The organism is Pseudomonas sp. B329, assembly GCF_023127835.1.
Classification (GTDB): Bacteria; Pseudomonadota; Gammaproteobacteria; order Pseudomonadales; family Pseudomonadaceae; genus Aquipseudomonas; species Aquipseudomonas synxantha_A.
In genome coordinates this window covers 284,168-341,227 of sequence record NZ_SPKP01000011.1, presented here as the reverse complement: position 1 = coordinate 341,227, position 57,060 = coordinate 284,168, and the positions used below count along the sequence as shown (strand labels likewise).

Here is a 57,060-nt window from a genome sequence, read left to right as displayed (position 1 = left end):
CGGGCAATTGCCGCCTTAAACTGCTAAAGTGCCGCCCGTTATTACTTATGAGGATTGTTCCAATGGCGACTAACCGTTCCCAGCGTCTGCGCAAAAAACTGTGCGTTGATGAATTTCAAGAGCTGGGTTTCGAACTGAACCTGGACTTCAACGAAGGCCTGAGTGAAGAAGCTATCGACGCTTTCCTCGAAGCATTCATCAAAGAAGCCATGGAAGCCAATGGTCTGGGCTATGTCGGCGGCGATGACTACGGTCTGGTTTGCCTGCAGAAGCGTGGCTCGGTGTCCGAAGAGCAGCGCGCCGCTGTCGAAGCCTGGCTGAAAACCCGTTCCGAGCTGACCAAGGCTGAAGTCAGCCCGTTGCTGGACGTGTGGTATCCGGAAAAGCCGATCAACGCGGCTAAGTGATACTAAACAAAACGGCGACCTGAGGGTCGCCGTTTTTTTATGCCTTGCGCCAATTCAGAATCAACAGCGTCAACACCCCCGCCACAATCCCCCAGAACGCCGACCCGATGGAAAACAACGTCAAGCCTGACGCGGTGACCATAAAGGTGATCAGCGCCGCTTCCCGCTCCTTCGGCTCATTCATGGCAATGCTCAGGCCGTTGATGATCGAGCCAAACAACGCCAGCGCTGCAATCGAAAGCACCAGTTCCTTGGGCAGGGCTGCGAACAATGCTGCCAGCGTGGCGCCGAATACCCCGGCAATCCCATAGAACACCCCACACCACACCGCAGCGGTGTAGCGCTTGTTGCGGTCTTCATGGGCGTGCGGCCCGGTGCAGATCGCCGCGCTGATCGCCGCCAGGTTGATGCCGTGGGAGCCGAACGGTGCCAACACCAGCGAGGCCAGGCCGGTGGTGGTGATCAGCGGCGAAGCCGGCACGGTGTAGCCGTCGGCCCGCAGCACGGCGACCCCGGGCATGTTCTGCGAGGTCATGGCCACCACAAACAGCGGGATACCGATGCTGATGGTCGCCGCCAGTGAGAAATGCGGCGTGGTCCATACGGGCGTCGCCACTTCCAGATGAAAACCGCTGAAGTCCAGCAACCCCATCAGCCCCGACAGCGCGGTGCCTATCAGTAGCGCGGCAAGCACGGCATAGCGCGGCGACAGGCGCTTGATGATCAGGTAGGTGAAAAACATCCCCAGTACCAGACCGGTGCGATGCTGCGCAGCGACGAAGATTTCGCTGCCGATCTTGAACAGGATCCCCGCCAGCAACGCCGCCGCCAGCGATGCAGGGATGCGCTTGACCAGTTTTTCAAAGCTGCCGGTCATCCCGCATAGGGTCACCAGCACTGCGCAGGTGATGTAGGCGCCGATGGCTTCGCCATAACTCACGCCGCCTAAACTGGTGATCAACAGCGCCGCGCCGGGTGTGGACCAGGCGATGGTGATGGGTGTGCGATAGCGCAGGGACAGGCCGATGCTGCATACCGCCATGCCGATGGAAATCGCCCAGATCCACGAAGAAATCTGTGCGGTGGTCAAACCGGCGGCTTGGCCGGCCTGGAACATCAGCACCAGGGAGCTGGTGTAGCCGGTCATCATGGCGATAAAACCGGCGACGATGGCCGAGGGGGAGGTGTCGGCCAGCGGGCGCAAGGGCGCTTGGGTGGCGTCGGTCATGGAAGGGTGTTCCTTTTACCTGGGATTTGCCGGTGACGGCGCAGATTCAAGCCTAAACTCAAACGTAACGAGTCATTGCAATACAGCCGGGGCCGCAAACAGCCGTACAGTGTGTTGGCGCATTGGGTTGTGTACAATGTGCGCTGTTTTTAGGTGATACTTGCCAGCGACCCGTAGTTGCCGTATTACCTTGAATTTGCCGTATTACCGTTAATTCGCCGCCGTTCTCCCTACCCGAGTGCCCATGAACGAACAGTTGCAACCTCTCAAGAAACAACCGCGAGCCGGCAAGACCGGTCGCAGCGGAACCCAGGACGATATCGTCTACGCGCATATCTTCGAGGCGATCCTCGAACAACGCCTGGCACCCGGAACCAAATTGAGTGAAGAGGCACTGGGCGAGATCTTTGGCGTTAGCCGCACCATCATTCGCCGCGCACTGTCGCGCCTGGCCCATGAAGGCGTGGTACTGCTGCGGCCCAATCGCGGCGCAGTGGTTGCCAGCCCCAGTGTGGAAGAAGCGCGCCAGGTGTTCATGGCCCGGCGTCTGGTGGAGCGAGCGATCACGGAGTTGGCGGTGCAGCACGCTACCGCTGAGCAATTGGCCGAGTTGCGCCAGATGGTCAATGACGAGCGCGACAGTTTCTCCCGCGGTGATCGCGGTGCCGGTATCCGTCTTTCGGGCGAGTTCCACCTGAAACTGGCCGAAGCGGCCAAGAACGCGCCGTTGATCAGCTTCCAGCGCAGCCTGGTGTCCCAGACCTCATTGATCATCGCCCAGTACGAAAGCGGCAACCGCTCGCACTGTTCCTACGATGAGCACACCCAGTTGATCGACGCGATCGAAGCCCGCGATGCGGTGCTGGCGGTGAACTTGATGATGCATCATATGGATCATATCGACAGCAAGCTCAACCTCGATGAAGAGAGCGCGTCGGATGATTTGCATGCGGTGTTTTCGCATTTGTTGCAGACCAGGAAGCCTGGGCGCTCTTCGGTAAAACTGTAATCGCCCTGATTCACTGGGGGACAAAAATGTGGGAGGGGGCTTGCTCCCGATAGCAGAGTGTCAGGAGCAGATAGGCTGACTGACACACCGCTATCGGGAGCAAGCCCCCTCCCACATTGGTTTTGTGGTGTCTCTGAGATCAGCGCTGGTGCACCAGCTGGCCGGCTGCATAGGTTTGCAACACTGCCCGATCATCCCCCAGCGTCATCAGCACAAACAACGTCTCGGCAATGTTATTGGCCTGCTTCAAGCGATAGCTGAGCAGTGGCGTGGCGTTGTAGTCCAGCACCAGGAAGTCCGCATCCGTCCCCGGCTGCAATGTGCCGATCCTGTCTTCCAGACGCAACGCGCGCGCACCGCCCAGGGTCGCCAGATAGAGCGACTTGAACGGGCTCAACCGCGCTCCCTGCAACTGCATGACCTTATAGGCTTCATTCAGTGTTTGCAGGAGCGAGAAGCTGGTGCCGCCGCCCACGTCGGTGCCCAGGCCTACGTTCAATTTGTGTTTCTCGGCCATCGGCAAGTTGAACAACCCACTGCCGAGGAAGAAGTTCGACGTTGGGCAGAACGCCACCGCCGAGCCGGTCTCCGCCAGCCGTGCGCATTCGTCGTCACACAGGTGCACGCCGTGGGCAAACACCGAGCGCTCGCCGAGCAGTTTGTAATGGTCGTACACGTCCAGGTAGCCGTTGCGCTCGGGAAACAGCTCGTTTACCCACTCGACTTCCTGCTTGTTCTCACTGATGTGGGTCTGCATGTACAGATCTGGGTATTCGCCCAGCAATTGCCCGGCCAGCGCCAGTTGCTCAGGCGTGCTGGTGGGGGCGAAGCGTGGCGTAACGGCATAATGCAGGCGGCCTTTGCCGTGCCAGCGTTCGATCAACGCCTTGCTTTCCTGATAGCCGGATTCAGGTGTGTCGGTCAGGTAGTCCGGCGCGTTGCGGTCCATCATCACTTTGCCGGCGATCATGCGCAGGTCGAGTTTCTCGGCCGCTTCAAAAAACGAGTTCACCGATTGCGGGTGTACGCTGCCGAAGACCAGTGCGGTGGTGGTGCCGTTGCGCAGCAACTCCTTGATGAAGATATCCGCGACGTTATCGGCGTGGGCCTTGTCGGCGAACTGGCTTTCACAGGGGAAGGTGTAGGTGTTGAGCCAATCCAGCAATTGCTCGCCGTAGGCGCCGACCATGCCGGTTTGCGGCAGATGGATATGGGTGTCGATCAGGCCGGGGGTGATCAATGCGTCCTGGTAGTGCGTGATGTCGATGTCGGCGGGCAGCGTCGGCAGCAGGTCGCTGGCGTGGCCGAGCGCACTGATCTGGCCGTTATCGATCACCAGCAGGCCGTCTTCGAAATACTCGTAGGAGGCGTCGATGCCAACGATGGCAGGGTCGTCGATGCTGTGCAGGATGGCGGCGCGGTAGGCTTTGCGAGTCAAAGGCATGGTTATCTCAATTGATAGCTTGGCTGCGGCGCGAAGCCGGCAGCAGTTTGGCAATGGGTTCGGCGCCGGCAGTGTGCTGGCCGAAATTGGCGTTATAGGTGGCGATGATTTCGCCGGCGATGGAGATGGCGATCTCTACCGGCAACTTGCCCTTCACCTCGGTGAGGCCCATGGGGCAGCGCATGCGTTGCAACCGTGCGGTGTCGAAGCCGCGGTCACGCAGGCGGTGTTCGAATTTGACGCGCTTGGTTTTCGAGCCGATCAGGCCGAAGTAGGCGAAGTCATTGCGCTTGAGCAGGGCGGCGGTGAGTTCCAGGTCCAGCGCGTGATTGTGGGTCATGACGATGCAGTAACTGCCCGCGGGCAGGTCGGCAATTTCATCGACCGGTTCTTCACTGACGATTTTACGCACGCCTTGCGGGATGTGCTCCGGAAACTCCTGCTCACGGGAATCGATCCAGCGTACGCGGCAGGGCAAGCTTGCCAGTAACGGCACCAGCGCACGCCCGACATGGCCGGCGCCAAACACCGCGATCTGCGCCTGCACCTGGCCCATGGGTTCGAACAGCAATACCGCCACGCCACCGCAGCACTGGCCCAGGCTCGCGCCGAGGCTGAAGCGCTCCAGATGAGTGGTTTGCTGGCCGCGCACGAGCATGTCGCGAGCGAGCTGCATTGCCTTGTATTCCAGGTGCCCGCCGCCGATGGTGTCGAAGGTGCGCGCGGCGCTGATCACCATCTTGGAACCGGCATTACGTGGCGTGGAGCCCAGCTCTTCGATGATGGTCACCAGTACGCAGGGTTCGCCCTGGTTTTGCAGGGTGGCGAGGGCGCTGATCCAGTTGTCCATGTCTACCTCAACATTTCTGCTGTTAGTTCGGCCGCTATCGCAGGCAAGCCAGCTCCCACATTTGATCGGGTTAGCACCTCAAAATGTGGGAGCCGGGCTTGCCCGCGATGGCAGCGCCTGGGTCTAGAGCGAAGCCAATTCAGTGTCAGCCTCGACAGCCTTCGCCGCCCGCAACTGCCGCATCTGCTCACACCCCCATAACACCCGCTCGGGCGTGGCCGGCGCATCAATCTTTGGTTGCTGGCGATAGTCCGCCAAACTCGCCACCGCGTCCTTGATCGCGCACCACGATGCAATCCCGAGCATGAACGGCGGCTCACCCACGGCCTTGGAATGGAACACCGTGTCTTCAGGGTTCTTGCGGTTCTCCACCAGTTTCACCCGCAGGTCCAACGGCATGTCCGCTACGGCCGGGATCTTGTAGCTGGCCGGGCCGTTAGTCATGAGCTTGCCCTTGTTGTTCCACACCAGTTCTTCCATGGTCAGCCAACCCATGCCCTGGATAAAGCCGCCTTCGACCTGGCCGATGTCGATGGCCGGGTTCAACGAAGCGCCCACATCGTGGAGGATGTCGGTGCGCAGCATCTTGTATTCGCCGGTCAGGGTGTCGACGATCACTTCGCAACACGCGGCGCCGAACGCGTAGTAGTAGAACGGTCGTCCGCGCGACTGGCTGCGGTCGTAAAAGATTTTCGGGGTCTTGTAGAAACCGGTGCTCGACAGCGAGACCTGGCCGAAATACGCCTGCTGGATCAACGCTTCGAACGTCAGGATCTGCTCGCGTACACGCACATGGCCGTTGCGGAACTCTACGTCCGCCTCACTGACGTCGTACTTGCGCGCAGCGAACTCCACCAGGCGCTGCTTGATGGTCTCGGCGGCATTCTGTGCCGCCTTGCCGTTCAGGTCGGCGCCGCTGGAAGCGGCAGTGGGCGAGGTGTTGGGCACCTTGTCGGTGTTGGTGGCGGTGATCTGCACGCGGTCGATGTCCACCTGGAACACTTCCGCCACTACTTGCGCGACCTTGGTATTCAGGCCCTGGCCCATCTCGGTGCCACCGTGGTTCAGGTGGATGCTGCCGTCTGTGTAGATATGAATCAGCGCGCCGGCCTGATTCAGGAAGCTTGCGGTGAAAGAAATGCCGAATTTCACCGGGGTCAGCGCCAGGCCCTTTTTCAGGATCGGGCTGTGGGCGTTATACAGGCGGATCGCTTCGCGGCGTTCGGCATATTGGCTGCTGGCTTCGAGTTCGGCGGTCATCTCTTCGAGCATGTTGTGCTCGACGGTCTGGTAGTAGTGGGTGACGTTGCGCTCGGTCTTGCCGTAGTAGTTGGCCTTGCGTACCGCCAGTGGGTCTTGGCCTAAATGGCGGGCGATGGCGTCCATCACTTCCTCGATGGCGACCATGCCTTGGGGGCCGCCGAAGCCGCGATAGGCGGTGTTGGAGGCCGTGTTGGTCTTGCAGCGATGGCCGTTGACCGTCGCATCGCCCAGGTAATACGAATTGTCGGCGTGGAACATGGCGCGGTCGACAATCGAGTTGGACAGGTCTGGCGAACAGCCGCAGTTACCCGCCAGTTCCAGGTTGATCCCGTGCAGGCGACCGTTGTCGTCGAAGCCCACGTCGTACTCGATATAGAACGGGTGACGCTTGCCCGTCATCAGCATGTCTTCAACCCGCGGCAAACGCATCTTGGTCGGCTGGCCGGTCAAGCGTGCTACCACCGCGCACAGGCAGGCGGGGCTGGCGGCCTGGGTTTCCTTGCCGCCGAACCCGCCGCCCATGCGACGCATGTCCACGACAATCTTGTTCATTGACACGTCAAGCACTTCGGCCACCAGCTTCTGCACTTCGGTGGGGTTTTGCGTAGAGCAATAGACGATCATGCCGCCGTCTTCGGTGGGCATTACCGAAGAGATCTGGGTTTCCAGATAGAAGTGTTCCTGGCCGCCGATATGCAGGGTCCCCTGGATACGGTGCTTGGCACTCGCCAGCGCAGACGCCGAATCGCCGCGTTGGTGCGTGTGGCTGTCGAGCACGAAATGCTTGTTGCGAAAGGCCTCGACCACATCCAGCACTGGCTCCAGGTCTTCGTATTCGATCACTGCCGCCATCGCCGCCTTGCGCGCGGTCTCCAGGTCACGGGCCGCCACAGCCAGCACCACCTGGCCGACGAACTGCACAGTGTCGATGGCCAGCAATGGGTCGCCGGGCATCAACGGTCCGATGTCTTTCAGGCCCGGTACATCTTCGTGGGTAATCGCAATGCGCACGCCGTCGAAGGCGTAGCAGGGCGCAGTGTCGATACTGAGGATGCGGGCGTGGGCACGGTCGGACAGGCGCGCATACAGGTGCAACTGGTTGGGAAATTCCAGGCGGTCATCGATGTACTGCGCTTCGCCGCTGACGTGCTTGGCGGCGCTGTCATGCTTGACGCTGCGCCCGACCCCGGAGGTGAGATCCTGGGCAAACAGTTCGGCAAGTTCGGCCTGGGTCTTTACGACGGCGTGATGGTTAGACATAAGCGGTCACCCGAGTCTCGATGTGCGGCGTTTGCAGTTCGATGAAGTATTTGCGCAGCAGGTTCTGCGCGCTGAGCAGGCGATATTCCTTGCTGGCGCGGAAGTCCGACAGCGGGGTGAAGTCCTGTGCCAGGGCGGCGCAGGCTTTCTCGACCGTGGCCGAGTTCCAGATGGCGCCCACCAGCGCGGCCTCGCAACTTTTTGCGCGTTTTGGTGTGGCAGCCATGCCGCCGAAGGCAACGCGCGCCGCGCTGATCACACCGTTGTCGATGTTCAGGTTGAACGCCGCGCACACGGCGCAAATATCATCGTCCAGGCGCTTGGACACCTTATAGGCACGGAACAGTGCGTGGCCCTTGGGCACGATGATCTTCTCGATGAACTCGCTGTCCTGGCGGGCGGTGACACGGTAATCGATGAAATAGTCTTCCAGCGCCAGCGTGCGGCGGGTGTTGCCTTTGCACAGTACGATCTGGGCGCCGAGCGCAATCAACAGTGGCGGCGAATCCCCAATCGGTGAGGCGTTGCCGATATTGCCGCCCAGGGTGCCCTGGTTGCGGATTTGCAGGGAGGCGAAGCGCTGCAGCAGTTCGCCGAAGTCCGGGTATTCATGGTGTAGCGCGGTGTAGCAATCGGAGAGAACGGTGGCCGCGCCGATCTCCAGGCGGTCGTCGAAATGTTCGATGCGCTTCATGTCTTCAATGTTGCCGACGTAGATCATCACCGGCAGGGTGCGGTGGAACTGGGTCACTTCCAGCGCCAGGTCGGTGCCGCCGGCCAGCAGGCGGGCTTGCGGATAGGCGTCGTAGAGGTCGGCCAGGTCGGCGACGGTCAAGGGCACCAGGCAGCGTTTGTCACCGCTGTTGAGCTCGCCGGTCTGAGTGGGCGCGATGCTTTTAAGGCGGGCGATGGTGTCGGCCTCGCGGCAGTCGAACTGATCCTGAGGCTTGTTGCAGCAGGCTTGTTCGGCGGCGGCCAGGATCGGGCGATAACCTGTGCAGCGGCACAGGTTGCCGGCCAGGGCTTCATGGGCTTTGTGGCTGTCGGGGGCGTCGCTGTTCTTTTGCAGGGCAAACAACGACATCACGAAACCCGGGGTGCAAAAGCCGCACTGCGAGCCATGGCACTCAACCATGGCCTGTTGCACGCTGTGCAGTTGGCCCTGGTGCTTGAGATCTTCAACGCTGATCAGTTGTTTGCCGTGCAGCGACGACACGAAAGTCAGGCAGGAGTTGAGGCTGCGGTAACGAATCTGCTCGGTGCCTTGGCCATCGGTATGCAGCTCACCGACCACCACCGTGCACGCACCGCAGTCGCCGCTGGCGCAGCCTTCCTTGGTACCGGATTTGCCCACATGCTCACGCAGATAGTTGAGCACGGTCAGGTTGGGGTCCAGGGCGTGCTCGCTACGGAGTTCCTGGTTGAGTAAAAACTGGATCACGGAAGGCCTCGCAGACTCATTATTGTTGTTAACCGCTTTGCGCCGAATCTAGTCATGTCTGACTTTTCGGTCAATGGTTTTCTGACCTATGGGTCAAGAAAATGCGATCGCAACACTTTCAATTATGGTTCAGTCTTCTGGAACCGGTGTTTTTGGCGGCGTGTGGGCTGTTAACGTTGCTTATTTCATGCCAAATTCGCCACGGTGGGCGTAGCGCCATCAGCGGGCCAATGCGCTACACTGCCGCGCTTGTACCGATAGAAGATTTTGAAGGGAAAACATGACGTTCAAGGCGCCGGACAGTCTCGCCGAGCAAATCGCTCACCACCTCGCCGAACGTATCATTCGCGGCGAACTCAAGCCTGGGGAGCGGATCCAGGAACAGAAGGTCACGCTGGCGCTCAACGTCAGTCGCGGTTCCGTGCGCGAAGCCTTGCTGATCCTCGAACGCCGCCATCTGATCGCGATCCTGCCGCGCCGTGGCGCCCACGTCACCGAGCTCACCGCGCACAAGGTGCAGAGCCTGTGTACGTTGATGGGCGAGATGTACATCCTGCTCGGCAATGCAGTGGCCGAAGGCTGGCAGACCCAGGCCGATATGGCGCCGTTCTTGCAGATCCAGCAACGCCTGCAGCTGAGCTTGGAGCGCGAGGACATCCGCGCCTTCGTCGAAGAAAGCTTCAGCGTGATGCGCGCCGCGTATCCCTTCGCCAACAACCCTTATTTGCAGGAAACCGTTGAAAACCTGCAGCCGGCGATGAACCGCGCTTATTACCTGGCCCTGGATCAGCGCAAGGCGTCCATGAGCGAGTTCCAGGCACTGTTCGAGCAATTGCTCGCCGCGGTGCTCGCCCGTGATCTGGTGCAGATTCGCCTGGTGCTGTCGGCCTACTGCCAGCGCAGTAGCTCGCTGGTCATCGCTGCGTTGGCGGACGCCTAAGCGTGCGGCTCAAGTGCATCAAGTTGGCGGGGTTCAAATCCTTCGTCGACCCGACTACCGTGAACTTCCCCAGCAACATGGCAGCGGTAGTGGGACCCAATGGCTGCGGCAAGTCGAACATCATCGACGCCGTACGCTGGGTGATGGGCGAGAGCTCGGCGAAGAACCTGCGTGGCGAGTCGATGACCGATGTCATCTTCAACGGCTCCACCAGCCGCAAGCCGGTGAGCCAGGCCAGCATCGAACTGGTGTTCGACAACTCTGATGGTACCCTGGTCGGCGAATACGCCGCCTACGCAGAGATCTCCATTCGCCGCAAAGTCACGCGCGACAGCCAGAACAGTTACTTCCTCAACGGCACCAAGTGTCGCCGTCGGGACATCACCGATATTTTCCTTGGTACCGGCTTGGGCCCGCGCAGCTATTCGATCATCGAACAGGGCATGATCTCCAAGCTGATCGAAGCCAAGCCCGAAGACCTGCGTAACTTTATCGAAGAAGCAGCCGGCATTTCCAAGTACAAGGAGCGCCGCCGCGAAACTGAAAACCGCATCCGCCGTACCCATGAAAACCTCGCCCGCCTGACCGACCTGCGCGAAGAGCTTGAGCGCCAGTTGGAGCGTCTGCACCGCCAGGCCCAGGCCGCCGAGAAGTATCAGGAATACAAGGGCGAAGAGCGCCAGCTCAAGGCGCAACTGTCGGCCCTGCGTTGGCAGGCACTGAACGATCAAGTGGGCCAGCGCGAAGCGATCATTGGCACCCAGGAGGTCAGCTTTGAGGCGCTGGTGGCCGAGCAACGCAATGCTGATGCCAGCATCGAACGCTTGCGTGACGGGCACCATGAACTGTCCGAACGCTTCAATCTGGTGCAGGGCCGCTTCTATTCGGTGGGGGGCGATATCGCTCGGGTCGAGCAGAGCATCCAGCACGGCCAGCAGCGTTTGCGCCAGTTGCAGGATGACTTGAAGGAGGCCGAGCGCGCCCGCCTGGAAACCGAGTCGCACCTGGGCCATGACCGCACCTTGCTGCTGACCCTCGGCGAAGAGCTGGACATGCTCACCCCCGAGCAGGAAATCACCAACGCCGCCGCCGAAGAGGCCGCCGCCGCGCTGGAAGAATCCGAAACCACCATGCACGCCTGGCAGGAGCAGTGGGATACCTTCAACCTGCAATCGGCCGAGCCGCGTCGCCAGGCCGAGGTGCAGCAGTCGCGCATTCAGCAACTGGAAACCAGCATGGAGCGCCTGGCCGAACGCCAGCGTCGCCTGCAGGAAGAACGTGTATTGCTCGCCGCCGACCCCGAAGACGCGGCGATCATGGCGCTGAGCGAGCAACTGGCCGAAAGCGAAATGACGCTGGAAGAGTTGGAAGCCAGCGAGGAACAACAGGTGGAACGCCTGGAGCAATTGCGTCAGCAACTGCATACGGCAACCCAGGCGCAGCAGCAGGCCCAGGGCGATCTGCAACGGCTCAATGGGCGCCTGGCATCTCTTGAAGCCTTGCAGCAAGCTGCGCTGGACCCTGGCACCGGCACCGCCGAGTGGCTGCGCGACCAGCATCTGGCCGAGCGCCCGCGCCTGGCCGAAGGCTTGAAGGTAGAAGCCGGTTGGGAGCTGGCGGTGGAAACCGTAATCGGCGCCGATCTGCAAGCGGTGCTGGTGGACGATTTTGGCGGCTTCGACCTGGCCGGTTTCGCCCAGGGCGATTTGCGTTTGCTCAGCCCGGCGGCCGACGGCACGCGGGTACCGGGCAGCCTGCTGGACAAGGTCGAGGCGGCGATTGATTTGTCGCCATGGCTGGGCCAGGTCAAGCCGGTTGAGTCACTTGAACAGGCCCTGGCCCAGCGCGGTCAACTGAGCGCCGGCGAAAGCCTGATCAGTCGCGACGGTTATTGGATCGGCCGACATTTCCTGCGCGTGCGCCGTGCCAGCGAAGCGGAAAGTGGCGTATTGGCCCGCGGCCAGGAAATCGTCAACCTGATCGCCGAACGCGAAGAGCGCGAAGCCACCCTCGAAAGCCTGGAAACCGAACTGCAAACCCTGCGCGCCACCCAGCGCCAGCAAGAGACCGGCCGCGAACACCTGCGCCGCTTGTTGCAAGACGAAGCGCGCCAGCAAGGCGAATTGAAAGCCCAACTGTCGGCGAGCAAAGCCAAGGTCGAACAACTGACCCTGCGCCGCACCCGCCTTGACGAAGAAGTGGCCGAGATGGGCGAACAGCGCGCCCTTGAACATGAGCAGGTTGGCGAAGCGCGCCTGCAATTGCAGGAAGCCCTCGACAGCATGGCGCTGGATACCGAGCAGCGCGAGTTGCTGCTGGCCCAGCGCGACAGCCTGCGCGAGCGCCTTGACCGCGTGCGCCAGGAAGCCCGGCAGCACAAGGACCACGCCCATCAGTTGGCCGTACGTCTGGGCTCGTTGCGGGCCCAGCATGATTCCACGCGCCAGGCCCTTGAGCGCCTGGAGATGCAGTCCGAACGCCTCACCGAAAAACGTGAGCAACTGAGCCTCAACCTGGAGGAGGGCGAGGCGCCGTTGGAAGAGCTGCGCCTCAAGCTTGAGGAACTGCTCGACAAGCGCATGACCGTCGACGTAGAGCTCAAGACCGCGCAGATCGCCCTGGAAGATGCCGACCGCGAACTGCGTGACGCTGAAAAGCGCCGTACCATGGCCGAGCAGCAATCCCAATTGATCCGCGGCCAACTCGAACAACAGCGCATGGAGTGGCAAGCCCTCACCGTGCGCCGCAAGACCTTGCAAGACCAGTTGCTCGAAGACGGTTATGACCTGCATGGCGTGCTCAACACCCTGACCGCCCAGGCCAACGAGAAGGAAGCCGAAGAAGAACTTGAGCGGATTGCCGCACGCATTCAACGCCTGGGCGCGATCAACCTCGCGGCCATTGATGAGTACCAGCAGCAGTCCGAGCGCAAACGTTATCTGGATGCTCAGGATGCCGATCTGGTCGAAGCCCTGGACACCCTGGAAAACGTGATCCGCAAGATCGACAAGGAAACCCGCAACCGCTTCAAAGATACCTTTGATCAGATTAATGGCGGTTTACAGGCGTTATTCCCAAAAGTTTTCGGTGGCGGCAGTGCCTACTTGGAACTGACGGGCGAAGATCTACTCGATACAGGGGTAACGATCATGGCGCGGCCTCCGGGCAAGAAGAACAGCACCATCCATTTGTTGTCCGGTGGCGAAAAAGCCCTGACCGCATTGGCCCTGGTATTTGCCATCTTCAAGTTGAACCCGGCGCCGTTCTGTATGCTCGACGAAGTTGACGCGCCGCTGGATGACGCTAACGTTGGACGCTACGCTCGGTTGGTCAAAGAGATGTCCCAGACTGTGCAGTTCATCTACATCACCCACAACAAGATCGCCATGGAAATGGCGGACCAGTTGATGGGGGTCACGATGCACGAGCCGGGCTGTTCGCGTTTGGTCGCAGTGGATGTGGAAGAGGCGATGGCAATGGTGGAATCCTGAACCATGCCAGGAGAGAGAATTTACGGCACGTCGTAGGGCGATTTACCGGTCTGGCGAAAGTGGCAAATGGACATATTTGTTCAAGGCATTTTGACAGACGGTGTAAAGTTATCTTTGGTCGTGCTAGTTTAATGTCAATTTTTCGTATGCGTGGGCAAAACGTCAGTCAGAACATAGAGTTGGCGCCACGTTTTAAAGCGGTTTGCACGGTGCTAAACCCCTTATTTTTCAGCATTTTTTATTAGAGGCACGGGATTACATGGAAATCGGTCTGCGCGAGTGGCTGATCGTCATCGGCATCATTGTCATTGCCGGTATTCTTTTCGATGGCTGGCGCCGCATGCGCGGTGGCAAGGGCAAGCTCAAGTTCCGCTTGGACCGAAACCTGTCCAACTTGCCTGACGACGACGGCGCCGCCGAGCTGCTGGGGCCGCCCCGTGTGCTGGATACCCACAAAGAGCCGCAACTGGACGAGCATGATTTGCCGTCAATGAGCGCGCCGTTGCGGGAAGCCCGCGAGCCGTCCTCCAAGCGCGGCAAGCGTGGTGGCGCGGCGGTTGCCGAGCCGCATCAAGGTGACCTGAACCTCGACGTCGATGACGGCCCGAGCTTCAGCAGCCGTGATGACGACTTCCCCGACGAGACTCCGACCAAAAGCGCGCCTCGCCAATCGGTAAACGATCAGCCGGCCGCCGAGGAAGTCCTGGTTATCAGTGTGATCTGCCGCGATGCCGGTGGCTTCAAGGGCCCTGCGCTGTTGCAGAACATCCTTGAGAGCGGCCTGCGCTTTGGCGAGATGGATATATTCCACCGTCACGAGAGCATGGCCGGTAATGGCGAAGTGCTGTTCTCCATGGCCAATGCGGTCAAACCCGGCACTTTCGATCTGGACGATATCGACCTGTTCAGCACCCCGGCGGTGAGTTTCTTCCTCGGTTTGCCAGGCCCGCGTCACCCCAAGCAAGCGTTTGATGTGATGGTGGCCGCAGCTCGCAAGCTGTCCCAGGAATTGAACGGCGAGCTCAAGGACGACCAACGCAGCGTCCTGACCGCCCAGACCATCGAGCATTATCGTCAGCGCATCGTCGAGTTCGAGCGTCGTGCCCTGACACAGAAACGCTGAGGTTCGATCATAAGCGTTGTCTGTAGAATCCATGCACTAACATATTGAGCAGCTTCGGCTGCTCTTTTGCTTTATGAGAGAACACCCATGACCGCCGCCCCTACCCGCATTCTCGAACTGCGCGCTGAACTGGATCAGCACAACTATCGCTACCACGTGCTTGACGAGCCGAGCATTCCGGACGCCGAGTACGATCGCTTGTACCACGAGCTCAAGGCCCTGGAAGCCGAGCATCCCGAGCTGGTGACGCGTGATTCACCGACACAGCGGGTCGGCAGTGCGGCGCTGTCGGCATTCACCCAGGTCAAGCATGAGATCCCGATGCTCAGCCTGGGCAACGCCTTTGATGAAACCAGCATGCTGGAGTTTGATCGCCGGGTGACCGAGGGCCTCGACCTGCCGGTAGGCGATCTGTTTGGCGCGGGTGCGGCAGTGGAGTACAGCTGCGAGCCAAAGCTCGATGGCCTGGCGGTCAGCCTGCTGTATCAGGACGGCGAACTGGTACGCGGCGCCACCCGGGGTGACGGCACTACCGGTGAGGACATCAGCGTCAACGTGCGCACCGTGCGCAATATTCCGCTCAAGCTGCACGGCAGCGGCTGGCCGGCTACTCTGGAAGTCCGTGGCGAAGTGTTCATGTCCAAGGCCGGGTTCGAACGCCTGAATGCCTCGCAGCTGGAAGTTGGCGGCAAGACCTTCGCCAACCCGCGCAACGCCGCGGCGGGCAGCCTGCGCCAACTGGACTCGAAGATCACTGCCAGCCGCCCGCTGGAATTCTGCTGCTATGGCATCGGCCAGGTGACCGCGGATATCAGCGATACCCATATCGGCAACCTCAAGCAGTTGCAGAAGTGGGGCATGCCGATCAGCCACGAACTGAAGTTGGCCAAGGGGATCCAGGAGTGCCTGGACTACTACCGCGACATTGGCGAGCGCCGTAATGCGCTGGGCTATGAAATCGACGGCGTGGTGTTCAAGGTCAACAGCATCGCGTCCCAGCGTGAACTGGGCTTCCGCGCCCGCGAGCCGCGTTGGGCGATTGCGCATAAATTTCCGGCGATGGAAGAGCTGACCGAGTTGCTCGACGTGGAATTCCAGGTTGGCCGCACCGGTGCTGTGACCCCGGTGGCGCGCTTGAAGCCGGTCAAGGTGGCTGGCGTGACGGTGTCCAACGCGACCCTGCACAACATGGACGAAGTGGCGCGCCTGGGGCTGATGATCGGTGACACGGTGATCATCCGCCGCGCTGGTGATGTGATTCCGCAGGTGGTCTCGGTGGTCACCGAGCGTCGCCCGGAGCACGCCCGTGCGGTGCAGATCCCCGAGAACTGCCCGGTGTGCGGCTCCCATGTGGAGCGCACGCAACTGGTCAAGCGCAGCAAAGGCAAGGAAACCGTCAGCGAAGGCGCGGTGTACCGTTGCGTCGGGCGCCTGGCCTGTGGCGCGCAGCTCAAGCAGGCGATCATCCATTTCGTCTCGCGGCGTGCCATGGACATCGACGGCCTGGGCGACAAGACCATCGAGCAATTGGTGGATGAGAAACTCATCGGTTCGCCGGCAGACCTCTACAAGCTCAAGTACGAACAGATCATCGACCTGGAAGGCTTTGCCGATATCTCCAGCAAGAAGCTGATCAGCGCCATCGAAAACAGCAAGACTCCGACCCTGGCGCGTTTTATCTACGCCCTGGGTATTCCCGATGTGGGCGAAGAGACCGCCAAGGTGCTGGCACGCTCGCTGGCGTCCCTGGAGCGTGTGCAGAAGGCTTTGCCTGAAGTGCTGACCTACTTGCCCGACGTCGGCCTGGAAGTGGCGCACGAGATTCATAGCTTCTTTGAAGACAGCCATAACCAGGATGTGATCGGTGCACTGTTGTCGCCGGACGAATGCGGCCTGCAATTGCAGGAGCAAGGCGAACTCAGCGCAGAATTCGCCGCCAGCACCACCTTGGGCGGCTTGCTCGACAAGCTGCATGTACCTTCCGTCGGGCCGGGAGCTGCGCAGAAACTGGCAGACAAGTTCGGTTCGCTGGAAGGCGTGATCAAGGCCGATTGGCTGGATATGCGCCAGGCCCTGCCCGAGAAGCAAGCCAAGGCCGTGCGCGAATTCTTCGACAACCCTGACAACGCCCATCATGCCCTGGCCATCGAGCAGCAGCTCAAGGACTTCGGCATGCACTGGCAGAGCGAGAAAAAGGTCGTTGAAGGCTTGCCCGAAGCCGGGCACACCTGGGTACTCACCGGCTCCCTGGAGTTGATGAGCCGCGACGTCGCCAAGGACAAGCTCGAAAGCCTGGGCGCCAAGGTGGCCGGTTCCGTCTCGGCGAAAACCCACTGCGTGGTCGCCGGGCCGGGAGCCGGTTCCAAATTGGCCAAGGCCAGCGAGCTGGGCCTTAAAGTGCTGGATGAGGAGGCCTTCGTCGCCTTCCTGGCCAGCCACAACATCAGCGTCTGACCTCTTCCTGTGGCGAGGGAGCTTGCTCCTGTCGGGCTGCGCAGCAGCCCCTCAAGAAAGCGGAACGATCTCGAGCGAGAAATGATCTAGTCTCTGTCACCCCAGGGAGAGCCCGCCATGTTCCGTTACTTCGAGCAACTCAGTTCGCGCATCGCCGCCCCGTTCATGGCTCAAACCTCGCGCAACAGCAAGGTGTGGCAATGCCGCTGCGGCCAGTCTTTATTCTTTCGCAACAGCCAATGCCTGGCCTGCCAGGCGGTGCTGGGTTATCTGCCGCAGCAAAGCCGTCTGTCTTCCCTGCAACCCGGCCCTGTCGTTGACACTTGGCTGGCGGATGACGCGCCCGATGCCGGCACCTGGCGTCGCTGCGCCAACCTCGACTCACCGGCCGCGTGCAACTGGCTGATCCCCGCCCACAGCACTGCGTCGCTGTGCGTGGCCTGTAGCCTGAATCGCACAATTCCTGATCTATCCATCCCGGAAAACCCCGAACGCTGGCGCAAGGTCGAAACTGCCAAGCGTCGGCTGGTGGCACAACTGATCAGCCTGGGCCTGCAGGTGGTGCCCAAGAGCGTTGACGAAGACACCGGGCTGGCCTTCGACTTCATCGGGACTGACCTGGCAGGCAATGCGCCGACCACTGGCCATGCCAACGGCCTGATCACCCTCGATATCAAGGAAGCCGACGATGCTCACCGCGAAAAAGTCCGCGTACAGATGCGTGAGCCTTACCGCACCTTGCTCGGTCATTTTCGCCATGAAGTCGGCCACTATTACTGGGATCGGCTGATTGCCAACAGCCACTGGCTTGACGCTTTTCGCACCTTGTTCGGCGATGAGCGCGCCAGTTACGCCAAAGCGCTCGACCAGCACTATCAGAACGGCCCGCGCCCGGACTGGCAGCAAACCTGCGTCAGCGCCTATGCCACCATGCATCCCTGGGAAGACTGGGCTGAAACCTGGGCCCATTACCTGCACATGATGGACGCGGTGGACACCGCGTTGGGCTTTGGCATGAGCGCCCGCGAGATGGACCTGGACTACCAGCCGTTCCCGCTGACAACGCTGTATGACCCGGCACACCCCGGCGGCCCGGCGTTCCTCTCGTTCGTCAATGCCTGGATCGAGCTGGCCGGTATGCTCAACGAACTGTCCCGCGCCATGGGCCAGCCGGATTTCTACCCCTTCGTGCTGCCGCCGGGGGTGATAGCCAAGTTGCACTTTATCCACCTGGTCATCCAGGAAGAGGGTGGCAGAGCGGACGAGGTTCTGCAGGCTCAGTGATTGCCCCTGTGGGAGGGGTAATTGCAGAGGGCCATGGCAAGTACTTGAAGCTTCTCATTTTTTACGGTTGTAACTTCCGATCAGATCGGTACAATGGCGCGGCTTGCCGAGAGGCTTGCGTCGTTATGGTGACCCCATCGGTCCCCCCGCAACGATTACCCGTGAACCTGGTCAGAGCCGGAAGGCAGCAGCCACAGCGGGAACATTGTGTGCCGGGGTGTGGCTGGTGGGGTTGCCTCCATAACGCTCCCTTCTGTTTTACCTATTCCTGAATCCATATAGTCAGCCAGTCATCTGTGACCCTTATCGCACAGTGCACGACGGCCACTCCACGACTAGTGGCATACTCCCAAGCGTGTCTTTCCCCTGGCTACGAGGCTGTATGCACTCGGAACATTTTGATTTGTCCAGCCCTGTGTTCTTGCCGATCACCGAGCAAGCCTGTGCGGGTTTGCTGAGCGGTGACGGTGCAGCAGCGCTGGTAGCCCTGAGTGAGCCGGAGTTGGCGGCGGTGCTGGTGATCCAGAACCTGGCGCAGGTGCCCGAAAGCGACCTGAGCGCCAATGGTGCCGAAAAAGTGTTGGCCAAGCTGATTGACTGGGCGGTAGAGGCCAGCCATTCGGCAAGCGTCTCCCTACTCTCCGAGGCGCAGCGGCTGTTCGACCAAAGGAAGCTGTACTTCGGCCTCAATGTGGTCAAAAGCCTGAAGCTGCGTTTTCTGTTAGCGGAGGAAGTGCAGGCGCGCGACTATCTGTTGCCCAGCGGCAAGTGGGACGTAGAGTACAAAGTCCGCCATCTCAAGACCAATGATCCCTTCAGCAAGCAGATGGTCACGCCCAGGCATCGCGAGCGCTGGTTGAGTGCCGAGCAAGACAAGTTGGTCAGAACCTTCCGCGCCAACTTGAACGAAGACCTGCATGTTCAGGGCTATGCAGGTATCGGCAAGAGTCACCTGCTGGTGGCCTTGATGGAGCACTTGCGTCCGGAAAAGACTTTGTTGCTGGCGCGTACCCCGGCAAAGCTGGAAACCCTGCGTGCCCGTATGGTGGGCGTACGCGAGCGAAAGGCCGGGCACACCTTCCATGCATTCGCCCACGCCTTGATGCAGGGTCCCAGGCCCAAGCCGCTGACTGCGCAGGTGAGGGCGCCGAGCAAGCAGGCACTGGCTCAGGAGCTGAATATCTTCGGCTTTCGTGGCCTGCAAGGGCAGGCTGTGGTCGACGTTTGCCTCAACGTATTGCAAGCCTACTGCCGCTCCTGGGAATACAGCCTGTCGGCGAAGCACTTGCCGCATTTCAAACAGCCGCTGTCCAGCGTTGATGCCAGGGCACTGCTCGAATATGCCAGCCGGCTATGGAGCTATCTCGAAGCGAATCCGGCCTGGGGCAGCCAGACTGGGTTTGAAGCCTTGCTGATGATCAAGCGCGCCAGCCTCGCCGGCTGCGTGGTGCCCGAGCGTTATACCCACGTCCTTATCGACGAGAGCCAGGATATTCCGGCGCCGCTGCTGCAAATCATCGAGCGGGGCCGGCAGGTGCTGATAACCCTGGGGGATGAGTATCAGCAGGCCAGTGGAGTCATGGTCAGGCGCGCCCGTGAGGTGCGCCATACGGATGTGTGTTACTCCGTGCGCTCCGGACGCAATGTCGAGCGCCTGGTCAATCCCTTGATCAGCCAGCATTCGGATAAGAGCAAAGTGCTTTTCGAGGGGGCTCGGGATGCCGACGTCGGTATCGAGTTTTATCCGCTGGGCTTTGTACCGCCGCAAGGCTGCGTGGTATTGACCGCATCCCACTGGGACACAATGAAGTGGGCCATCCAGTTGAGCGAAGCCCGTTGTGCGTTCAGCCTGGCCGGTAAAGAAGCGCAGCAGTCGCTCAAGTACTTTATGGACACCGTGGTCGCGTTGTTCAAGCCTGACTTCTACAGCAGCGAGTTCAATGACAGCGGGCCCCATCCGTTTTTCAGCGATATGGCCGATTGGCAGCAAGTACGCGAGGCTTGCCAGTTCGATGAGGCGTTTCTCTGGGTCGAAGCTGAGCTGCAAAAAGGCTTTAATCTGGCGGATGTCACGCGCTTGAACAGGCAAAGCGGCCATCCGGATGAGCGCTGCCTCTTGATGTTGGCGCAAGACGCCGGTGGCATGGAGTTCAACCGGGTGTTGCTCACACCAGCGTTGTTGACCAACGTAAAGTTCCAGGATGCCTACGCGTTCGACCAGCGACTGTGTGCGGTGTATATCGCAATTTCGCGAGCAACCCAGCAGCTCTATCTGCCCTACGATGTGGTCGAGTGGCTCGACTATCACAAGTATCAGAAAACCCGCGAATTACACGGTTACTGAAGGATTTAATCCAGCTGTTTCACAACTTTGGAAAAGCCCTCTGGACAACCCCCAGACCGCCTTGTTAGCTTGCGCCGGCCACTTGTTTCAGAGCATGACAAGGGCATGGACTTGATATTGAAGTGCTATCGCTTCTCTAACTTACAAGGATGTCTGTCATGAAAAGCCTGCAAGGGTTGCCTCGACTTATCAGTGCCTCAGTCGGCGCTCCCGGCAAAGCCCGCAACTTGCCCGCCGATGTGCAGTGCATCCAATATTTATTCAACCTGATCATTCCCAAAATGGGCTTTGCCTTGCTGGAAAACGGCAAGTGCGATGGCCAGTTGGTGCAGTGCATCAGCCAGTATCAGTTCCGCCATCTCAAATATGCTCATCCCGATGGGGTGATCGACCCCACGGGGCGTACGTTCAACAGCTTGATCGAGGAAGCGGTGAAAGTACCCGTACGGGCCTTCCCGACCATGCGTATTCCGAGCTTTCTCAACGCATTGGGCAATAACAACGTCGATGCAGTGCAAGCCACGGTCAACGTCTACCTGAACCAGGTGCGTGCGGTGATCGAGGCTGAGCGGCGCAACCGCCAATTAATGCTGCAGGCCACCTGCGATGGCGGCACGACGCTGAGCGATACGGACTTCCAGAATGCTGCCAAGCAATTGGGCAACGGCATCTCGGTGAATGTGGTCAAGGCGTTCGCCACCATCGAGTCGGGCGGGAAGGTGGGGTTCGGGCCGGCCAAGCTGCCGATCATCGCCTTTGAAGGGCACCACTTTCGCAAGTACACCAAGCATATCTACGACCAGTCGCAGCCGCTGCTGTCGTATGTCTACAAGAAAAAAGCCGGCCCGCAATGGCAGACGAACAACAAGGATCAGGTCAAGGCCTGGGAGACCATGGCCACTGCCTTTGCGCTGGATCAGGAAGCCGCCTTGATGTCGGCCTCCTGGGGCATGTTTCAGATCATGGGATTCAACTTCGCCGCGTGCGGGTTCAAGACCGTGTTTGAGTTCGTGGCGTCATTGAAGGTCAATGCCGGTAACCAACTCAAAGCCTATCTCAGTCTTTGCAGCCACAACTCGGCGTTGTTGAGTGCCATGAAAAACAAGGATTTTACCGCCATGGCCCGAAACTATAACGGCGACGATTACGGCAACTATGACGTCCTGATGAAACAAGCCTACGAAGCCTTTGAAGGGAAGAAATAAGATGATTCGTTATCTGGCGATGGGAGTGTTGTCGTGGTGCGCCGTGGCGCCCGCGTTGGCCGGCTCGGCGGCGTTGCATTCAGGCCAATATGAAGGGCTGATGCTGGCGGTGACGCCTGGGCATCAGGTCGAGGGTTTCTACCAGGAATCGATGGGCGAGGGTGTGACCCGTGGTTGCACGTTCTACCTGCAAGGCAAACCCGAAGCGCTCACCACCTGGCGGGACGCTGCCTACCCAGGCAGTGTGGCAGCGGCGCCCGACGGGGTGACCCTGACGGTGGAGCAGGGCCGCCAACACCCTGGCTGCATCAACGTGTTGATGCCGGAAATCGCCACGGGTCTGGACCTGACCCAGACTGCCAGCAAAAAGTGGATCGGGCTGGTGACGGTGTCTGCCGACAAGGCTTACCTGCTGAAAACTCCGGGGGCCAAGGCGGTCAAGCGTCCCTATATCGTCAAGGGTGATGTAGTGGGTGTGCTGGCGTTCAAGGACGGCTGGGCGCAGGTGGAGTTTATCAATGCGCACGACCGTTCCTTCACGGGCTGGATCAGCCAGGGCCAGTACACACGGTTGGCTGCACCGAAGCTCTGAGAAGCTCTGAAATGTGGGAGGGGGCTTGCTCCCGATGAGGAAGGGTCAGCTAGCACCTATATTGATTGACCCGCCGCTATCGGGAGCAAGCCCCCTCCCACATTTTGGCGGTGTTAGCCGAAGGTTTCGCGCAGTAGCCCGGAGAATGCATCCCGTGCAAGATGCCGATGGGTATCTTTGTGCCAGAACAGCAAGTTGTCTACCGCTGCCAGTTCGTCGAACCGATACGATGCCAGCTGATTGGCCTGCTCATAACGCGCCAGGATACCCTCCGGCACCAACGCCACGCCAATCCCCGCGCTGACGCAGCCGATGATCGTGCCCCAACTGGTATAGCTGGCAATCGCCGGCTTGAAGTCCTGGGGCTTGAGCCAGTTTTCCAGTGTTGCGCGGTAGGGGCAGCCAGGCGGCCACACCAATAATGTGCGGCCAGCCAGGTCTTCGGGGCTGTGGATGGGCGCGCTGGACGCGCTGGCGATCAGTACCAGGCGTTCGCTGTAGATCACGCTGTGCTCCAGCTTCGTGTGTTTGCCACTGGCGGCCACGAGGGCCACATCCAGACGATGGTGTTGCAGGTCGTCCAGCAGTTGCGCCCAGGCGCCGGTCACCAACTCCAGGCTGACCTCGGGATAACGCCGGTGATACTCCGCCAACAGCGGCGGCAGGCGGCCGCTGGCGCTGGATTCCACCGCGCCGATGCGCAAGGTGCCACGGGGAATCGCGCTGGCATCCACCGCACGTTTGGACTCATCCACCAGCGCCAGGATGCGTTCGCAGTAATCCAGGAAGATCTCACCCGCAGCACTGATCGCCAACCCGCGGCCGGCGCGGATAAACAACGGTGTGCCCAACTCACTTTCCAGCTGCTTGATGCGGGTGGTGATGTTGGACGGCACACAGTGCAGTTGCAGGGCGGCCTGGGCCACGCTGCCGGTTTGCGCCACGGCTCGCACCATTTTCAGTTGGGCCAGTTCCATTGCTCAGTTCCAGTGATTTCAGAAGTCAGAAACGCTTAATTGTCCTACGCCCGGCCCGGGCCAAGACTGACGGCACTCCTTCTTTTATGGATGCCATCGATGAGTACCCCGTCACCGCTCAAGCTTACGCTAGTCATTGCCAGCGTCATCCTCTGTTGGGCTTATTCACCCATAGGCGTGCATATGGGGCTGCACAGCTACAGCCCTGGCCAATTGGCGTTGCTGCGTTTCTTGATTGCGTCGCTATTCATGGCGGCTGTGGCCTGGGTAGTCGGCATTGGCCGGCCCCAGGTGCGCGACCTGCCGTGGCTGCTGGTGCTGGGTTTCTTCGGGGTGTTCCTGCACCACACCAGCCTCAATCACGGGCAGCAATGGGTGACAGCGGCGGCGTCGAGTGTGTTGGCACAGTCGGCGCCGCTGTTCAGTGTGTTGATCGCTTTTTTCTGTTTGCAGGAGCGCGTCAGCATCTGGCGTTGGAGCTGTGTACTGTTGGGGTTGGCCGGCGTGCTGGTGGTGATCTGGGGCGATCATGGTGTAGGCGATATCGACCCGCGCGGCTTGTTGATCCTGCTGGCGGCCTGCTCATGGAGCGTGTACTTCGCCATCCAGAGGCATTTCGCCCATCGCTACAGTCCGTTGACGATGGCGTGCTACATGGTCTGGTCCGGCACCTTGATGCTGTGCGTGAACCTGCCGGGCCTGCCTGCCGCTATCGTGCAGGCGCCGTTGCGGGAGAACCTCGCGGTGCTGGTGTTGGGCATTTTTCCCAGTGCGTTGGCCTATCTGGCCTGGGGTTATGTGCTCAAGCACGTCGAAGTCAGCCGCGCTTCGGTGGCGATGTACCTGATTCCGCCGGTTGCCATGGTGATGGCCGCCACGCTGCTCGGTGAACAGGTGACCCTGCAGGTGATGCTGGGTGCGGTGATCGTGCTGACCAGCGTCGCGGCTATCAGCCTGGAGGGACGCTGGCGCTCAATCGTGCGGCCGGCACACCCGCAGACGCCATCTGGACGGGCAATCAAGCCAGCTTCGTCAGATTAGACGAGCGTGCCGGATGCAATTTCCCCCCTGCTCCGCTAGCATTACCGGCTTCCGCTTCCCAGTTGCGACGGTTTTCGATGAGTTATCAGGTTCTTGCACGTAAATGGCGCCCGCGCTCGTTCCGCGAAATGGTCGGCCAGACCCATGTGCTCAAGGCTCTGATCAATGCCTTGGACAGCCAGCGGCTGCACCACGCCTATCTGTTCACCGGTACTCGCGGGGTGGGCAAGACCACCATTGCGCGCATCATCGCCAAGTGCCTGAACTGTGAGACCGGTATCACGTCAACGCCTTGCGGCACCTGTTCGGTCTGCCGCGAGATCGACGAAGGGCGTTTCGTCGACCTGATCGAGATCGACGCCGCAAGCCGCACCAAGGTCGAAGATACCCGCGAGCTGCTCGACAACGTGCAGTACGCGCCGAGCCGTGGGCGCTTCAAGGTCTACCTGATCGACGAAGTGCACATGCTGTCCAGCCACTCCTTCAATGCGCTGTTGAAAACCCTGGAAGAGCCGCCGCCCTACGTTAAGTTCATCCTGGCCACCACCGACCCGCAGAAACTTCCTGCAACCATTTTGTCGCGGTGCCTGCAGTTCTCGCTGAAGAACATGACGCCCGAGCGCGTGGTCGAGCATTTGACCCATGTGCTGGGTGTCGAGAACGTACCGTTCGAAGACGACGCCCTGTGGTTGCTGGGCCGCGCTGCCGACGGTTCGATGCGCGACGCCATGAGCCTCACCGACCAGGCCATCGCTTTTGGCGAAGGCAAGGTGATGGCTGCCGATGTGCGCGCCATGCTCGGTACCCTGGACCACGGCCAGGTCTTCGACGTGCTGCACGCGCTGATCGAGGGCGACGCCAAGGCATTGCTTGAGGCCGTGCGCCACCTGTCGGAGCAAGGCCCGGACTGGAATGGCGTACTCTCGGAAATCCTCAATGTGCTGCACCGCGTCGCTATCGCCCAGGCCCTGCCGGAAGGCGTGGATAACGGCCATGGCGATCGCGACCGCGTGTTGGCCCTGGCCCAGGCATTACCGGCCGAGGATGTGCAGTTTTACTACCAGATGGGCCTGATCGGCCGCCGCGACCTGCCCCTGGCGCCGGACCCGCGGGGTGGCTTTGAAATGGTGCTGCTGCGGATGCTGGCGTTCCGGCCGGCGGATTCGGCAGACGCGCCGAGACAGCCGCTAAAGCCAGTGGGGATCAGCCAGGCCACAGTTGATTCCGCCAAACCAGTGGCTGGCGCGGCCGTTGTCGCGCCAGTAGTGTCTGCGCCGGTGGCGCCGGCACCTGAGCCCGAACCTGCGCCGGTTGCAGTGGCACCTGTGGTTGAGCCCGAGCCGGTTATCGAGCCCGCCCCCGTGGTCGACCTGCCCTGGAACGATCCGGTCGAAGCAGAGGCTGAGCCCGAGGCTGAGCAACAGCCCGCCGTAGAACCCGTACTGGAAACTGCCGGCGAGCAGCCGGAGCTGACGCCGATGCCTGCGCCGACCCCGGACAGCGTGGTGCCGGATGCCCCTGAGTGGGTATCGGCGCCGGTTCCCGAGCCGACGGTAGCCCAGGTCGAGGCCGCGACCCCCGGCATCGACCTGGACGACGAACCGCCGCTGGACGAAGACTACATCGAGCCGGACATGGATTCGGCCTACAGCTACCTGGACGAATTGGCCAGCGAGCACACCGCCGAGCCAGCGCCCGAGCCCGAGGCAGAACCGGCTGCGGCCCCGGCCACCGGCCTGGCCCTGCAATGGCTGGAATTGTTTCCGAAATTGCCGATCTCCGGCATGACCGGGAGTATCGCCGCCAACTGCACACTGATCTCCATCGAGGGCGACCATTGGCTGCTGCACCTGGATCCGGCCCACAGCGCCTTGTTCAATGCGACCCAGCAGCGTCGGCTCAACGATGCGCTCAACCAATACCATGGGCGCACGCTGACCATCGCCATCGAACTGATCAAGCCCGAGCAGGAAACCCCGGCCCAGGCCGCGACCCGTCGGCGTCTGAACCGCCAGCGCGAGGCTGAGGATTCGATCCACGCTGATCCGCTTATCCAACAAATGATGCAACAGTTCGGTGCGGTCGTCCGCCACGATACTATTGAACCTGTCGAAGCCCCGGTGCCCCAAGCGTCATGACACCGGGCTATTTATTGATCCACGTACTTTTGAGGTGATTCCCATGATGAAAGGTGGCATGGCCGGCCTGATGAAGCAGGCACAGCAGATGCAGGAAAAAATGGCCAAGATGCAGGAAGAACTGGCCAACGCCGAAGTCACCGGTAAAGCCGGTGGCGATATGGTCAGCGTGGTGATGACCGGTCGTCACGACATCAAGCGTGTCAGTATCGACCCGAGCGTGTTGCCTGGCGTGGGCGAAGATGACCTGGAAATGCTCGAAGCGTTGTTCGCCGCAGCCGTCAACGATGCTGTGCGCAAGATCGAAGCCAATAGCCAGGACAAAATGTCCGGCGTGACGGCTGGCATGCAGCTGCCACCGGGCATGAAACTGCCGTTCTGATACAAACGTTGGCTAGACTCAAATGCCGGGCATTGCGCCTGGCATTTTTTTTGCGCGCACGAAACATCGAACCCCGGCCCGTTGCCTATGGTCTGCACCCTATACCGCTGAATTCTCATCGATAAAAGGAGCCCCGCTGATGCCTCAAGAAATGACGCTCAACCAACGCATCGTTCTGGTCTCACGCCCTCAAGGCGCACCCACGCCGGAAAACTTCCGCCTGGAACGTGTAAGCCTGCCGGATCTGGCAGACGGTCAGGTGTTGCTCAAGACGCTGTACCTGTCTTTGGACCCCTACATGCGTGGACGCATGAGTGACGCGCCGTCCTACGCCGCGCCCGTGGAAATCGGCGAAGTGATGACCGGCGGTGCTGTCAGCCGTGTCGAGCAATCACGCAACCCGAAATTCGAGGTAGGTGATCTGGTGGTCGGTGCCACCGGCTGGCAGAGCCACAGTATCTGCGACGGCAAGAACCTGATGCCATTGCCCAAGGGGCTTGCGAGCCCGTCGATGGCTCTGGGCGTGTTGGGTATGCCAGGCATGACCGCTTACATGGGCCTGATGGATATCGGCCAGCCGAAGGCCGGGGAAACCCTGGTGGTGGCGGCTGCGTCCGGCGCGGTGGGCTCGGTGGTGGGGCAGGTGGCCAAGCTCAAGGGCTTGCGCGTGGTGGGGGTTGCTGGCGGTGCCGACAAGTGCCGCTATGTGGTGGATGAGCTGGGCTTTGACGCCTGTATCGACCACAAGAGCGCAGACTTCGCCCATGAGTTGGCCCTGGCCTGTTTCAAAGGCGTGGACATTTATTTCGAAAACGTCGGCGGTAAGGTCTTCGATGCGGTGCTGCCGCTGCTCAATGCCAAGGCGCGCGTGCCGCTGTGCGGGTTGATCGCCGGCTATAACGCCCATGAAACCCCCAGCGGCCCTGATCGCCTGCCGGCACTGCAACGCACCTTGCTGACCAAGCGTGTGCGTATCCAGGGCTTTATCGTGTTCGACGACTATGGCGACCGCCAGCCGGAATTCCTCAGCGCCATGGCGCCGTGGGTGCGCGATGGCAAGATCAAGTTCCGCGAGGATGTGGTCGATGGCCTGGAGCAAGCGCCTGAAGCCTTTATCGGCTTGCTGGAGGGACGCAACTTCGGCAAGTTGGTGGTGCGCGTCGCGCAAGATTGAGTATTTGACGCTAATCCGGGGCGCGGGTATAAACCGCGTCTCGTTGTTTTGTCGGACCCTTCGCCCATGAGCTTCAGCCCTCTGATTCGCCAACTGATCGACGCCCTGCGCACCTTGCCAGGTGTTGGCCAGAAAACTGCCCAGCGCATGGCGCTGCAACTGCTGGAGCGTGATCGCAGTGGCGGCACCCGCCTGGCCCAGGCTCTGAGCCAGGCCATGGAAGGCGTGGGCCACTGCCGTCAGTGCCGCACCCTCACCGAAGAAGAACTTTGCCCGCAATGCGCCGACCCCCGTCGCGACGACACGTTGCTCTGCGTGGTGGAGGGGCCGATGGATGTGTATGCAGTGGAGCAGACCGGTTATCGCGGCCGCTACTTTGTGCTCAAGGGCCACCTGTCGCCGCTCGACGGTTTGGGGCCGGAAGCCATCGGTATCCCGCAACTGGTCGCGCGCATTGAAGAGCAGGGCACCTTTAGCGAAGTGATCCTGGCGACCAACCCGACGGTGGAAGGTGAAGCCACGGCGCATTACATCGCCCAACTGCTGACCAACAAGGGCTTGATCACTTCTCGGATTGCCCATGGCGTGCCGTTGGGGGGCGAGTTGGAGTTGGTGGATGGCGGTACCTTGGCGCACTCTTTCGCCGGTCGCAAACCGATCGCGCTCTAACATCCGCAGCAGGATCAAATGTGGGAGGGGGCTTGCTCCCGATTGCTGTGTGTCAGTCGACAGAGTTATTGGCTGATCCACCGCTATCGGGAGCAAGCCCCCTCCCACAGTAGTTTTATGGTGTCAGTGATAACTGTGTATGGCTTGATAACCAAGCAAGCGCTTGGTAAGTTCGTTCCATCTCGCCATGGAGCTTGCCGATGTCTGCCTATCAGGAATACTTCGACCCCAACCACCAATTGGTCCGCGACAGCGTGCGCCGGTTTGTCGAGCGCGAGATGTTGCCGGGCATCGAGCACTGGGAGGAGGCTGAGAGCTTTCCTCGTGAGCTTTACCTCAAAGCTGGAGCGGCGGGCATTCTCGGGATCGGCTACCCCGAGGCATTGGGTGGGAGCCACGAAGGCGATCTGTTCGCCAAGGTCGCCGCCAGCGAAGAACTGATGCGTTGCGGTTCCGGTGGTGTGGTGGCCGGGCTCGGCTCCCTGGATATCGGTTTGCCGCCCATCGTCAAATGGGCCCGGCCTGAAGTGCGGGAGCGTATAGCGCCCCTGGTGCTGGCCGGCGAGAAGATCATCGCCCTGGCGGTTACCGAACCGAGTGGCGGCTCTGATGTCGCCAACCTGCACACCCGCGCCGTGCGTGACGGTGAGCACTACCGTGTGAGCGGTGCCAAGACCTTTATCACCAGCGGCATTCGGGCGGATTTCTATACTGTGGCGGTGCGCACCGGCGGGCCGGGCTTCGGCGGTATCAGCCTGTTGCTGATTGAAAAAGACACCCCCGGTTTCACCGTTGGCCAGCCGCTGAAGAAGATGGGCTGGTGGGCGTCGGACACGGCCGAGTTATTTTTCGACGACTGCCACGTGCCCGTCGGCAACCTCATCGGCGCTGAAAACATGGGGTTTGCCTGCATCATGGGCAACTTCCAGAGCGAGCGCCTGGCGCTGGCGCTGATGGCCAACATGACCGCGCAACTGGCCCTGGAAGAAAGCCTCAAGTGGGCCGCCCAGCGCGAAGCGTTCGGTAAACCCATCGGCAAGTTCCAAGTGCTCAAGCACCGCCTGGCGGAAATGGCCACTGCCGTGGAAGTGTCCCGCGAGTTCACTTACCGTCAGGCGGCGAAGATGGCCGCTGGCAAGAGCGTGATCAAGGAGATTTCCATGGCCAAGAACCTGGCCACGGATACAGCTGACCGGGTGACCTATGACGCGGTGCAGATGTTGGGCGGGCAGGGGTACATACGGGGTAGCCTGGTGGAGCGGCTGTATCGGGATAATCGCATTCTGTCGATTGGTGGGGGGACGCGGGAGGTGATGAACGAAATCATCAGCAAGCAGATGGGGCTTTGACCTGCGGTGTTCTTTCGGGCCTCATCGGGAGCAAGCCCCCTCCCACATTCTTGATTGTGTTCACAAGTCAAAATGTGGGAGGGGGCTTGCTCCCGATGGGGCCGGCCCTGCTAACGACTACCTTTCAGTCAGCCCAAACTGCGTCAGGCAAAACGTGGGAATCCCCATGTCTTCCAACCGCTGCGAACCACCCAGTTCCGGTAAATCAATAATCGCCGCCGCTTCAAAGATCTGCGCGCCCATGCGCCGTACCAGGTTGGCCGCAGCAATCAGGGTGCCACCCGTGGCGATCAGGTCATCGAATATCAGCACCGAATCACCTTCGCACAGGCTGTCGGCGTGTACTTCCAGGAAGGCTTCGCCGTACTCGGTCTGGTAACCCTCGGCCAGCACATCCGCCGGCAGCTTGCCTTGCTTGCGAAACAGGATCAGCGGCTTGTTGAGCTGGTAGGCGATGATCGAACCGATCAGGAAACCGCGGGCATCCATCGCACCGATATGCGTGAAATCGGCTTCGACATAGCGCTGGGCAAAGCTGTCGGCTACCAGGCGCAGGGCGCGGGGTGATTGGAACAGCGGGGTGATGTCACGAAAGATAACCCCAGGCTTGGGGAAGTCGATGACAGGGCGAATCAGGGATTTGATGTCGAACGAATCGAAGGTCATCGTCGCAGAGTCCTGGGCGGAAAACGGACTCGAAGTATACCTGCGGCCTTGCCGATTGGCGCGGCCGCAGTGTCTGGATCAGACCTCCAGTGAGCCCCCGGCCAATGCGCAAAGCTGGATCGGGTCGAGGATATGCACTTCCTTGCCCTCGGCAGCAATCAGCTGGTTCTGCTGGAAACGGGTAAACACGCGGGACACGGTCTCAACTGCCAGGCCCAGGTAATTGCCGATTTCATTACGCGACATGCTCAGGCGGAACTGGTTGGCCGAGAAACCACGGGCACGGAAGCGCGCCGACAGGTTGACCAGGAATGTCGCGATGCGCTCGTCGGCGGTTTTCTTCGACAGCAGCAGCATCATTTGCTGGTCGTCACGAATCTCGCGGCTCATCACGCGCATCAATTGGCGGCGCAGTTGTGGCAATTGCAGGGCCAATTCGTCCAGGCGCTCGAAAGGAATTTCGCACACCGACGTCGTCTCCAGGGCCTGGGCCGACACCGGGTGAATCTCGGTGTCCATTCCCGACAGCCCGACCAACTCGCTGGGCAGGTGGAAGCCGGTGATTTGTTCTTCGCCGCCGTCGCTGAGGCTGAACGTCTTCAATGCGCCCGAACGTACTGCATAGACGGAATCAAACTTGTCGCCCTGGCGAAACAAAAATTCGCCTTTTTTCAATGGGCGGCCGCGTTTGACGATGTCGTCCAGCGCATCCATGTCTTCCAGATTCAACGAAAGTGGCAGGCAGAGGGGAGCCAGGCTGCAATCCTTGCAATGGGCCTGGCTGTGAGCGCGCAGTTTAACTGGCTCGGACATTTCTTAAATCCTTGTGGGAAAACACACATAAGACGTAAGGGTAACGCACTGGGGGGTATGGAGGCCAGCGTGTACAAAAAACCTGTCGGTATATAAAGATCTGGCTAAAACCGCCGATAGTACTGCTATCGACTACAAATACGGCGACTCAAAACATGTTAGCCCTCAGTACTCAACTCGCTTCGCGTACTCAGATCCAGGCACAGCCCGAAACCAAGAAAGCTGCCGATTCCGATGTTGCCGCGATTCCGACAGCGGATGAAGCCAAGCCTGCCGTTTCGGTGACCATTTCCGGCGCCGCGATGAAAGCTGCCGCGGCGGAAAAAACCTCAAACAGTGACATCGACGAAAGCGGCCTGGCGGACAACGTCAAGAATCTGCTCAAGATGATTCGTGAGATCAAAAAGCAGATTGCCGAGAAACAGGCTGAGATGGCAGCGGTAATGGCCGACAGAAGTCTCAGCCCTGAACAGGCCCGTGCCCGGCTCTCCGGGCTGCAGTCAGCGTTGAGCGCGCTGCAAGCCAGCTTGACCAGCGCCCAGGCATCCCTGACCAAGGCGATGAAAGACATGAGCGCGGGTGATGCGGTCAAGGCCGCGAGCCTGGCCATGAAGTAAGTACGTCTAGATAACCCGCGAAAATCGTTGCCTGTTCTGGTGCTCCAGATAGGCATCGAACACCATGCACACTGAACGCACCAGCAAGCGCCCGGCCGGCAGCACACGAATGCCCTGGGCGTCCAACTCGATCAGGCCATCGTTGGCCATCGTCTCCAACTGCGGCCATAGCTCGGCGAAGTAGCCGCGAAAATCGATGTTGTACGCCTGTTCGATCGCCTCGAAGCCCAGGCTGAAATTGCAGATCAACTGCTGGATCACTTCCCGTCGCAGACGATCGTCAGTGGTGCAGACCAAACCACGGCTGGTTGCCAGTTGTGCGCCCGCCAAGGCGTTCTGGTAGTGGGTGAGGTCGCTGCTGTTCTGGCAATACAAGTCGCCAATCTGGCTGATCGCCGAAACGCCCAACCCAATCAGATCGCAATGCCCGTGGGTGGTATAGCCCTGGAAGTTGCGCTGCAGCTTGCCTTCCTCCTGGGCGATGGCCAGTTCGTCGTCCGGCAGGGCGAAGTGATCCATGCCGATATAGCGGTAACCGGCCTGGGTCAGTTGTTCAATGGTGGTTTGCAGCATCAGCAGTTTTTCGGCCGGCGAGGGCAGCTCGTCGGTGTTGATCCGCCGTTGGGGCATGAAACGTTCCGGCAGATGGGCGTAGTTGAATACGGACAAGCGGTCCGGCTGCAAGCGGATGACTTCTTCCACAGTGCGTGCAAAGTTCAGCGGTGATTGCTTGGGCAAGCCGTAGATCAAATCGATATTGATCGAGCGAAATTGCAGGGTACGTGCCGCATCGATCACTGCGCGGGTCTCTTCCAGGCTTTGCAGGCGATTGACCGCTCGTTGCACCTCGGGGTCAAGGTCTTGCAGGCCGATGCTTACGCGGTTGAAACCCAGCTCGCGCAGCAGGCCCATGGTGGCCCAGTCGGCTTCGCGAGGGTCGATTTCGATGCCATAGTCGCCCGAATCATCATCGAGCAAATTGAAATGCTGGCGCAGGCAATTCATCACCTGGCGCAGTTCATCGTGGCTGAGAAAAGTCGGTGTGCCGCCGCCAAAGTGCAATTGCTCCACTGGCTGCTTCGGATCGAGGTGGCAGGCCACCAGCTGGATTTCCTGCTGCAGGCGCTGCAAGTAGGCCTGGGCGCGACCACGGTCCTTGGTGACCACTTTGTTGCAGGCGCAGTAGTAGCAAATGTTGGCGCAGAACGGTACGTGCACATACACCGATAACGGCCGTACCGCCTTGCGGCTTTCGCGCAGGGCGTGGAGCAGGTCGAAGGTGCCGACCTGGCTGTCCAATTGGACGGCGGTAGGGTAGGACGTGTAGCGCGGCCCCGCCAAGTCGTAGCGGTGAATCAGATCTGTGTCCCAACGAATGGCGTCGAGCATGCGGGCGGTCCCCCGGATTGGCTAGTGGGCCGAGTCTAGGGGCAGGGCTGGCAAGGCATGTTGATTTGCATCAACGGGGAGCGGCGCTATGCCACAGGGGCTTTCAATGACCCATGAGCCAGTGCTGATGCGGGCCCGGCAAGGTCCAGATACCGAAGATGATCACCAACAGGCCGCCGGCCATGCGCACGCTGCGTTTACGCAAGAGCGCGGTGACACGCTCCGCCGCCAGCCCGGTGGCCAGCAGCACCGGCCAGGTGCCGAGGCCGAATGCGAGCATCAGCAACGCGCTGTCCAGCGCATTGCCCTGGCTCGCGGCCCACAGCAGGGTGCTGTAGACCAACCCGCACGGCAACCAGCCCCACAGCGCGCCCAGCAGCAAGGCGCGCGGCAGGCTCGACACCGGCAGCAAACGGTTGGCAACAGGCTGTATATGCCGCCATAGGCCGCGTCCGAGACTTTCGATGCGGGTCAGGCCGCTCCACCAACCGGCCAGGTACAGGCCCATGCAAATCAGCAGTAACCCGGCGAGCACGCGCATGAACATCGCCGCCGGGCTGTTGGCCACCGCCCAGCCGGCCAGGCCAATCAGCAAGCCGGCCGTGGCATAGCTGAGGATGCGCCCCAGGTTGTACGCCAGCAGCAGGCGAAAGCGGCGGCTGCGTTGCTCCTTGGGGATCGCCAGGGTCAGGGCGCCCATCAGTCCGCCACACATGCCCAGGCAATGGCCGCCGCCCAGCAGGCCGAGGATCAGCGCCGAGACCAGCAGGGGCGCCAGCTCAAGCATGGGGTGGATCCTTGGGCGGTTGTTCGGAGCTGTTGGCTTCGTCAATGGCGGCCAGGTGGTTAGGGTCCTGATCGTCAAATAGTACGCTGTGGGCCGGGCCATCTAGATCTTCGTACTGTCCGCTGTCCACGGCCCAGAAGAAGATATAGATGGCCACACCCACTAACAGCAGCGCCGCTGGAATCATTACGTATAAGGCTGGCATCTGCACTCCATGCCCACGCGGCTCAGGCCGGCAGCGGGCGGGTTACTGGGGCGGTACCTTTAGCGTGTGCGCTCGGCAGGCGAGTCAGGCGCAATGCGTTAAGTACCACGGTCAACGAACTGAGGGACATACCGATGGCTGCCCAGATTGGTGTGATCCAGCCCAGGGCCGCAAACGGCAGCATAAGGCCATTGTACAGCCCGGCCCACAGCAGGTTTTCAATGATCACTCGACGGGTGCGCCGCGCCAGGCTGAAGGCCTGCACCAAGGCATCCAGGCGGTTGGACAACAGCACCGCGTCGGCGCTGGTTTTCGCCAGGTCAGTGGCCGAGCCCATGGCCACGCTGATATCGGCGGCGGCCAGCACCGGCACATCATTGACGCCATCGCCCAGCATCAGCACCTTGCGGCCTTGCCTGTGCAGGTTTTGCAGCACCTGCAACTTGTCATCAGGGCGCAGGCCGCCGTGGGCTTCGTCGATGCCCAACTCAAGGGCCACACTGGCGACCATCGGTGAGCTGTCGCCCGAGAGCAGCAGCGTACGCCAGCCGCGTGCCTTGCACGCTGCGAGCAGGGCAGGGGCGTCGCTGCGCAGGCGGTCGTCGAGTACGAACCAGGCGAGGGCGCCGCTGTTGTCACCCAACAGCAGCCATTGCCCGGCTTCGTCCGGTGAGGCGGGAATCGCGCAGCCACTGAGTTCGCAGACAAAACCCGGTTGGCCAATACGCAACAGGCGGTCCCCCACCCGACCCTCCAGGCCCAGGCCAGGGGTGCTCAACACTTCATCAGCGGCCAGTGGCGCACGCCCAAAGGCACGAGCAATCGGGTGTTCCGAGCGGTTCTCCAGGGCGGCGGCGAGGCCCAGGCACTGGTCGCTGTCCAGCGCGCCCAGGGGCTGGATGGCGCGCAACGCCAGGCGTCCTTCGGTGAGGGTGCCGGTCTTGTCGAAAATCACCGTGTCGATCTGGTTCAGGCCTTCAAGCACATGGCCGCGGGTCAGTAGCAACCCCAGGGTGTGCAAGGTGCCGGTGGCAGCGGTCAGGGCGGTTGGGGTGGCCAGGGACAGTGCACACGGGCAAGTCGCCACCAGCATCGCCAACACAATCCAGAATGCGCGTGACGGGTCCAGTTCCCACCACAGCAGGCCGATCAGCACGGCGGCGATCAGCGAGCACAGCAGGAACCACTGCGCGGCACGGTCGGCGATTTGCGCCAGGCGTGGTTTCTCGGCCTGGGCGCGCTCCAGCAGGCGCACAATGGCGGACAGACGCGTGTCGTGGCCCAGGGCGCGCACCTCGACCGTCAGTGCGCCCTCGACATTCAGCGTGCCAGCCGTAACGCTGTCGCCGACCCGCCGCGGCTGTGGCAGGTACTCGCCGGTCAGCAGGGATTCATCGATGCTGGATTGGCCGTCGAGGATCACGCCATCCGCCGGCAGCACCGCGCCGGGATGCACCAGGACACGATCACCCAATGCCAGTTCACTGAGCAGGATGCGTTCGCTCTGACCATCACCTTGGAGGCGCAAGCAGGAGGCGGGCAACAGGTTGACCAATTGAGCGGTGGCCGCTGCGGTGCGCTCCCGGGCGCGGCGCTCAAGGTAACGCCCGGCCAGCAGGAACAGTGCAAACATGCCCACGGCATCGAAATACAATTCGCCCACGCCAGTGATCGCGGTCCAGATGCCCGCCAGGTACGCACCGCCAATTGCCAGGGATACCGATACGTCCATGGTCAGGTGTCGCGTGCGTATGTCACGCAGCGCCCCTTTGAAGAACGGTGCGCAGCTATAGAACACGATGGGGGTGGTGAGAAACATCGCAACCCAGCGCAGGATCACGTGCAACTCCGGGCTCAGGTCGATATTGAATTCCGGCCAGGTCGCCATGGTTGCCATCATCGCCTGGAACCACAGCAAGCCGGCAACCCCCAGTTGACGCAGGGCCAGGCGATTTTCGCTGGCCAATTGTTCGGCGGCGCGGTCGGCCTGGTAGGGGTGGGCGGCGTAGCCGATATGGCGCAGTTCGCTGAGCAGTTGGCTCAACGGCAGTTGCCCATCGGCCCAGCGCACGTGCAAGCGATGGTTGGACAGGTTCAGCCGCGCCTCGGCCACCGCGGGCAGGCTGCGCAGGTGTTTCTCGATCAACCAGCCGCAGGCGGCGCAGCTGATGCCTTCCATCAACAGGGTGGTTTCGGCCAAGTCGCCTTGATGGCGCACAAAGGGTTTTTGCACATCGGCGCGGTCGTACAGCGCCAGCTCATCCACCAGTTGCACCGGGAGCGCCTCAGGGTTGGCCGAGGCTTCGCTGCGGTGCTGGTAATAGCTTTCCAGCCCACCGGCCACAATCGCTTCGGCCACGGCCTGACAGCCGGGGCAGCAGAGTTCGCGGCGTTCGCCGAGGATCCGGGCGGTGAACCGGCTGCCGGATGGGACGGGCAGGGCGCAGTGGTAGCAGGGGATTGGGCTGGTCATGGGCGCTGCTATTTTTTCAGGTCTTCGGCACCCTGCAATGGTTCGTCACCCAACAGCAAGTCTTTGTCGTGGCTGACCTCTTCTTCCTCGAACATCCTCCAGGTGTTGCTGCCTTCCACGCCAAGCAGTTCCACGAAACGCCGGCCTTCGACCTTGTCGGTGACCTGGCCGATGTAGCGGCCCTGCTCGCTATCACTGCGGGCCAGGACGATCTTGCGATCCTTCTCCGGCTGGGTCGGGGAAATCAGGTTCAGTTCCAGGGTTGCAGGGCCGCTGTTGCCGGTCAGGTGCAACTCGACTTCGCCGGTCAGTTCATCCAGGTGCAACTTGGCACGCAGTTGCAGGGTCTGGGCCAGGCGTTCACGGTCCAGGGAGCGGTTGATGCCTTTGCCGGCCTCGTAGTAATTGTCGTTGACTAGGTTGTCCGGGTTGTTGACCGCGATGGTCACCATGGACAGGGTCAGCGTCACCGAGCAGGCCAGGATCGCGATGATGATCCAGGGCCAGAGGTGCTTGTACCAAGGGCTTGCAGCAGTGGTTGCGGGCATTCTTGTGTTCCCTGTTTAACGAACTTGTGGGCCGATGAATCGGCTCTTGGCTTCAATATGAACGCTGGTGTCATCGGCATCTTTGAGGATGAAAGTCACCTCGTTGGTGCTCGACGGCAGTTGCTCCGGCGCACTCGACAACTCCACCGGCATACTGACGATATCGCCGGCGGCCACCTTGATTTCGCGTCGCCCCTGTAACTTGAGGTCCGGCAGGCCGGCGGCGTCGAGCACGTAGGTGTGGTCGTGCTGGTCCTTGTTCATGATCTTCAGGCTGTAGACGTTTTCGATGCGCCCTTCGGCGTTTTCCCGGTACAGCACGCGGTCCTTGCTGACATCGAAACCCACCAGCGAGCGCATGAAGAATGCGCCGACCAGCAAGCCGATCATGGTCAGCAGCACCAGCGCATAGCCGATCAGCCGTGGGCGTAACTTATGGGTCTTCTGACCGGACAGATTGTGCTCGGTGGTATAGCTGATCAGGCCGCGTGGGTAGTCCATCTTGTCCATGATGTTATCGCAGGCATCGATACAGGCGGCGCAGCCGATGCACTCGATTTGCAGGCCGTCGCGGATATCGATGCCGGTCGGGCACACCTGCACGCACATGGTGCAATCGATGCAGTCTCCCAGGCCCTGGGCCTTGTAGTCGACGCCCTTTTTACGCGGGCCGCGCACTTCGCCACGGCGCGGATCATAGGAAACGATCAGGGTGTCTTTGTCGAACATTACGCTCTGGAAGCGCGCGTAAGGGCACATGTAGATACACACCTGCTCGCGCAGCCAGCCGGCGTTGCCGTAGGTGGCGAGGGTGAAGAAGCCGACCCAGAAATACGACCAGCCGTCGGCCTGGCCGGTGAAGAAATCGAACACCAGCTCGCGGATCGGCGAAAAGTAGCCGACGAAGGTCATGCCGGTGGCGAAACCGATCAACAGCCACAGCGTGTGTTTGCTGAACTTGCGCAGGAACTTGTTGGCGCCCATGGGCGCCTTGTCCAGCTTGATGCGTTGGTTGCGGTCGCCTTCGGTGACCTTTTCGCACCACATGAAGATCCACGTCCACACGCTTTGCGGGCAGGTATAGCCGCACCACACCCGTCCGGCGTACACGGTGATAAAGAACAGGCCAAAGGCCGCAACAATGAGAATGCCCGAGAGCAGGATGAAATCCTGGGGCCAAAAGGTGGCGCCAAAAATGAAGAACTTACGCTCCGGCAGGTTCCACCACACCGCCTGATGGCCGCCCCAGTTCAGCCACACGGTGCCGAAGTAAAGCAGGAACAGGCCGGCGCCACCGAGCATGCGCAAATTGCGGAACAGGCCGGTGAAGGCACGGGTATAGATTTTCTCTCGCGAGGCGTAGAGGTCGACGGTTTTGGCAGGTGGGGTAACGTCATGTACCGGTATCTGGTTGCTCATCATTGCATCCCACGGCGGTGGAGATTTGCCTCGGCCAGTACGTGCCAGCCAGGGTCAAATGGGGGTGTTGCAGTGGCCTAATGATACGCCCCCGATGTTGTGCAAAGGGTGCGACCTTTGGTCGCGTTGGGAGAAATCAAATGATGGTGTACGTGACCTGGATCAATTGACTTGTGAAGTATGGACGGTTTTTGCTCGCAAGACGGTCATTCGTCCCATGGATTGATCAGCGCAACGCCGCTGGACTTGAAGTCGCTGACGTTGCGTGTGACCACGGTAAGCCCATGAACCAGAGCGGTTGCGGCAATCAACGAGTCACTTTCGTTGGCGCGGTCTGGAACATGCAAGTGCGCGCAACGCAACGCGACGGCCGCATCGACGGGCAGGATTCTGGCATCAAAGGCGGGCATTACGTGGCGTTTGAGCCAGGCCCTCAATACCTTCCCCTGAGCCGGGTCTCGCCGTTCGATGCGCAGAACGCCGGTTTCCAGTTCCTTTAGCGTGATCGCCGAAATAAACATACGCGGCGCAATCACGCTTTTCGCCCAGGCAACGACATTTGCATCAGCCTGAGGTTTACGCAGTTCAGAAATTACATTGGTGTCGAGTAGATACATCAAGAAAGGTCCACGGGTCGATGAATGATCACGGCACGTTCGGTTTCGAAGTCGATATCGGCCGCTTCCGGCATCACCAGCAGGTCAACGATGTCGGCATTCAGACCTGTGAGTTTCTGGTAGTCCTCAATGCTTAGCAGTACATGGGCAGGCTTGCCGCGATCGGTGATGAAAACCGGGCCGTTGCGCGTGGCTTTTTTGGCGCCACTTGTGTCTTGGTTGAATTCTCGGCTGGAAATTGTCGTGATGGTCATGGGGTAACCCCCTTCGTTAGGCTTAATGTAGTTACGTTACTACTTAGGCATGGCGCGTGGCAAGTTCGAGGTATGAGCGGTAATGAATGACAGTCTTGAACGGCCAAGGGGAGCCAGAAACAAAAAAGCCCCGCCAGTTTTCGCTGGGCGGGGCTTTTTTATGGGCGAGGATTTACTGCTCTTCTGCCTTCTTGTCCCCATGGGACAAGCTGTAAACATACGCAGCCAGCAAATGCACCTTGTCATTGCCTTGCAGTTGCTCTTGCGCGGGCATCTGGCCCTGGCGGCCATAACGGATAGTCTGTTGCAGTTGCGCAAAGCTTGAACCGTAGATGAATGCGCCTGGATGCGTCAGGTCGGGCGCGCCCATGGCTGGCGTGCCTTTACCGGTCGGGCCGTGGCAGGCCACGCAGTTGGCGGCGAAAAGTTTCTCGCCGTTGGCGACGTCGGCCTTGGCGCCTTCGGGCAGTTTGCGGCCATCGAGTTGGGTCACCACAAAGCCTGCTACGTCAGCTACGCCTTGCTCGCCGATGACTTCGGCCCAGCCTGGCATCACTGCGTGGCGGCCTTTCATGATGGTTTCCTTGATGGTGTTGGGCTCGCCGCCCCAGCGCCAGTCAGCGTCGGTCAGGTTAGGGAAACCGTAGGCGCCCTTGGCGTCGGAGCCGTGGCACACCGAGCAGTTGGAGGCAAACAGGCGGCCGCCCATCTTCAGGGCTTGCGGGTCCTTGGCCACCTCTTCAATGGGCATCGATGCGAATTTGGCGAAGATCGGCCCGAACTTGGCTTCCGATCTGGCCATTTCCTTTTCCCATTCGTGCACGCCGGTCCAGCCGGTCTGGCCGTTGGCAAAGGCGGTTTGCTTGTCGTTGTCCAGGTAGTTATAGCCCGGCAGCAAGCCTTTCCAGTTACCCAGGCCGGGGTAGAGCACCAGGTAGCCGAGGGCGAAGACGATGGTGCCGACAAACAGCATGAACCACCATTTGGGCAGTGGGTTGTCGTACTCCTCGATGCCATCGAACGAGTGGCCGACGGTCTCGTCCGTCTGCTCGGTGCGCTGGCCCTTGCGGGTCGACAGCAGCAGCCAGGTCAGGGCGAAGATGGTACCCAGACTGAGGACTGTGACGTACAGACTCCAGAACGTAGTCATTCTTTGTTACTCCTAGAAGCTTGCTCGACGTGCTTGATGGCTTCGGGATCATCTGCAAAGGGCAGCATGGTCGCGTCGTCAAACTCCGACTTGCGCCGCGGGCTGAACACCCACAGCGCCAGGCCGACAAAGGCCACCATCACCACAACGGTGCCCAGGCCACGAATCATCCCGATATCCATGTAGGTCACCGTTTGCTTTTGATGATGGTGCCAAGGCCCTGCAGGTAGGCCACCAGTGCGTCCATTTCGGTCTTGCCCTTCACAGCGGCCGCTGCACCGGCGATGTCTTCGTCGGTGTAGGGCACGCCCAGGGTGCGCAAGACTTCCATCTTCTTCGCGGTGTCCTTGCCGTCGAGCTTGTTTTCCACGAGGAACGGGTACGCCGGCATTTTCGACTCCGGCACCACGTTGCGCGGGTTGTACAAGTGCGCACGCTGCCAGTCATCGGAGTAACGCCCGCCGACCCGGGCCAGGTCCGGGCCGGTGCGCTTGGAACCCCACAGGAACGGGTGGTCCCACACGCTTTCACCGGCGACCGAATAGTGGCCGTAGCGTTCGGTTTCGGCACGGAACGGGCGAATCATCTGCGAGTGGCAGCCCACGCAACCGTTGGCGATGTAGACGTCGCGGCCTTCCAGTTCAAGGGCGGTACGCGGCTTCATGCCTTCGACCGGCTTGTTGGTCACGTCCTGGAAAAACAGCGGCACGATCTGGGTCAGGCCGCCGATACTCACGGCAATGACCATGAAGAAGGCCAGCAGGCCGATATTCTTCTCGACTACTTCATGCTTCATCAGTGAGCTCCCACAACGGCGATCTTGGCGGCGGCTTCAGCTTGCGCCGGGTCGGAGGCACGCACGGTGCGCCAGACGTTGTAGGCCATCAACAACATGCCGCTGGCAAAGAATGCACCGCCCAGGGCACGCACGATAAAGCCCGGGTGGCTGGCTTGCAGCGCTTCGACGAAGGAGTAGGTGAGGGTGCCGTCATCATTGATCGCACGCCACATCAGGCCCTGGGTGATGCCGTTGACCCACATCGAAGCGATGTAGAGCACGGTGCCGATGGTCGCCAGCCAGAAGTGCGCATTGATCAGCCCGACGCTGTGCATCTGAGCGCGGCCGAACAGTTTGGGGATCATGTGGTACAGCGCGCCGATGGAGATCATCGCTACCCAGCCCAGTGCGCCGGCATGTACGTGGCCGATGGTCCAGTCGGTGTAGTGGGACAGCGAGTTGACGGTCTTGATCGCCATCATCGGCCCTTCAAAGGTCGACATGCCGTAGAACGCCAGCGACACCACCAGAAAGCGCAGGATCGGGTCGGTGCGCAGCTTATGCCAGGCGCCCGACAGGGTCATCATGCCGTTGATCATGCCGCCCCAGCTTGGTGCCAGCAGGATGATCGACATCGCCATGCCCAGGGACTGTGCCCAATCCGGCAAGGCGGTGTAGTGCAGGTGGTGGGGGCCGGCCCAGATGTACAGGGTGATCAGCGCCCAGAAGTGCACGATGGACAGGCGATAGGAGTAGATCGGGCGCTCGGCCTGCTTGGGCACGAAGTAATACATCATTCCCAGGAAGCCGGTGGTGAGGAAAAAGCCTACGGCGTTGTGGCCGTACCACCATTGAATCATCGCGTCCGTCGCGCCAGAGTAGGCCGAGTAGGACTTGAACAGGCTGACCGGCAAGGACGCGTGGTTGACGATGTGCAGCATCGCCGTGACCAGGATGAACGCCCCGTAGAACCAGTTGCCCACATAAATGTGCTTGGTCTTGCGCTTGACGATGGTGCCGAAGAACACCACCGCGTAGGTCACCCAGACGATGGCGAGCAGAATCGCGATCGGCCATTCCAGCTCGGCGTATTCCTTGGTGGTGGTGTAGCCCAGCGGCAGGCTGATGATGGCGCCGACGATAACCGCCTGCCAGCCCCAGAAAGTGAACGCGGCCAGGCTATCCGAGATCAATCGCGTCTGGCAGGTGCGTTGCACCACGTAGTAGGAGGTGGCAAACAGTGCACAGCCACCGAAGGCGAAGATCACCAGGTTGGTGTGCAGCGGGCGCAAACGACCGAAGGTCGTCCAGGGCAGGTCGAAATTCAATTGCGGCCAGACCAGTTGCGAGGCGATGAACACCCCGAGCCCCATGCCAAGGATCCCCCAGACCACCGTCATGATGGCGAACTGGCGGACTACCTTATAGTTATAAGCAGTCGGACTGATTGCTGTGCTCATTCTAAGGTTCCACGGTTTAGGTTTTTTTATAGGTAAAATCGGCCGCAAGTATGTAGAAAGCGAGGGGCCATTGCAACGCAATGGCTGACCTGTATCAATGCGTTCTACGCCAGATTCTGCGCCCTTTCCATGTTTGGCGTAAGGATTAAATCCGAAATAGAAAGCTGATCAAGTGGACAGGAATTTTAGGGGGCGCAACGGATACCGTCGCCTACGCCAGAATTGCTCCACTGTGGGAACAAGCGTAGACCCGAATGGGAGGGGGGGAAAGTTGGGTGTTGCGAGGGTGCGACACTTGGTCGCGACTTATGCCTGTGGCGAGGGAGCTTGCTCCCGCTGGGCTTCGCAGCGGCCCCAAAATCTTGGGAGCGCTTCGCACTCCAGCGGGAGCAAGCTCCCTCGCCACAGGTAGAGCTTTTACTGCGGTTGGCTGTCTGGCGTTGCACCATCAGTATTATGGGACAGGCTATACACGTACGCCGCCAGCAGATGCACCTTGTCATTACCCTGCAGCACTTCCTGGGCCGGCATCTGGCCCTGGCGACCATGGCGGATGGTCTGCTGCAACTGCGCCAGGCTGGTGCCGTAGATAAACCCGCTTGGTTCGGTCAGGTTCGGCGCGCCCATGGCTTCCACGCCGTGGCCTTGTGGGCCATGGCAAGCCACGCAGGTGGTGCTGAATGCGGCTTGGCCCGCGGCCAGGTCAGCGGTGTTGTCCGCCGGCAAGGGCAGCTTGGCCAGGTCGTGGCGCACATAGGCGGCGACGTTTTTCACCCCGTCCTCGCCCAGCACTTCACCCCAGGCCGGCATGGCCGCGTGGCGACCGGCCATGATGGTAGCCTTGATCGCTTCGGCCGAACCACCCCAGCGCCAGTTGTTGTCCGCCAGGTTGGGGAAGCCATAGGCGCCCTTGGCATCCGAACCGTGGCACACCGCGCAGTTGGAGGCGAACAGGCGGCCGCCCATCTTCAACGCTTGTGGGTCCTTGGCGACTTCCTCCACGGGCATCGCCGCGAACTTGGCGAAGATCGGCCCGAACCTGGCGTCGGCCTTGGCCATTTCCTTGTCCCATTCCTTGGTCTGGGTCCAGCCATCTTCATAGCCCGGCAGCACGCCTTTCCAGTTGCCCAGGCCCGGGTAGAGGATCAGGTAGCCGACGGCAAACACCAGGGTGCCGGCGAACAACATGAACCACCACTGGGGCAGCGGGTTGTCGTACTCCTCGATACCGTCGAAGGCGTGGCCCATGGTCTGGTCGACGCTGCCCTTGGTTTCGCCCTTGCGGGTGCCGACCAACAGCCAGGTCAGGCCGATCAGGCTGCCGAGGGTCAATACGCAGATCCATGTACTCCAAAAAGTAGTCATGGCCGAGTGCTCCTTGTTACTGGCTCTGCTTGAGCGTCGGTTGGGGAGGGTTCATCGGCAAACGGCAGCATGGTCGCATCGTCAAACTCCGACTTGCGCCGTGGGCTGAACACCCACAGCGACAGGCCGATAAAGGCGATGGCGACCACCAGCGTGCCGAGGCCGCGGATGGTGCCTGCATCGAATTCAAATCCCATGGCTCACCTCTTGCTCTTGATGGCAGTGCCGAGCACTTGCAAGTAGGAAACCAGCGCGTCCATCTCGGTCTTGCCCTTGAGGCTGGCGACCGCGCCGTTGATGTCGTCGTCGGTGTACGGCACGCCGAGGGTGCGCATCACTTTCAATTTGGTCTCGGTGTGGCTGCTGTCCACGGCGGCGGTGACCAACCACGGATAGGCCGGCATTTTCGACTCCGGCACCACGTTGCGCGGGTTGTACAAATGCGCGCGGTGCCAGTCGTCCGAGTAGCGCGCGCCGACGCGGGCCAGGTCCGGCCCGGTGCGCTTGGAGCCCCACAGAAACGGGTGGTCCCACACGCTTTCGCCGGCCACCGAGTAGTGACCGTAGCGCTCGGTCTCGGCGCGGAACGGGCGGATCATCTGCGAGTGGCACTGCACGCAGCCTTCGCGGATGTAGATGTCGCGGCCCTCCAGCTGCAGCGCGGTGTAGGGCTTCATGCCTTCCACCGGCTTGTTGGTCACGTCCTGGAAGAACAGCGGGACGATCTGGGTCAGGCCGCCGATGCTCACGGCGAGCACCATCAGCAGCATCAGCAGGCCGACGTTTTTTTCAATCGTTTCGTGTTTCATCATCGAGTCCTCAGGCCATCTGCGCTGCGGCGCTGATTTCGGCTGGCTGCGCCGAACGCACGGTGCGCCACGTGTTGTAAGCCATCAGCAACATGCCGGTGAGGAAGATCGCACCGCCCACCAGCCGCACGATGAAGCCAGGGTGGCTGGCCACCAGGGTTTCGACGAAGGAGTAGGTCAAGGTGCCGTCTTCGTTGACCGCACGCCACATCAGGCCCTGGGCGATGCCGTTGACCCACATCGAGGCGATGTAGAGCACGGTGCCGATGGTGGCCAGCCAGAAGTGCGCGTTGATCAGGCCGAGGCTGTACATCTGCTCGCGACCGAAGACTTTCGGGATCATGTGGTACAGCGCGCCGATGGAGATCATCGCCACCCAGCCCAGCGCCCCGGCGTGTACGTGGCCGATGGTCCAGTCGGTGTAGTGGGAGAGAGCGTTGACGGTCTTGATCGCCATCATCGGACCTTCGAAGGTCGACATGCCGTAGAAGGCCAGGGACACAACGAGGAAGCGCAGGATCGGGTCGCTGCGCAACTTATGCCAGGCACCCGAGAGGGTCATCATGCCGTTGATCATGCCGCCCCAGCTTGGCGCCAGCAGCACCAGTGACATCACCATGCCCAGGGACTGCGCCCAGTCCGGCAAGGCGGTGTAGTGCAAGTGGTGAGGGCCGGCCCAGATGTACAGGGTGATCAGCGCCCAGAAGTGCACGATCGACAAGCGATAGGAATACACCGGACGCTCGGCCTGCTTGGGTACGAAGTAGTACATCATCCCCAGGAAGCCTGCGGTGAGGAAAAAGCCTACCGCGTTGTGCCCATACCACCATTGCACCATGGCATCCGTCGCACCGCCGTACAGCGAGTAGGACTTGGTCAGGCTGACCGGGATTTCCAGGTTATTGACGATATGCAGGATGGCCACGGTGATGATGAACGCACCGAAGAACCAGTTACCGACGTAGATGTGCTTGGTCTTGCGCTTCATGATCGTGCCGAAGAACACGATGGCATAGGCGACCCAGACGATGGTGATCAGGATATCGATCGGCCATTCCAGCTCGGCGTATTCCTTGGAACTGGTGTAGCCCAGCGGCAGGCTGATTGCGGCCAGCAAAATCACCAGCTGCCAGCCCCAGAAGCAGAACGCGGCCACTTTTGGCGCGAACAGCTGAGTCTGGCAGGTACGTTGTACCGAGTAGAAGGAGCTGGCGAACAGCGCGCAGCCACCGAAGGCGAAAATCACCGCATTGGTGTGCAACGGGCGCAGGCGGCCGAAGCTGGTCCAGGGTAAATCGAAGTTGAGCGCAGGCCAAACCAATTGGGCGGCGAGAAAAACCCCGAGCCCCATGCCGACGATGCCCCACACCACCGTCATAATGGCGAATTGGCGGACCACCTTGTAGTTATAGGCGGTACTTAAAGTAGTGTTCATGGTTCCCCATCCACGGTTCAACCCAAGCAAGTGCGGCACTTGGGCTGGAGTTATAGGCAGACTAAAAAGCGAGGCAAGCATGGGCAAAGAGCACAAGGCCAGTATTGACGGGGATCAATGGGCGCAGTGTGTGCGTGAACGCGGCTGGCTGTGGGATGTCGCCACGGGCACGGCTTCGGGCGAGCCGGTCACGCTGATCCTGGCCCACGGCGCCGGGGCACCGATGGACTCGGCGTTCATGAACGACATGGCGGCACGCCTTGCCGGGCATGGCGTGAGCGTGGTGCGCTTCGAGTTCCCGTACATGGCCCAGCGCCGTATGGATGGCGGCAAGCGCCCGCCGAATCCGGCGCCGAAACTGCTGGAGTGCTGGCGCGAGGTGTATGGCGAGGTGCGACGTCATGTCGCTGGGAAACTGGCAGTTGGCGGCAAGTCCATGGGTGGGCGGATGGCCAGTTTACTGGCCGATGAACTGGGCGCCGATGGGTTGGTGTGCCTGGGCTATCCGTTCTATGCGGTGGGCAAGCCAGAGAAACCCCGGGTGGAGCACTTGGCTGCGCTTACGACGCCAACGTTGATTGTGCAGGGCGAGCGTGATGCCTTGGGCAATCGGGCAGCGGTGCAGGATTATGAGTTGTCAGAGAGTATTGAAGTGATGTGGTTGGTGGCGGGCGATCATGACTTGAAGCCGTTGAAGGCTTCGGGGTTCAGCCATGAGCAGCACTTGGAGGCGGCGGCGGTGCAGGTGGCTGAGTTTCTCAGGGCCTGTTAGGGCCCTATCGGGGGCAAGCCAGCTCCCACATTGGACTGGGTTCACCTATTTCTATCGGTGAATACCGTCCAGTGTGGGAGCTGGCTTGCCTGCGATAGCGGTTTATCGGTTAAAACGCTCCACCAGCGAGTACTGGGTATTGGCGGTATGCGTCAACTCCTCACTCAACTGCGCCGAGTTCATCGCCTGCTCTGAAGTCTGATCTGCCAACAGCGCGATGGTGCTGATATTGCGGCTGATCTCCTCGGCCACGGCGCTTTGCTCTTCGGTAGCAGCGGCAATCTGGGTGGTCATGTCGGTGATATTGGCCACCGCCTCACTGATGCCCACCAACGCCTGATCCGCTTCCATCACCCGCGCTACACCCTCTTCAGCCTGGCGATGCCCGGCGTCCATGGTTTGCACAGCCGCAGCCGCCGTGTGTTGCAGCTTGGCGATCAGGGTATGGATCTGCCCGGTGGATTCGGCCGTACGCTGCGCCAGTTGGCGCACTTCATCGGCGACCACCGCAAATCCACGGCCCATCTCACCGGCACGCGCGGCTTCGATAGCGGCATTGAGCGCCAGCAGGTTGGTCTGGTCGGCGATGCCTTTGATCACATCGACCACGCCGCCGATTTCATCGCTGTCCTTGGCCAGTTGGGTGACGGTCACGCCCGTCTCGCCCACGGCCACCGACAGTCGCTGGATCGCCTCGCGGGTTTCCCCGGCGATATCGCGGCCGCGACCGGTCAGGCGGTTGGCTTCCTGGGTGGCATCGGCGGTGCGCTGCACATGGCTGGCGACTTCCTGGGTGGTCGCGGCCATCTGGTTGACGGCGGTGGCCACCTGTTCGGTTTCCACGCGCTGACGTTCCAGGCCGCTGGAGCTGCTGTGCGCCAGGGTGTTGGACTGCGCCGCTTGGTCGTTGAGGTGCTCGGCGGTGTCCTGCAGACGGGTCAGGCAGGTCTTCAGGCGCGCTTCCTGGCTGAGGATCGACATTTCCAGTCGGGCCTGGGCGCCACGGCTGTCGGTGTACATCTGCGCGATCAACGGATCGGAGGTGGTCTGCTCGGCCAGCCGCAGCAAGCGCTTGAGGCCGCGCTGCTGCCAGCTCAGGCCCAGCAGGCCCAACGGTACCGACAGCGCCGCAGCCAGGGCAAAGCCCCACTGGGAGGTGAGGGTGGCGCCGATCATGAAGCTCAGTTGGCTGACCAGGATAAACGGCAGCCAGTCCTGTAGCACCGGCAGCCATTTGTCGCGCTGGGGGATGGCCGACTTGCCCTGGTTGATGCGTTGATAGAGCGCCTCGGCCCGGCGGATCTGCTCCGCAGTGGGCTTGATGCGCACCGATTCGTAGCCGATCACCTGGTTGCCGTCGAACACCGGAGTCACATAGGCGTTAACCCAGTAATGGTCACCGGTCTTGCAGCGATTCTTGACAATGCCCATCCATGGCAAGCCTTGTTTGAGCGTGGACCACATGTGCGCGAACACGGCCGAGGGCACATCCGGGTGGCGCACCAGGTTGTGCGGGGCACGGATCAGTTCGTCGCGGGTGAACCCACTGATTTCGACAAACGCGTCGTTGCAGTAGGTAATGACACCCTTGGCATCTGTGGTGGAGATCAACCGTTGCTGAGCGGGGAAGGTACGTTCGCGCTGGGTAACGGGTTGGTTATTACGCATGATTGTTCAATCCGCAAGGCTTTCAGGGGGTATCGGCCATGGCGGGCATTTATTTAACTTATTTTTGCAACAATCCTGGGAGCAGTGGGCTGGCTGTGGTGAGGGAGCAAGCTCCCTCGCCACAACAACTCGCTCCTACAGCAAGAAAGGCTCAGCCGGCCAGCATCGGGTAGGTGAACAGCCCGAAGTGCAGCAGATTCAAGCCAAAGTGCGTGGCAATCGCTGCGCCGAGCCCGCCAAAGCGATACGCCAGGCCGTAACCGACCCCGGCAATACTCGCCAGCATTACCCATTGCCAACCCGCACCAAAATGCGCCAGGCCGAATAACAGCGAGGCCAGCAGCAGCGCGAGGTTCTCGCCGTAGGGCAGGTGTTTGAAGCGCTGGCTCAGGCCGCCCTGAACATAGCCACGAAACAGTGCTTCTTCCACCAGCGTCACCAGCAGCAGGTTATTGAGTACCCACAGCCATGCCTGGTCCGGCCATTTGGGGGCCCAACTGATCATCCCCATCAGGGCCGCGCCACCCAGGGCAGCGATGGCGGTCAGGGTCAGTGCCAGGGCGGTGACGCAGATCGACAGGCGCAATGAACGTCGCGCCACAATCCACGGGCAGGCCAGCAACAGCCAGAAGCCGATCAGGGGTTTGTCCTGGTTCAGGTACATCGAGAAGGGCACTGAGTCCGGGGTAAAACGCTGGGGTGCAATACCTCGGCCATTGTAGAAACCCGGCAGCCAGTGCATCGCTAGCCCCAGGGCCAGGACGATAAACAAGCCGTGGCCCAGGTAGCGTGCCCAAGGAGTGCGTTGCTGGCGTACGGCGTAGCCGGCCACCAGCAACAGCGCCACTGACACCGCCGCCAGTATGCCCAGTTGGCCGTAGATCAAGGCCGTGACATAGCCAATGCAAAGTAGTGTGAGGTACAGCCAGGGCAGAGCAATCATGTGAAATCCTTAACAAAAACCGGGCGGCATTATAGCGAGTGGTCTGGTTCGAGGGCATGAAAACGCCTCCACGTACGAGGCAAGGGGGAAAGGATTGCAAAGTATGTTTGCGGCTGGTTATAGTCGTCGCGTCTTTCTCCCTTCAAAAAGATCAGCACATGCCAGCTTCCCAGCGCATAGCGGTAGTCGATTCAGCGGTCAACGCTGTGGTCGTGCCGTGCGGCGCAAAGCAGCCTGCGCAGATCAGTCACTACCCCCCACCTGTCAGTAGCACGCCGGTGTACGCAGTCGTATCACCGCCGGGCGTTGGCATTTCGGGCTGATCAGCTGTTTGCTGTTCCCCTGTGCCTGCCTGAAAAAAACCTACTGAAATTCAGTCCTTACTGAATCGGCTTTTTTGCCTGATAACAGGTGGTAACTCATGTCTGTTCTTTCGAAACAATCCGTGGCCGCGGCGGCCTCGACGAGCTTGTTTGTCTTGCTGTGGAGCAGCGGGGCGATCTTCTCCAAGTTGGGCCTGGCCCATGCTTCGCCCTTTGCCTTTCTGCTGATCCGCTTTGCCATCGCCCTGATGGGGTTGGTGGTGCTGGTGCCGATCCTCAAGTTGAAGCTGCCACGTCCCGGCAAGCCCATGCTGTATGCGGCGGCGACGGGCCTGGTGTTGTTGGGGGCCTACCAGATTTTCTATCTGCTGGCCCTGGACCTCAAAGTCACCCCCGGGGTGATGGCGACCATCATGGGCGTCCAGCCGATCCTCACCGTGGTGCTGATGGAGCGTCAGCGCTCGTTACGCCGGCTGTTCGGCCTGGGGTTGGGCCTGGCCGGGTTGATCATGGTGGTGTACCAGGGCATCGGGCTGGCGGGCATGTCCCTGGCCGGGATGCTGTTCGGGCTGCTGGCGCTGGCGAGCATGACGTTTGGCTCGATCATGCAAAAGCGCATCACCGACAACCCCTTGGGCACGTTGCCGTTGCAATACCTGGCCGGGATGCTGTTGTGTGCGGTGTTCGTGCCGTTCCAGCCCTTCCATTTCGAGCACAGTTGGGGCTTTTACCTGCCGGTGCTGTGGATGGGATTGGTGGTGTCAGTGCTGGCGACGCTGTTGCTGTATCGGCTGATCGCCCGCGGCAACCTGGTGAATGTCACCAGCCTGTTCTACCTGGTGCCGGCGGTGACCGCGGTGATGGACTACCTGATCTTCGGCAATCGCCTGGCGCTGTTAAGCGTGCTGGGAATGGCGTTGATCATCGTCGGCTTGGTGTTTGTATTCCGTAAAAACTAAAACCTATCCCTATAGGAGCAAGCTTGCTGTGGCGAGCAAGCTTGCTTGCGCTGGGGGGCGAAGCACCCCCAGGAGCAGGGGGACGCTCCTATAGTTTTTGCGGGCGCAGCACCAACCACAACGCCCCGGCAATCAGCACCCCGCCATACAGGTGAGCCATGGACAGCGGCTCATCCAGCAGCAACGCCCCCCACAGCACGCCGAACGGCGGAATCATAAAGGTCACGGTCATCGACTTGACCGGGCCAATGGATGACAGCAGGCGGAAGTACAAAATGTAGGCGAACGCCGTACACACCAGCCCCAGGCCCAGCAGCGACGCCCACACCTGCCAGCCGCCCCAGCTTGCCGGTGGATGGCTGATGGCGCTGTAGGCAAAGAGCGGCAAGAGAAACAAGGTAGCGCCGAGCATACTGCCCAAGGCTGACAGACGACTGTCCAACCCGCCGCGCTGATCCAGCCAGCGTCGTGCCAGGAAACCGGCAAACCCGTAGCAGGTGGTTGCCAGCAGGCACGCCAGCGCGCCCATCAACAATTGCAGATCAAAGGCCACCGGCCCCGCGCGCGTGAGCACGGCGACGCCAAACAGCCCCAAGGCAACCCCCGCTATTTTTGACGGTGTCAGACGCTCGCTGAAAAACACCCCGCCAATCAGCACGCCCATCAGCGGCGTGGTGGCGTTGAAAATCGCCGAATAACCCGCCGGCAGTACCTGCGCTGCCACTGAATACATGGTCGCCGGAATTCCGGAGTTGATCACCCCCAACAGCAAAACGGTCTTGAACTTGCCCTGGAAATCCCAGCTCACGCGCAGCATCGCCAGAATCACCAGCAACCCGGCGGCGGCAATCGACACGCGGAAAAACGCAGTCGGCACTGTGCCGATTTCCGGCGCAATGATGCGCATGAACAGGAAACTCGCGCCCCAGATGGCAGCCAGTCCCAGCAAGTAGAGGGTGTCAACAGGTCTCACGGAAAACTCCTACGCCAATCAGGCGGGGAGTGTTGCCCAGTGCTCAGGCCGACACAATCGCTAACTACGACGGCCCCTTAAAAATCCTCCTTCTCCTGCCAGCGTTCACTGGCTAAGCTCTGAGCTTCCCGCTACCCGTTCGAGGTTTCCCGCATGTCGCAGCCCGCCCTCGCTATCGCCCGGATGATCCTCGACGGTTTCGACGATTACCGTGAGCACTTTCGCCAGATCACCGATGGGGCCCGCGAGCGTTTCGAGAAGGCCCAGTGGCAGCAAGGGCAGGCGGCGTCTGCGGCACGCATCAACCTGTATGAAGAGAAAGTTGCCGAGGTCACTGCCCGCCTGCGCGCCGGTTTCGAAGCGAGTGCGTTGCAGGACATCGAGCTGTGGCCCTTGGTGAAAAGCGCGTATATCGGCCTGATCGACCTGCGCTTTGACGATGAGTTGTCCGAGACCTGGTACAACTCGATCTTCTGCGGCCTGTTCAGCCATGACCTGATCAGCGACGGCTGCATGTTCATCCACACCACCCGGCCGAGCCTGCGCCGGGCGCGGGCGGCGCAAACCCGGGTCTACACGCCAGCCGGTAAAATATCAGACATGCTGGCGCAGATTTTCTCTGACTACAGCTTCAGCGAGCCTTACGCCGACCTTCCTGCCGACCTGCGTCGCCTCGAAGCCCAACTGCGGGAAAACCTGCCGGATTGGGTATGCAAGGACCCGGACCTCAAGGTCGAGCTGTTTTCCTCCGTGCTCTACCGCAACAAAGGCGCCTATCTCGTAGGGCGCATTTATACCCGCGACGAACAGTGGCCGTTGGTCATCCCGTTGCTGCACCGCGAAGGGCGCGGCATCCAGATCGATGCGTTGATCACCGACGAAGCCGACGTGTCGATCATCTTCTCGTTCACCCGTTCCTATTTCATGGTCGACGTGCCGGTGCCTGCCGAATTCATCGGTTTTCTCAAGCGCATCCTGCCGGGCAAGCACATTGCCGAGCTGTACACCTCCATTGGTTTCTACAAGCACGGCAAGTCCGAATTCTACCGCGCACTCATCAACCACCTGGCCACCACCGACGATCAGTTCATCATGGCCCCCGGCGTGCGCGGCATGGTCATGAGCGTGTTCACGCTGCCGGGCTTCAACACCGTGTTCAAGATCATCAAGGACCGCTTTTCGCCGTCGAAAAACGTCAACCGTGCCACGGTGATCGAGAAGTACCGGCTGGTTAAGAGTGTCGACCGGGTAGGGCGCATGGCTGACACCCAGGAATTCGCCGACTTCCGTTTCCCCTTGAGCAAGTTCGAGCCCGAGTGCCTGGCCGAGCTGCTGGAAGTCGCGGCCGGCACGGTCGAAGTGGAAGGCGACAGCGTGCTGATCCGCCACTGCTGGACCGAGCGGCGCATGACCCCGCTCAACCTCTACCTCGACAACGCCAACCCCGCCCAGGTGCGCGAAGCCCTGGAAGACTACGGCTTGGCAATCAAGCAATTGGCGGCGGCGAATATCTTCCCCGGCGACATGCTGCTGAAAAACTTCGGCGTCACCCGTCATGGCCGCGTGGTGTTCTACGACTACGATGAAATCTGCTTTCTGACCGAAGCCAACTTCCGCCATATTCCCGCACCGCGCACCCCCGAGGACGAAATGGCCTCAGAGCCCTGGTACTCCATCGGCCCGCTGGACGTATTCCCCGAAGAGTTCCCGCCGTTCCTGTTTGCCGACGCCGGCCAGCGCAAGTTGTTCGACGAGCTGCATGGCGAGCTGTACAACGCCGATTACTGGAAGGGCCTGCAGGACGCGATTCGCGCCGGTAAGGTTATCGACGTATTCCCCTATCGCCGAAAAGACCCGCTATAACGCTTTCTCTTGTGGGAGGGGGCTTGCTCCCGATGACGGTGAATCAGTCAACACCTTCATTGGCTGACCCACCTTCATCGGGAGCAAGCCCCCTCCCACATGTTTGACCTGCCAGATAAGTCGATTTTCTGCCACACTTGCCGGCCGCGCATAACATAGATGACCGTCGAAGTAGCTGATGACTGACCAAGCACCCACCATCGACCAACTGCTCAAAACCCTCGATCACGCCATGCTCGCCGACCGCCACCGCTTGCGCCGGCAGTTGCTTGAGCTGCGCAAGAAACCCGATGAGGACAAGCTGGCGCAGTGGGTGGCGCGGATGCAGGCATCCTGTGCCCAGGTCACGGCGCGGCGCGCCAGCCTGCCGGTAATTCGCTACGACGACAGCCTGCCGATTGCCGCCAAGCGCGATGAGATCAAGGACGCGCTGCTCAAACACCAGGTGTTGATCATTGCCGGCGAGACCGGCTCGGGCAAGACCACCCAGTTGCCGAAAATCTGCCTGGAAATCGGCCGCGGCCAGTACGGCCTGATCGGCCACACCCAGCCGCGCCGGATCGCAGCGCGCAGCGTCGCCAGCCGTGTCGCTGAAGAGCTGGCCACGCCATTGGGCGCCTTGGTCGGCTATCAGGTGCGCTTCGAAGACCAGAGTGATTCCAACACCCTGATCAAACTGATGACCGACGGCATCCTGCTGGCCGAAACCCAGAACGACCGTTATCTTGAACGCTACGACACGATCATCGTCGACGAGGCCCATGAACGCAGCCTGAACATCGACTTCCTGCTCGGCTACCTCAAGACCCTGCTGCCGCGTCGCCCTGACCTGAAAGTCATCATCACCTCGGCGACCATCGACCTGGAGCGCTTTTCCAAGCACTTCGACAATGCGCCGATTGTCGAGGTCTCGGGCCGTACCTTCCCGGTGGACACCTGGTATCGCCCATTGACCCTGGAGCAGGACGAAGAGGGCAATCGCGTCGAGGATGACTTGACCGTCGACCAGGCGATCCTCGCCACCCTCGATGAAATCGCCGCCTATGAGCGCAGCGAGCGACGCAGCCCCGGCGATGTGCTGGTGTTTCTGCCCGGTGAGCGCGAGATTCGTGATGCCGCCGACATGCTGCGCAAGGCCCAGCTCAAGCACACCGAGATTTTGCCGTTGTACGCACGGCTGTCACCGGCCGAGCAACAGCGCATTTTCCAATCCCACCCAGGCCGGCGCGTGGTACTGGCGACCAACGTTGCGGAAACCTCGCTGACGGTGCCGGGCATTCGCTATGTGATCGACAGCGGCACGGCGCGCATCAGCCGCTACAGCTACCGCGCCAAGGTGCAGCGCCTGCCGATCGAGGCGATCTCCCAGGCCAGCGCCAACCAGCGTAAAGGCCGTTGCGGCCGGGTTGAGCCGGGCATTTGCGTGCGCCTGTACAGCGAAGAAGATTTTATCGGGCGCCCGGAATTCACCGACCCGGAAATCCTGCGTACCAACCTCGCCGCCGTGATCCTGCAGATGCTGCACCTGCGCCTGGGCGAAATCACCGATTTCCCGTTTATCGAACCGCCGGATGGCAAGGCGATCAGCGACGGTTTCAACCTGCTGCAGGAACTCTCGGCGGTGGACCGTAACAGCCAGCTCACGCCGTTGGGCCGCCAGCTTGCACGCTTGCCAGTGGACCCGCGCATGGGCCGCATGTTGCTCGAAGCGGCCAAGCTGGGCAGCTTGCAGGAAGTGTTGATCGTGGCCAGCGCCATGTCTATCCAGGACCCGCGCGAGCGGCCACCGGAGCGTCAACAAGCCGCCGACCAGGCCCACGCTCAGTGGAAAGATCCGGATTCGGACTTTGCCGGGCTGGTCAACCTGTGGCGCGGCTTTGAAGAGCAGCGCCAGGAACTGACCGCCAGCCCGCTGCGCAACTGGTGTCGCAAGAACTTCCTCAACTACCTGCGCCTGCGCGAGTGGCGCGACTCCCATCGCCAGTTGAGCCTGATCTGCCGCGACATGCAGCTGAACATCAATAAAGAGCCTGCGGACTTCCCCAAACTGCACAAGGCGGTGCTGTCCGGCCTGCTCAGCCAGATCGGCCAGAAGACCGAAGACGGCGATTACCTCGGTGCGCGGCAGCGGCGTTTCTGGATCCACCCCTCGTCCGGTATCGGCAAGAAGCGCCCGCAATGGCTGATGACTGCCGAGCTGGTGGAAACCACCAAGCTCTATGCGCGCATGGTGGCGAAGATCGACGCCGATTGGATCGAGCCGCTGGCCGGGCACCTGATCAAGAAAAACCACTTCGAACCCCATTGGGAGAAGAAGCGCGGCCAGGTGGTGGCGTTTGAGCAGATCACCCTCTTCGGGTTGATTGTGGTCGGGCGTCGGCCGGTGCATTACGGGCCGATTGACCCGGTGGTGTCTCGCGAGTTGTTTATTCGTGAGGGCCTGGTACGCGGCGAGATTCAATCCCGGGCCAAGTGCCTGGCGGCCAACCAGCTATTGCTGGAGCAGCTCGACGAACTGGAGGCAAAGGCACGCCGCCGCGACATCCTCGCCGACGAAGAAACCCTCTACGCGTTCTACGATGCGCGCCTGCCAGCGGAGATTCACCAGACCGCCACGTTCGACAGCTGGTACAAGGTCAACAGCCAGAAAGACCCGCACCTGCTGATCATGCGCGAAGAAGATGTGCTGGCCCGCGAGGCCAGTGAGGT

Annotated in this window: 48 protein-coding genes and 1 other RNA gene (1 of these 49 running past the window's edge); 22 read left to right on the top strand and 27 right to left on the bottom strand. The window is 60.9% G+C overall.

Features of this window, described 5'->3' with window-relative positions:
* Nucleotides 1-62: 62 nt before the first annotated feature.
* Nucleotides 63-407 (top strand): YggL family protein, encoded by a 345-nt coding sequence (locus E4P00_RS07980; protein ID WP_003193255.1) that lies wholly within the window; start codon nt 63-65, stop codon nt 405-407.
* A 37-nt stretch (nt 408-444) separates the two neighbouring features.
* Here E4P00_RS07980 and E4P00_RS07975 read toward each other — a convergent pair whose 3' ends face one another.
* Entirely contained in the window at nt 445-1,635 is a 1,191-nt protein-coding gene (locus E4P00_RS07975) for a benzoate/H(+) symporter BenE family transporter (protein ID WP_032879937.1), read from the bottom strand.
* Nucleotides 1,636-1,879: 244 nt separating this feature from the next.
* Here E4P00_RS07975 and E4P00_RS07970 point away from each other — a divergent pair, with 244 nt between their 5' ends.
* On the top strand, nt 1,880-2,644 hold the full coding sequence (locus E4P00_RS07970; protein WP_056845646.1) for a GntR family transcriptional regulator: 765 nt from the start codon (nt 1,880-1,882) through the stop codon (nt 2,642-2,644).
* A gap of 139 nt (nt 2,645-2,783) precedes the next feature.
* On the opposite strand, the gene guaD is transcribed toward E4P00_RS07970, so the two are convergent.
* From guaD to xdhA, 4 genes are all read right to left on the bottom strand, one after another.
* Nucleotides 2,784-4,088, bottom strand: coding sequence for a guanine deaminase (gene guaD, locus E4P00_RS07965; protein WP_032879939.1), 1,305 nt, complete (start codon nt 4,086-4,088; stop codon nt 2,784-2,786).
* Between the two features lie 7 nt (nt 4,089-4,095).
* Nucleotides 4,096-4,938, bottom strand: a complete 843-nt coding sequence (gene xdhC / locus E4P00_RS07960) for a xanthine dehydrogenase accessory protein XdhC (RefSeq protein WP_103733630.1) — start codon at nt 4,936-4,938, stop codon at nt 4,096-4,098.
* A 123-nt stretch (nt 4,939-5,061) separates the two neighbouring features.
* Nucleotides 5,062-7,461, bottom strand: coding sequence for a xanthine dehydrogenase molybdopterin binding subunit (xdhB, locus tag E4P00_RS07955; RefSeq protein WP_078822048.1), 2,400 nt, complete (start codon nt 7,459-7,461; stop codon nt 5,062-5,064).
* Nucleotides 7,454-8,902 (bottom strand): xanthine dehydrogenase small subunit, encoded by a 1,449-nt coding sequence (gene xdhA / locus E4P00_RS07950; RefSeq protein WP_248131121.1) that lies wholly within the window; start codon nt 8,900-8,902, stop codon nt 7,454-7,456. The genes xdhB and xdhA overlap by 8 nt, the downstream gene beginning before the upstream one ends.
* A 280-nt stretch (nt 8,903-9,182) precedes the next feature.
* Between xdhA and E4P00_RS07945 the strand changes: the two genes are divergently transcribed.
* The 9 genes from E4P00_RS07945 to E4P00_RS07905 all read left to right on the top strand — a co-directional run bounded on the left by E4P00_RS07945 (nt 9,183) and on the right by E4P00_RS07905 (nt 22,335).
* Nucleotides 9,183-9,842, top strand: coding sequence for a GntR family transcriptional regulator (locus E4P00_RS07945; RefSeq protein ID WP_005790326.1), 660 nt, complete (start codon nt 9,183-9,185; stop codon nt 9,840-9,842).
* 2 nt (nt 9,843-9,844) lie between these two features.
* Nucleotides 9,845-13,333: a chromosome segregation protein SMC gene (gene smc, locus E4P00_RS07940; protein WP_248131118.1), complete on the top strand. Its 3,489-nt coding sequence runs from the start codon at nt 9,845-9,847 to the stop codon at nt 13,331-13,333.
* A gap of 259 nt (nt 13,334-13,592) precedes the next feature.
* Nucleotides 13,593-14,456, top strand: a complete 864-nt coding sequence (gene zipA, locus E4P00_RS07935) for a cell division protein ZipA (protein ID WP_005790323.1) — start codon at nt 13,593-13,595, stop codon at nt 14,454-14,456.
* Nucleotides 14,457-14,543: 87 nt separating this feature from the next.
* The gene (ligA, locus tag E4P00_RS07930) at nt 14,544-16,910 is read left to right on the top strand and encodes an NAD-dependent DNA ligase LigA (protein ID WP_078822045.1); all 2,367 of its coding nucleotides are present in this window, start codon (nt 14,544-14,546) and stop codon (nt 16,908-16,910) included.
* Nucleotides 16,911-17,027: 117 nt separating this feature from the next.
* Nucleotides 17,028-18,194 carry a putative zinc-binding metallopeptidase gene (locus E4P00_RS07925; protein ID WP_248131116.1) on the top strand — a complete coding sequence of 389 codons (1,167 nt, stop codon included), beginning with the start codon at nt 17,028-17,030 and terminating at the stop codon, nt 18,192-18,194.
* Between the two features lie 135 nt (nt 18,195-18,329).
* An RNA gene (gene ffs / locus E4P00_RS07920) (signal recognition particle sRNA small type) lies at nt 18,330-18,426 on the top strand.
* 150 nt (nt 18,427-18,576) lie between these two features.
* Entirely contained in the window at nt 18,577-20,538 is a 1,962-nt protein-coding gene (locus E4P00_RS07915) for an AAA family ATPase (RefSeq protein WP_103733636.1), read from the top strand.
* Between the two features lie 158 nt (nt 20,539-20,696).
* Nucleotides 20,697-21,743, top strand: coding sequence for an N-acetylmuramidase family protein (locus E4P00_RS07910; protein ID WP_248131097.1), 1,047 nt, complete (start codon nt 20,697-20,699; stop codon nt 21,741-21,743).
* Nucleotide 21,744: 1 nt separating this feature from the next.
* Complete coding sequence (locus E4P00_RS07905; protein ID WP_248131095.1) at nt 21,745-22,335, top strand: hypothetical protein; 591 nt, start codon at nt 21,745-21,747, stop codon at nt 22,333-22,335.
* A gap of 113 nt (nt 22,336-22,448) precedes the next feature.
* On the opposite strand, the gene E4P00_RS07900 is transcribed toward E4P00_RS07905, so the two are convergent.
* Complete coding sequence (locus E4P00_RS07900) at nt 22,449-23,312, bottom strand: LysR family transcriptional regulator (RefSeq protein WP_248131093.1); 864 nt, start codon at nt 23,310-23,312, stop codon at nt 22,449-22,451.
* A gap of 99 nt (nt 23,313-23,411) precedes the next feature.
* On the opposite strand from E4P00_RS07900, the gene E4P00_RS07895 reads away from it, so the two are divergent.
* The 6 genes from E4P00_RS07895 to E4P00_RS07870 all read left to right on the top strand — a co-directional run bounded on the left by E4P00_RS07895 (nt 23,412) and on the right by E4P00_RS07870 (nt 30,065).
* The gene (locus E4P00_RS07895; RefSeq protein ID WP_148852774.1) at nt 23,412-24,353 is read left to right on the top strand and encodes a DMT family transporter; all 942 of its coding nucleotides are present in this window, start codon (nt 23,412-23,414) and stop codon (nt 24,351-24,353) included.
* 77 nt (nt 24,354-24,430) lie between these two features.
* A complete protein-coding gene (gene dnaX, locus E4P00_RS07890) occupies nt 24,431-26,491 on the top strand; it encodes a DNA polymerase III subunit gamma/tau (protein WP_248131091.1) in 2,061 nt (686 codons plus the stop codon).
* 43 nt (nt 26,492-26,534) lie between these two features.
* On the top strand, nt 26,535-26,873 hold the full coding sequence (locus E4P00_RS07885) for a YbaB/EbfC family nucleoid-associated protein (RefSeq protein WP_003193199.1): 339 nt from the start codon (nt 26,535-26,537) through the stop codon (nt 26,871-26,873).
* A gap of 139 nt (nt 26,874-27,012) precedes the next feature.
* Nucleotides 27,013-28,047 (top strand): NADP-dependent oxidoreductase, encoded by a 1,035-nt coding sequence (locus tag E4P00_RS07880; protein ID WP_032879952.1) that lies wholly within the window; start codon nt 27,013-27,015, stop codon nt 28,045-28,047.
* 66 nt (nt 28,048-28,113) lie between these two features.
* On the top strand, nt 28,114-28,716 hold the full coding sequence (gene recR / locus E4P00_RS07875; RefSeq protein WP_005790294.1) for a recombination mediator RecR: 603 nt from the start codon (nt 28,114-28,116) through the stop codon (nt 28,714-28,716).
* A gap of 200 nt (nt 28,717-28,916) precedes the next feature.
* Complete coding sequence (locus tag E4P00_RS07870) at nt 28,917-30,065, top strand: acyl-CoA dehydrogenase family protein (RefSeq protein ID WP_248131089.1); 1,149 nt, start codon at nt 28,917-28,919, stop codon at nt 30,063-30,065.
* A gap of 117 nt (nt 30,066-30,182) precedes the next feature.
* Here the strand turns inward: E4P00_RS07870 and E4P00_RS07865 are convergent, their stop codons facing one another.
* Together E4P00_RS07865 and fnr are read right to left on the bottom strand one after the other, a co-directional pair.
* Nucleotides 30,183-30,731 carry an adenine phosphoribosyltransferase gene (locus E4P00_RS07865; protein WP_005790291.1) on the bottom strand — a complete coding sequence of 183 codons (549 nt, stop codon included), beginning with the start codon at nt 30,729-30,731 and terminating at the stop codon, nt 30,183-30,185.
* Nucleotides 30,732-30,809: 78 nt separating this feature from the next.
* Nucleotides 30,810-31,544, bottom strand: a complete 735-nt coding sequence (gene fnr, locus E4P00_RS07860; RefSeq protein WP_005790290.1) for a fumarate/nitrate reduction transcriptional regulator Fnr — start codon at nt 31,542-31,544, stop codon at nt 30,810-30,812.
* A gap of 155 nt (nt 31,545-31,699) precedes the next feature.
* Between fnr and E4P00_RS07855 the strand changes: the two genes are divergently transcribed.
* Complete coding sequence (locus E4P00_RS07855) at nt 31,700-32,161, top strand: hypothetical protein (protein WP_032879954.1); 462 nt, start codon at nt 31,700-31,702, stop codon at nt 32,159-32,161.
* A gap of 6 nt (nt 32,162-32,167) precedes the next feature.
* On the opposite strand, the gene hemN is transcribed toward E4P00_RS07855, so the two are convergent.
* From hemN to ccoN (E4P00_RS07775), 16 genes are all read right to left on the bottom strand, one after another.
* On the bottom strand, nt 32,168-33,550 hold the full coding sequence (gene hemN, locus E4P00_RS07850; protein WP_248131088.1) for an oxygen-independent coproporphyrinogen III oxidase: 1,383 nt from the start codon (nt 33,548-33,550) through the stop codon (nt 32,168-32,170).
* Between the two features lie 103 nt (nt 33,551-33,653).
* Nucleotides 33,654-34,337, bottom strand: coding sequence for a sulfite exporter TauE/SafE family protein (locus E4P00_RS07845; RefSeq protein ID WP_032879956.1), 684 nt, complete (start codon nt 34,335-34,337; stop codon nt 33,654-33,656).
* Entirely contained in the window at nt 34,330-34,542 is a 213-nt protein-coding gene (ccoS, locus tag E4P00_RS07840) for a cbb3-type cytochrome oxidase assembly protein CcoS (protein ID WP_078822033.1), read from the bottom strand. Before ccoS ends, E4P00_RS07845 begins: the two co-directional genes overlap by 8 nt.
* 22 nt (nt 34,543-34,564) lie before the next feature.
* Complete coding sequence (locus E4P00_RS07835; protein ID WP_216091940.1) at nt 34,565-37,015, bottom strand: heavy metal translocating P-type ATPase; 2,451 nt, start codon at nt 37,013-37,015, stop codon at nt 34,565-34,567.
* Between the two features lie 8 nt (nt 37,016-37,023).
* A complete protein-coding gene (locus E4P00_RS07830) occupies nt 37,024-37,563 on the bottom strand; it encodes a FixH family protein (RefSeq protein WP_032879960.1) in 540 nt (179 codons plus the stop codon).
* 15 nt (nt 37,564-37,578) lie between these two features.
* The gene (gene ccoG / locus E4P00_RS07825) at nt 37,579-38,982 is read right to left on the bottom strand and encodes a cytochrome c oxidase accessory protein CcoG (RefSeq protein ID WP_216091939.1); all 1,404 of its coding nucleotides are present in this window, start codon (nt 38,980-38,982) and stop codon (nt 37,579-37,581) included.
* Between the two features lie 206 nt (nt 38,983-39,188).
* On the bottom strand, nt 39,189-39,599 hold the full coding sequence (locus tag E4P00_RS07820) for a type II toxin-antitoxin system VapC family toxin (RefSeq protein WP_216091938.1): 411 nt from the start codon (nt 39,597-39,599) through the stop codon (nt 39,189-39,191).
* Complete coding sequence (locus tag E4P00_RS07815) at nt 39,599-39,853, bottom strand: type II toxin-antitoxin system Phd/YefM family antitoxin (protein ID WP_216091937.1); 255 nt, start codon at nt 39,851-39,853, stop codon at nt 39,599-39,601. The genes E4P00_RS07820 and E4P00_RS07815 overlap by 1 nt, the downstream gene beginning before the upstream one ends.
* Before the next feature lie 172 nt (nt 39,854-40,025).
* Nucleotides 40,026-41,003 carry a cytochrome-c oxidase, cbb3-type subunit III gene (gene ccoP / locus E4P00_RS07810; protein ID WP_216091936.1) on the bottom strand — a complete coding sequence of 326 codons (978 nt, stop codon included), beginning with the start codon at nt 41,001-41,003 and terminating at the stop codon, nt 40,026-40,028.
* Nucleotides 41,000-41,185 carry a CcoQ/FixQ family Cbb3-type cytochrome c oxidase assembly chaperone gene (locus E4P00_RS07805; protein ID WP_005790274.1) on the bottom strand — a complete coding sequence of 62 codons (186 nt, stop codon included), beginning with the start codon at nt 41,183-41,185 and terminating at the stop codon, nt 41,000-41,002. Before E4P00_RS07805 ends, ccoP (E4P00_RS07810) begins: the two co-directional genes overlap by 4 nt.
* Nucleotides 41,186-41,190: 5 nt before the next feature.
* Nucleotides 41,191-41,799 carry a cytochrome-c oxidase, cbb3-type subunit II gene (gene ccoO / locus E4P00_RS07800; RefSeq protein WP_003193167.1) on the bottom strand — a complete coding sequence of 203 codons (609 nt, stop codon included), beginning with the start codon at nt 41,797-41,799 and terminating at the stop codon, nt 41,191-41,193.
* Nucleotides 41,799-43,241: a cytochrome-c oxidase, cbb3-type subunit I gene (ccoN, locus tag E4P00_RS07795; protein WP_078822029.1), complete on the bottom strand. Its 1,443-nt coding sequence runs from the start codon at nt 43,239-43,241 to the stop codon at nt 41,799-41,801. The genes ccoO (E4P00_RS07800) and ccoN (E4P00_RS07795) overlap by 1 nt, the downstream gene beginning before the upstream one ends.
* A 417-nt stretch (nt 43,242-43,658) precedes the next feature.
* A complete protein-coding gene (ccoP, locus tag E4P00_RS07790; RefSeq protein WP_078822028.1) occupies nt 43,659-44,606 on the bottom strand; it encodes a cytochrome-c oxidase, cbb3-type subunit III in 948 nt (315 codons plus the stop codon).
* On the bottom strand, nt 44,603-44,803 hold the full coding sequence (locus E4P00_RS07785; protein WP_032879966.1) for a CcoQ/FixQ family Cbb3-type cytochrome c oxidase assembly chaperone: 201 nt from the start codon (nt 44,801-44,803) through the stop codon (nt 44,603-44,605). The genes ccoP (E4P00_RS07790) and E4P00_RS07785 overlap by 4 nt, the downstream gene beginning before the upstream one ends.
* A 3-nt stretch (nt 44,804-44,806) precedes the next feature.
* The gene (ccoO, locus tag E4P00_RS07780; protein WP_003193159.1) at nt 44,807-45,415 is read right to left on the bottom strand and encodes a cytochrome-c oxidase, cbb3-type subunit II; all 609 of its coding nucleotides are present in this window, start codon (nt 45,413-45,415) and stop codon (nt 44,807-44,809) included.
* 10 nt (nt 45,416-45,425) lie between these two features.
* Nucleotides 45,426-46,850, bottom strand: coding sequence for a cytochrome-c oxidase, cbb3-type subunit I (gene ccoN / locus E4P00_RS07775; RefSeq protein ID WP_005790268.1), 1,425 nt, complete (start codon nt 46,848-46,850; stop codon nt 45,426-45,428).
* Between the two features lie 79 nt (nt 46,851-46,929).
* Here ccoN (E4P00_RS07775) and E4P00_RS07770 point away from each other — a divergent pair, with 79 nt between their 5' ends.
* A complete protein-coding gene (locus E4P00_RS07770; RefSeq protein ID WP_248131086.1) occupies nt 46,930-47,622 on the top strand; it encodes an alpha/beta family hydrolase in 693 nt (230 codons plus the stop codon).
* Between the two features lie 102 nt (nt 47,623-47,724).
* Here E4P00_RS07770 and E4P00_RS07765 read toward each other — a convergent pair whose 3' ends face one another.
* The gene (locus tag E4P00_RS07765) at nt 47,725-49,290 is read right to left on the bottom strand and encodes a PAS domain-containing methyl-accepting chemotaxis protein (RefSeq protein ID WP_032879969.1); all 1,566 of its coding nucleotides are present in this window, start codon (nt 49,288-49,290) and stop codon (nt 47,725-47,727) included.
* A 151-nt stretch (nt 49,291-49,441) separates the two neighbouring features.
* Complete coding sequence (locus tag E4P00_RS07760; RefSeq protein WP_078822027.1) at nt 49,442-50,233, bottom strand: CPBP family intramembrane glutamic endopeptidase; 792 nt, start codon at nt 50,231-50,233, stop codon at nt 49,442-49,444.
* Nucleotides 50,234-50,654: 421 nt separating this feature from the next.
* Between E4P00_RS07760 and E4P00_RS07755 the strand changes: the two genes are divergently transcribed.
* Nucleotides 50,655-51,515: a DMT family transporter gene (locus tag E4P00_RS07755; RefSeq protein ID WP_228308819.1), complete on the top strand. Its 861-nt coding sequence runs from the start codon at nt 50,655-50,657 to the stop codon at nt 51,513-51,515.
* Nucleotides 51,516-51,603: 88 nt separating this feature from the next.
* On the opposite strand, the gene E4P00_RS07750 is transcribed toward E4P00_RS07755, so the two are convergent.
* Nucleotides 51,604-52,488, bottom strand: a complete 885-nt coding sequence (locus E4P00_RS07750) for a DMT family transporter (RefSeq protein WP_248131084.1) — start codon at nt 52,486-52,488, stop codon at nt 51,604-51,606.
* A gap of 153 nt (nt 52,489-52,641) precedes the next feature.
* Between E4P00_RS07750 and aceK the strand changes: the two genes are divergently transcribed.
* Nucleotides 52,642-54,351: a bifunctional isocitrate dehydrogenase kinase/phosphatase gene (aceK, locus tag E4P00_RS07745; RefSeq protein ID WP_078822025.1), complete on the top strand. Its 1,710-nt coding sequence runs from the start codon at nt 52,642-52,644 to the stop codon at nt 54,349-54,351.
* A 178-nt stretch (nt 54,352-54,529) separates the two neighbouring features.
* Nucleotides 54,530-57,060, top strand: partial view of an ATP-dependent RNA helicase HrpA gene (gene hrpA, locus E4P00_RS07740; RefSeq protein WP_248131082.1) — the 5' portion only. Its footprint extends 1,381 nt past the window's final position; the window shows 2,531 of its 3,912 coding nt (coding positions 1-2,531); it begins with the start codon at nt 54,530-54,532; the stop codon falls past the right edge of the window.

What these genes read in the sequence shown, in the direction of transcription:
- E4P00_RS07770 (WP_248131086.1), top strand. Translation starts at nt 46,930, where the DNA reads ATGGGCAAAGAGCACAAGGCCAGTATTGACGGGGATCAATGGGCGCAG.
- recR (WP_005790294.1), top strand. Translation starts at nt 28,114, where the DNA reads ATGAGCTTCAGCCCTCTGATTCGCCAACTGATCGACGCCCTGCGCACC.
- dnaX (WP_248131091.1), top strand. Translation starts at nt 24,431, where the DNA reads ATGAGTTATCAGGTTCTTGCACGTAAATGGCGCCCGCGCTCGTTCCGC.
- E4P00_RS07835 (WP_216091940.1), bottom strand. Translation starts at nt 37,015, where the DNA reads ATGACCAGCCCAATCCCCTGCTACCACTGCGCCCTGCCCGTCCCATCC.
- aceK (WP_078822025.1), top strand. Translation starts at nt 52,642, where the DNA reads ATGTCGCAGCCCGCCCTCGCTATCGCCCGGATGATCCTCGACGGTTTC.
- ccoN (WP_005790268.1), bottom strand. Translation starts at nt 46,850, where the DNA reads ATGAACACTACTTTAAGTACCGCCTATAACTACAAGGTGGTCCGCCAA.
- E4P00_RS07865 (WP_005790291.1), bottom strand. Translation starts at nt 30,731, where the DNA reads ATGACCTTCGATTCGTTCGACATCAAATCCCTGATTCGCCCTGTCATC.
- fnr (WP_005790290.1), bottom strand. Translation starts at nt 31,544, where the DNA reads ATGTCCGAGCCAGTTAAACTGCGCGCTCACAGCCAGGCCCATTGCAAG.
- E4P00_RS07845 (WP_032879956.1), bottom strand. Translation starts at nt 34,337, where the DNA reads ATGCTTGAGCTGGCGCCCCTGCTGGTCTCGGCGCTGATCCTCGGCCTG.
- ccoO (WP_003193167.1), bottom strand. Translation starts at nt 41,799, where the DNA reads ATGAAGCATGAAGTAGTCGAGAAGAATATCGGCCTGCTGGCCTTCTTC.
- E4P00_RS07815 (WP_216091937.1), bottom strand. Translation starts at nt 39,853, where the DNA reads ATGACCATCACGACAATTTCCAGCCGAGAATTCAACCAAGACACAAGT.
- hemN (WP_248131088.1), bottom strand. Translation starts at nt 33,550, where the DNA reads ATGCTCGACGCCATTCGTTGGGACACAGATCTGATTCACCGCTACGAC.
- E4P00_RS07870 (WP_248131089.1), top strand. Translation starts at nt 28,917, where the DNA reads ATGTCTGCCTATCAGGAATACTTCGACCCCAACCACCAATTGGTCCGC.
- E4P00_RS07900 (WP_248131093.1), bottom strand. Translation starts at nt 23,312, where the DNA reads ATGGAACTGGCCCAACTGAAAATGGTGCGAGCCGTGGCGCAAACCGGC.
- E4P00_RS07895 (WP_148852774.1), top strand. Translation starts at nt 23,412, where the DNA reads ATGAGTACCCCGTCACCGCTCAAGCTTACGCTAGTCATTGCCAGCGTC.
- E4P00_RS07785 (WP_032879966.1), bottom strand. Translation starts at nt 44,803, where the DNA reads ATGGGATTTGAATTCGATGCAGGCACCATCCGCGGCCTCGGCACGCTG.
- E4P00_RS07910 (WP_248131097.1), top strand. Translation starts at nt 20,697, where the DNA reads ATGAAAAGCCTGCAAGGGTTGCCTCGACTTATCAGTGCCTCAGTCGGC.
- E4P00_RS07945 (WP_005790326.1), top strand. Translation starts at nt 9,183, where the DNA reads ATGACGTTCAAGGCGCCGGACAGTCTCGCCGAGCAAATCGCTCACCAC.
- E4P00_RS07830 (WP_032879960.1), bottom strand. Translation starts at nt 37,563, where the DNA reads ATGCCCGCAACCACTGCTGCAAGCCCTTGGTACAAGCACCTCTGGCCC.
- ccoP (WP_216091936.1), bottom strand. Translation starts at nt 41,003, where the DNA reads ATGACTACGTTCTGGAGTCTGTACGTCACAGTCCTCAGTCTGGGTACC.
- ccoP (WP_078822028.1), bottom strand. Translation starts at nt 44,606, where the DNA reads ATGACTACTTTTTGGAGTACATGGATCTGCGTATTGACCCTCGGCAGC.
- ligA (WP_078822045.1), top strand. Translation starts at nt 14,544, where the DNA reads ATGACCGCCGCCCCTACCCGCATTCTCGAACTGCGCGCTGAACTGGAT.
- E4P00_RS07820 (WP_216091938.1), bottom strand. Translation starts at nt 39,599, where the DNA reads ATGTATCTACTCGACACCAATGTAATTTCTGAACTGCGTAAACCTCAG.
- xdhC (WP_103733630.1), bottom strand. Translation starts at nt 4,938, where the DNA reads ATGGACAACTGGATCAGCGCCCTCGCCACCCTGCAAAACCAGGGCGAA.
- ccoS (WP_078822033.1), bottom strand. Translation starts at nt 34,542, where the DNA reads ATGCCAGCCTTATACGTAATGATTCCAGCGGCGCTGCTGTTAGTGGGT.
- E4P00_RS07975 (WP_032879937.1), bottom strand. Translation starts at nt 1,635, where the DNA reads ATGACCGACGCCACCCAAGCGCCCTTGCGCCCGCTGGCCGACACCTCC.
- ccoN (WP_078822029.1), bottom strand. Translation starts at nt 43,241, where the DNA reads ATGAGCACAGCAATCAGTCCGACTGCTTATAACTATAAGGTAGTCCGC.
- E4P00_RS07925 (WP_248131116.1), top strand. Translation starts at nt 17,028, where the DNA reads ATGTTCCGTTACTTCGAGCAACTCAGTTCGCGCATCGCCGCCCCGTTC.
- xdhB (WP_078822048.1), bottom strand. Translation starts at nt 7,461, where the DNA reads ATGTCTAACCATCACGCCGTCGTAAAGACCCAGGCCGAACTTGCCGAA.
- ccoG (WP_216091939.1), bottom strand. Translation starts at nt 38,982, where the DNA reads ATGAGCAACCAGATACCGGTACATGACGTTACCCCACCTGCCAAAACC.
- ccoO (WP_003193159.1), bottom strand. Translation starts at nt 45,415, where the DNA reads ATGAAACACGAAACGATTGAAAAAAACGTCGGCCTGCTGATGCTGCTG.
- E4P00_RS07855 (WP_032879954.1), top strand. Translation starts at nt 31,700, where the DNA reads ATGTTAGCCCTCAGTACTCAACTCGCTTCGCGTACTCAGATCCAGGCA.
- E4P00_RS07970 (WP_056845646.1), top strand. Translation starts at nt 1,880, where the DNA reads ATGAACGAACAGTTGCAACCTCTCAAGAAACAACCGCGAGCCGGCAAG.
- E4P00_RS07980 (WP_003193255.1), top strand. Translation starts at nt 63, where the DNA reads ATGGCGACTAACCGTTCCCAGCGTCTGCGCAAAAAACTGTGCGTTGAT.
- zipA (WP_005790323.1), top strand. Translation starts at nt 13,593, where the DNA reads ATGGAAATCGGTCTGCGCGAGTGGCTGATCGTCATCGGCATCATTGTC.
- E4P00_RS07880 (WP_032879952.1), top strand. Translation starts at nt 27,013, where the DNA reads ATGCCTCAAGAAATGACGCTCAACCAACGCATCGTTCTGGTCTCACGC.
- E4P00_RS07755 (WP_228308819.1), top strand. Translation starts at nt 50,655, where the DNA reads ATGTCTGTTCTTTCGAAACAATCCGTGGCCGCGGCGGCCTCGACGAGC.
- E4P00_RS07760 (WP_078822027.1), bottom strand. Translation starts at nt 50,233, where the DNA reads ATGATTGCTCTGCCCTGGCTGTACCTCACACTACTTTGCATTGGCTAT.
- E4P00_RS07885 (WP_003193199.1), top strand. Translation starts at nt 26,535, where the DNA reads ATGATGAAAGGTGGCATGGCCGGCCTGATGAAGCAGGCACAGCAGATG.
- E4P00_RS07805 (WP_005790274.1), bottom strand. Translation starts at nt 41,185, where the DNA reads ATGGATATCGGGATGATTCGTGGCCTGGGCACCGTTGTGGTGATGGTG.
- E4P00_RS07905 (WP_248131095.1), top strand. Translation starts at nt 21,745, where the DNA reads ATGATTCGTTATCTGGCGATGGGAGTGTTGTCGTGGTGCGCCGTGGCG.
- E4P00_RS07765 (WP_032879969.1), bottom strand. Translation starts at nt 49,290, where the DNA reads ATGCGTAATAACCAACCCGTTACCCAGCGCGAACGTACCTTCCCCGCT.
- E4P00_RS07915 (WP_103733636.1), top strand. Translation starts at nt 18,577, where the DNA reads ATGCACTCGGAACATTTTGATTTGTCCAGCCCTGTGTTCTTGCCGATC.
- guaD (WP_032879939.1), bottom strand. Translation starts at nt 4,088, where the DNA reads ATGCCTTTGACTCGCAAAGCCTACCGCGCCGCCATCCTGCACAGCATC.